This window comes from Chryseobacterium sp. HMWF035 (assembly GCF_003094695.1).
GTDB classification, from domain to species: domain Bacteria; phylum Bacteroidota; class Bacteroidia; order Flavobacteriales; family Weeksellaceae; genus Chryseobacterium; species Chryseobacterium gambrini.
Genome location: NZ_QEHP01000138.1, coordinates 1 through 57,671, shown reverse-complemented (window position 1 = coordinate 57,671; position 57,671 = coordinate 1). Strand labels below are relative to the sequence as shown.

Here is a 57,671-nt window from a genome sequence, read left to right as displayed (position 1 = left end):
AATACTTGATTTTCTACCGTGTCGCATTACGGATTTCCGTAATTCTTTTCCTGTCCATTTCCGTGTCAATCGATGTCTAAGTTTTGTCTAACAAATGCGTCAATCTTTGTCGCATCTTTGCTACAGAAATTAGTTGATAAACAAAACATTAAACCAAAAAGACAATAACAAATTTACAAAACTGATTTCAAAATTGCCAGATAAAACGGAAGAAAACTCCGGGTTGGGAAGCAGATGTTTCTCTTCCGTTTTTGAAGGTTCACTTCCCAAAAAAATTTAAGAAGCGCTTCGAAAATTTTAACAGTGTACAGCTCGGGATTTATTTCCTGAGAGGAAGAAAATTACCCAAACTCTTATAAAATTTTTAAAAAATGTTAAACTTAATATTAATGCTAATCTCATTAGCATTCGGGAATAATAATGCCAATGCATCATGTAATAACAACGGGAATAATAATAACGGACAGCCAACCACTCAATTGACAGATCCGGGAACAGGAACAGATCCGGGAGACGGAGTCGATCCGGATGGACCGGGAAGCGGTGGACCAGTTGGAGGAAATACAGGACAACTTCCACCTCCTTTTACTAATCCATAATTTAATACAGGACAGATTGCATAAATCTGTCCTTTTGTTTTACTTTGTAAAAACTAAATCCAATCCATGAAAAATTTTTTCCTAATAACTATACTACTTATAATAAGTTCATGTAAAAGAGATAATAAAAAAACTGAAGATAATGTAAATTTTCAGAAAGCATTCATTTGTAGAGAATCACAATCCTATGACTCCGCTTTTTATTATTACAATTTGGCAAAAAACGACTTAATTACAATTAATGATTCTGTAGGAACAGCAAGATCATTAATTAATATGGGAATGATCCAAACAAAAAAAGGAGATTTTTTAGGTGGAATTGAATCCTCTCTCGAAGCAAATAAATATATTAAGAAAAAGGATGATAAAATCAACAAAAATTTACTTGCAACAAATTATACTAATTTAGCAATCTCATCTAATGCACTCCGAAATTTCAATGATGCACTCTCTTTTTATCTCATTGCAATCAAATATGTTGAAGGAAAAGAAAACACATATATTTGCTATAATAACATTGGTGATTTACTTATAACATTAGATAGCCTTAAATTAGCTAAGACATATTTAGAAAAAGCAACTCTTGCAGATAGTGCGGTTAATTATTCCAGAGCAATAAATAACTTAGCAAAAGCTAAATATCTTGATGACAAAAACTACAATCCATTACCCGAGTTTTATAAAGCTTTAGAAATAAGACAAAAAAATAACGATGGAGAGGGATTAAATTCAAGTTTCGAAACTTTATCAACATACTATTATGATAAAGACAAAAAGTTGTCTTTAGAGTACGCACAAAAAATGCTTAAAGAAGCAATACAAAATAATAGTCCAGATGATCAGATAACAGCACTGAAAAGAATAATAAGGTTAGATCCAAAAAATTACTTTAGAAACTTCATCAAACTTGACTCAATAAGTGATCGTGTTCAGACTTTAAGAAATAAGCATAAGAGCCAATTTGCAATGGTAAGATATGATGTGGCACAAAAAGATGCAGAAAATCAGAGATTAATTTCACAAGATTTGATAAAGAGTGTAGGAATTTCAGCTTTAATTTTATTATTATTAGGCACTACATATTGGTACATAAAAAGACAAAAACAATTAAAACAAGAAAAAGAACTCGAAGTCAAAAACACGCAGCTCGAAATGTCGAAAAAAGTGCATGATGTGGTTGCGAATGGATTGTATCACATGATGATTGATGTTCAGAACAATCCTGAGATGGATAAGACCAAGATTCTTAATGATATTGAAAAAATGTACGAAGAATCAAGAGATATTTCGCACGAAAATATAGCAGAGAAAGATTTTGCCCCGCGTTTTATCAACATGATAACCTCCTACTCTTCTGAGGAACAGAGGGTTTTACCGGTGAGTTATAAAGAAAACATTTGGGAAAACATTCCTTACAACACGCAGCTTGAGTTGTATTACATCATAAGAGAAATTCTTGTGAACATGAAAAAGCACAGCAAAGCAAAGCTGGCTTCCGTAAAGTTTGAGAAAAATGATAAAAATTTAATCATCAGATATACCGATAACGGCGTAGGAATCGCCAATCTGGAGCAGCAAAAAGGCACAGGAATCCATAATACGGAAAACCGTATTGAAAGCATTGGAGGAGATATTACTTTTGAAAAAAATCCAACAGGTGGATTAATTATTGAGATAACCATACCAATACAATCGAAATATGTTTAAAAAAGTACTGATAGCCGAAGACCATGAAGTCAGAAATTTAGGAGTGGTAAATGCACTTACCGAATTACAGATTCCGCATTTTGATTTTGTAAATTATTGTGATGATGCCCTGCAAAAAATAAAAGCCACTGCAACTGCTGATTCCTATGATCTGCTGATTACAGATCTGTCTTTTGATAAAGATCATATTGAGCAGAAGATCAATTCCGGACAACAACTGATTGAAGAAGTTAAAAAAATTCAGCCGAATCTGAAAGTGATTGCCTTTTCTATTGAGAAGAAACCGAAGATTATTGACGATCTTTTTAAAATACACAACATCAATGGTTTTGTAAGCAAGGGAAGAAATGACGGAAAAGATCTCAAAAGCACCATTAAAAAAGTATTTTCCGGCGAAACGGTTATTCCGCAGGAGATTTTAAACTCTATAAGAAATACGTCTTTTGAATTTACGGAATATGATGTTACGCTTATCGAGCTCCTTGCTAAAGGATGGAAACAGGGCGACATTGAAAAACATTTTAAAGAAAATAAAATTACGCCCGACAGCAAAAGCGCCATCGAAAAAAGACTGAATGATCTCCGCTACGAACTGGGAGCCAAAAACAACATCGAACTTGTTGTGATGTGCAAAGACATCGGCATCATCTAAATGCTACACTTCATCGAAAAACTAATAGCCTTTCAGAGACTCTGGAAGGTTTTTTTATTAAATATTCTGCGTTTACGGTTTTCCGTAACCGATCGAAAATTAATGCTCATATTTTTGAAGTGTTAAATAAAAACAATCATGGAATACAAAGTAATACCTTTTGTTGCCACTGCAAATCAACAAAATATGAGTTCAAAAAATATTGCAGTACAATTAGACAACTTAATAAAGACTCATACCGATGATGGTTGGGAATATGTAAGACTTGAAAGTGTTTCTACCTACATCCAACCTGTGGAAGGATGTTTTGGAAATACAAGTCAGCCCGGATATATGACTTCTTATCAAATGGTTGTCTTTAGCAGAAAAGAAGATGAAAAATCTATTGATTCTTCTCATTAAAATGTACTGGAGGATCGTCCCTCCATCAAAACGGAGAAAATGTATTTTCAGAACAAGCTGTTCAAAATACGTATATGCAGAAACAACAGCATCCGGTTTTATTTCAGGATTAAAAGCTTTAAAATATAGATTTAAAAACTGCCGGTCCGGAGCTTATCTTATAGAAACTTCCACCGGAGAAATTCAAATTATTTTACCCAATCAACAAATCCTGCATGAAACTGAATTTTCAGAAAGATTTATCAAAAATAAAAACCAACAACCATGGGAAAATTCGTCATCACACAAAGAGTAAACAAAGAGTATCAGTTTAATCTGAAAGCCGGAAACGGTGAAATTATTTTAACAAGCGAAGGCTACGTTCAGAAAGCATCCTGTATAAAAGGAATTGAATCTGTAAAAATTAATTCTCAGGACGATTCCAGATACGACAGAAGAGAGGCTGTGAACAAAAAAGATTATTTCGTTCTGAAAGCAAGAAACGGAGAAATCATTGGGAAAAGTCAGCTTTACAGCACAAAATCCGGAATGGAAAACGGCATTGCTTCCGTAAAACACAATGCTCCGAAAGCAGAAATTACAGATGAAACTTTAAAAAAATAAAATCATGGATCTTAAAATTAAACTGGAACAGCTTCACCAGAAAGTAATCGGGCTAAAAGACCAGATCGGAACAGAAGAAGCCACAAAAAATGCTTTTGTGATGCCTTTTATTCAGATTTTAGGATATGATATTTTTAATCCTACAGAAGTGGTTCCCGAACACGTTTGCGACATCGGAACCAAGAAGGGTGAAAAAGTAGATTATGTCATCAAAAACAATGACGAGCCTATTTTCATCATCGAATGCAAACACTGGAAAGAAAGTGCAGATGCCCACAATTCTCAGCTTCACCGGTATTATCACGTTTCCAAAACACGATTCGGCGTTTTAACGAACGGTATTGTTTACAACTTCTACACGGATCTGGAAAAGCCCAATATTATGGATGAAAAGCCTTTTTTCACCATCAATATTGAAGATCTGAAAGACAGCTCTATCAAAATTCTGGAAAGCTTTACCAAAAAAGACTACAATCTGGAAAGCATTCTGGATTCTGCGGAAGCTTTAAAATACATCAAAGCCATCAGAAAAGAATTCGAAAAGGAAATTGAAAATCCTTCTGATGAACTGGTAAAACTTCTCGTTAACCGTTTCTTCGAAAAGCCTTTAACAGCAAACCGAATGGTCTCGTTTAAAGAATATGCCAAAAAAGCATTAACGACTTCTATTAATGAATCCATCAGTTTCCGGCTAAAATCTGCTTTAAGCATTAATGAACAGATCGAACAGCGCGAAGATGATGTAAAAACTTCGCAGCCCATCCATGAAACCAACGATTCTAAAATTGTAACCACAGAAGAAGAACTGGAAGGCTTCCAGATCGTAAAAGCCATTCTGCGGGAGAAAATACCTTCTTCAAGAATTGCTTACAGAGACACGTTGTCTTACTTCGGAATTTTACTCGACGACAACAACCGTAAACCGCTTTGCAGACTGCATTTTAATACCGCTAATAAATATCTGGAGATTTTCCACAACGGAAAAGATGCAGGAGAAAAAGTCTTATTAAACAGTCTGGATGAGATCTACAATTTCAGAAATCAGCTTCATCAGACATTAGAAAATTATAATTAACCATGAAAAAACTAATACCCTTCATCATAATCGCCTTCGGTTCTTTTCTTTTAAACTCGTGCTTTAAAGCAAACGACAGTATAGGACACGAAGGAAGATGTACAGGTTCTGCCAATTGTACAGCCTGTTCCAACTGTTCGCGGTGCGGACATTGCAGCAGCGGCGGAACCTGCGGAGTTTGCGGAGGCGGCTCTTCAGAAAGCTATTCATCCGGCAGAAGTTCAGCAAAGAAAAGGAAAACTAAAAAGCATAAAACTTCCGATTCTTATACTTCTTCAAAAACAAAATCCAATAAACCTCCAAAAGTTTTTATTGATGAGGTAAACGTAGACCTCAGTTCCAACCGATACATTGTCGGAATTGCCACCACCAATATTTACGAAAAACCATCTATGAAATCTCCCGTTCTGGTAAGAGTTTACAAAAACGAAAAGCTGATTCCACTTTCCAAAGAAGGTTCATGGTACAAAGTAAAGGTAAAATCTTCCGGAAAGAAAGGTTATGTTTTTTATAAAGATGTAAAATAACTAAAAACAAAATATCATCATGAACTTAAAAAAATTTTTAAATGAAGAACAAGATCCAAAAGCCGTTGAAAAGCTTTTAGGGAGAATCAACAGTCTGCTCACCTCGCAGGAAACTATGGAATACATTGCCGTTCAGAAAAAACCGGTACTCAATTTGTCTCCCGACTGCATCGCGCTTACCAACAGAAGAATTATTTTCTGCAGACCCAAAAACTTTGGTTTGTCTATGGATTTTCAGGATTACAGCTGGGTAGATGTTGCAGACTGCCATATTAAAGAAGGGATTGTAGGTTCAACTTTTATGGTAAAAACAACACAACATTTTACCAATATGATGGATTACCTGCCTAAAAACCAAGCCCGAAAGCTATACCAGTTTGCGCAGGAAGTGGAAGAACAAATGCGGGGCGTAAGAAGAGAAAAAAATCTTGAGACATTAAGAGCTTCCGCAGGAGGAGTTACCGTAAACAATGCAACACCCATTATTACACAGCCTCAGATGTTTCAGGAGGAGAAGAAACCTTTACTGATTGAAAATGAAGATCCTTTTGCTTTATTACAGAAACTGAAAGGACTAAAAGAAAGCGGAGTTATTTCTCCGGAAGAGTTTGAAACAAAGAAAAACGAAATTTTATCCCGAGTTTAAAAAATTATGAAATCAAAATCTACCGCCGTCTTACTTGCTTTTTTCCTTGGAGGAATAGGCATCCACAGATTTTATCTGGGGCAGAACATTATGGGAATTCTTTACCTGTTATTTTGCTGGACTTTTATTCCTGTCATTATTTCCGTTATCGATTTCTTTGCATTTCTGTTCATGTCTGAAAGCCGTTTTAATTACAAATATAACCTTCGGACAGGATTTTAAAATTACAGCATATGAAACCATTTCTCACCTTCTGTGCGTTATGCTGTTTCATCGGTATCTTCAGACTTCCTATAGAATATTATACTTTTCTCAGAATCCTTGTTTCCGCAGGAGCTTTATTGGTTTTGTACAATACATTAACCTTTAAGCAGCATTACTTCAGTATAATTTTCCTTATCATCCTTATTCTTTTCAATCCTGTGCTTCCCATTTATCTGTTAAGGAAAAGTGTGTGGATTCCGATTGATGTTGTTACAGGAATTTTATTTCTGCTGATAGGTTTCGTCGAAAAAACCGAGCAGAAAAAGGAAGAAGAAATTACCGGGGAAACTTCACAGCCTTCAGTTCCCATCCATCAAAGAGCTGTATCCAGAGACCGAATTATTAATCCTAAAAAAACCAAGGAAGAAAACAATCATGGAAAATAACAACATTACGGAACATCTTAAAGCGCATTTCTTAAGGCTGTATCAAATGGCGATCTGTGATGATGATTTCAGTGCCCTTGAACTGAAAATGCTTTACAACTGCGCCGAAGAAAGAGGCATCTCATCAAAAAATTTAGACGAGATCCTTCTGAATCCGCTCAATATGAAGTCGCTGATTCCGCAGACAATCGAAGAAAAAATAGATTATCTGTACGATCTTACCGTCATGATCTGGGCAGACGGAATTGTTTCCCCGAATGAATATACCACGATGCAAAAGTACGTTCTGATGTTCGGGTTTATGGAAGAAAATGTAACCGCCATCGTAGATTACCTCATCGAGGCGATACGAACAGGAAAGCCTAAAAGTGAAATTTTATATGAACTAAAAAACTAACCATCATGGATACCACCAGTATAAAAAATTTATTTAAACTAAAATCTGTTCCCACAGAACCCAAAGAAGAGCAGCTTCCGAAAACTGAAGTAAATACCGACGAAGAGTCTTCTGAGGAAACACGCAAAAGAACCTACCACGAATCCGGTTACCGGGACAGTTCCCGAACCAGCGGAAACCACTCTACCCTTTCCATCTGTCTGGATGCCGTTTACTCGAAATTTCAGAATGAAGAAAAAGAAATGGTGGAAAAACAGAAACAGCTGAAAGAGTCTTATATGAATGAACAGAAAAACCGCGAAACAGAAATTAAAGCACTCATTGTTTCGCAGGAAACCAAGGAAGAACAGCTTAAAACCAAAAACAGGGAAGTAGAAAGCCATCAGCAAACCATTGAAACCTTAAACTCAGAAATCATTGATCTTCCCAGAAATCCCGAAAAATACAATGTAAAAGCCACAAAAGGAGCTTCAGCAAAATTTATCATTGGTTTACTTCTTTTAATCCCGATAACTTTATATTTAGGAGTATTTTATATTTCAACTTCCTATTCTGCATTCTTTAAAGGTTTTGACGCAAAAAGCACTGTGATACAAAGTGTTTTTGATCCACAGGCATTAGCTAAAGCTTGGAATGATGGTTCAACCGAAGCTGCTTTTGTCGTTTTAATTCCATTTGTATTTCTTGGATTAGGTTTTTTGATTCATATGTTTGGAGAGAATAAAACTACAGCCAATTATATCAAACTCGGTTTATTGCTTATTGTGACTTTTATTTTTGATGTCATTTTAGCGTATGAAATTGAAAAAAAAATATATGATGTAGAAAAAACTTTTGATTCTCTTCCATTCGATCTTAAAATTGCTTTTACCAAAAATCAGTTTTGGGAAATTATCTTCGCAGGATTCATCGTGTATATTATCTGGGGACTCGTTTTCGACTTTGTAATGAAAGAGCACCGCGAAAAGGATAAGATTAAAAACGAACAGGAAATCAGACAGAAAAGAGTAGAATTTTTTCAGGAAAAAATTAATGTTTTAAAGAAAGAAATTGAAGAAATTCTTGCGGCTATCGGAAATATAAAAGAATCCATCATTAAAATAAGAGGAAGAATTGAGGAACTTCAGAATATTATCGACGGCGTAATTATTCCGACCAAAGATTACAAGCTGTATGCTTCGGAATATGTTCAGGGCTGGATCACGTTTATCGGAGAGAAAATTGCCGTTTCCAGAACGGAAAAACAGACCATGATTGATGAATGCATTTCTACGTATAATACCAATCTGGAAACTGTAGGAGCCAATTCGGACAATCAGAACCTTGTTTATTTATCATCCTTATAAATTACTGATTATGAAAAAGATATTTTATTTATTTATTTATGATTATTTCTTTGGTTTCATGTTGCAAAGATAAAACCGGCAATTCTGAAGAGAGAACAAAAAATTCTGTTGCAGTTGATTCAAACAATATTAATGTCAGTATTTTAATTGATTTATCCGACAGAATCGACCCTAAAACGAACCCGAATCCCACAATGCAGTATTTCCAGAGAGATACCGAGTACATCAAAGCGATTGAAAAAGGATTTTTAAACCACATCAAATCTAAAAAAATCATTACCTACGAAGATCAGATGCAGGTTTTCTTCAATCCGGAACCTTTAGATCCGAAAATGAATGAACTTACCAAAGAATTGAAAGTTTACTTTGATAAAAACACTCCCCGAAACTATTTTGATCTGGTGGATAAAAAATATTCGGAATTACCGACAACGATTTATCAGTCAGCCATAAAAGACGGAAATTATGTAGGTTCTGACATTTGGGAATTTTTTAAAAATAAGGTAAAAGATTACTGCATTAAAAACGACCACAGAAACATATTATTTATTCTTACCGACGGATATATGTATCATGAAAACACAAAATTTTCGGAAGAAAGCAAAACCTCTTATCTTACCGGCAAACTCATAAATGCCAATCATCTTACGACTTCCAACTTTAAAGAAGTTATAGAAAAAAATAAATTCGGCTTTGTAAAAGCCAATGATAATCTGAACAATCTCGAAGTCATCGTCTTAGGAATCAATCCCGAAAAAGGAAATCCTTTCGAAGAAGCTGTCATCAAAGAATACTGGGAAAACTGGTTTAAAGAAATGAAGATTAAAAATTATCAGATCAAATCTGCGGATCTTCCTTCCAATTTGGAACCTATTATCTTAAAAGCCATTTCCGGAAAATAAAAATATTAGAGGCTGTATCACAACTCGTGAAAACAGCCTTTTTTTTATGTTTTTTCTCGACCTTCTGTCTGAGAATGGTTTTTTGTACATACGATTCTCAACCCACATCATTGAGTTATAAGACTTCCTCCAACCGTTTTATTATACTTCTTGTACTTTTTATTCTAGTCCGCTATGCTTTTATTTCGGTTCTCGGCATTTTTGCTTTAGCACAGCGTATTTTTAGTTTAGCGCAGTGTATTTTTATCATTGCTCACTGTATTTTTGTCATTACTCACTACATTTTAGTTGTTGCTCACTATATTTTTATTCATGCACTGCATATTTTAGTGTACTACAGTTGATTTAAATAGTAAACTTATCTAAAGGTGCAAAAGATGGTAATACTTTAGTGGTTTAAGTTTAAAGCTTAAATGAAAGAAAAGAACACATAAGTTAAAAAAATCAAAGATTTTTCAATCAATTTTATCAAAAAGTCTGTTTAAACTTTTATTTAACCGCAAAAGTCACAAAAGATCTACTAAATTTTTTATTTAAAGTTGATCATTACAAATGAAAAAGAAAACAATAGTTTTTAAAAATCTTTGATTTTTATTCTTTTGAGCGCTTTGATTATCTTGGAAATTCGCTTTAACATCATCTTTTGTCCCTTTTGCGGTTAATTCTGAAATTAGTTTAAAGATAAAATCTTTGCGCCTTTTATAAAATATATATTCAGCTTCTTGCGTCTTGGCGAAAAACCCAACACATGATCTAAACAAAAAAGCGAAGAATCAATTCCTCGCTTTTCTTTATTTTCTGAGCATTTCCGTGTGCGGAATGTCATCTTCCAGATATTTTTTACCGGTGTCTTCAAACCCGAAATCTCCATAAAACTTCAGCAGATAATCCTGTGCAGAAATCCTGATTTCAGAAGTGCGGAAACGGTTTTCGATGGTTTCAACCGCATATTGGATCAATTGTCTGCCCAAGTTTTTTCCTCTTGCCTTTTCTGTGGTTAAAACCCTTCCTATTGAAGGTTCATCATATTTTATTCCTTTATCGAAAATCCTGCAGTTCGCCAAAACTTCTCCGTCTTCTTCTGCCCATACATGAACTGCTTTTTGGTCATAACCATCTAAATCCGGATAAGGACAGTTCTGCTCCACTATAAAAACATCAATTCTGGCTTTTAAAACCGCATACAGTTCAGGAACTGTAAATTCGTCGAAAGTTTTTATTTTCCAGACAATATTACTCATCAAAACTTACGTTATTATTGATCAAAAACTCATTGGTTTTCTGAATGAAACTTAAAATTTCATCACCACCCTCCTTCTTTTCCGCTGAGGTTACATATAATTCCGGAAGATCTTCCCATGTTTTGTGAAGCTCCGTTTTATAATCTTCCACATTTTTTATCACAACATTCGGCTTCAGCTTATCTGCTTTTGTAAACACGATGGAAAACGGAACTCCGCTTTCACCGCACCACTGGATGAATTCCAGATCAATATTCTGCGGTTTGTGTCTGGAATCTACCAGAACAAAAAGATTAACCAGATTTCTTCGGTTCAGAATATAATTGGTGATCAGTTTTTCAAAATCCTTTCTGATCGATTTCGAAACTTTTGCATATCCGTAACCCGGTAAATCCGTGAGATACCAGTTTTCGTTCACTAAGAAATGGTTGATAAGCTGTGTCTTTCCCGGAGTCTGGGACGTTTTAGCCAGATCTTTATGATTCATCATTGCATTGATGAGCGAAGACTTTCCTACATTCGATCTTCCGATGAAAGCATACTCAGGAAGATTCGGTTCCGGGCAATCCTGCCATTTTCCGCTGCTCTTTACAAATGTTGCTGTTTTAATAACCATTTTGTTGAATATTTTCAGAAAAACAAACCATTAAGAAAAGCTCTTAATGGTCATTTTTATTGTATTTTAAACTTTATCTTTTACCCAGCTATAAAGAATTTCATTGAATTCATCGGGTTTTTCCATCATCGCTGCATGCCCGCATTGATCGATCCAGAACAGATCTGAATTCGGAATAAATTTGTGCATATCTTCCGCAACTTCAGGAGGCGTTACATTATCCTGCTTTCCCCAGATCAGGCAGGTGGGTGTTTTAATCTTTGGCAGATCATTCAGCATATTGTGTTTGATCGCGCTTCTCGCCAACATTACGGTTTTTATTCCCTTCATCCTGTCATTTACCACTGCAAAAACTTCGTCTACCAAAGCTTCGGTAGCCACAGAAGGATCATAAAAAACCTCTTCCGTTTTCTTTCTTATATAAGAACGGTCATTCTTTCTCGGGAAACTGTCTCCGAAAGTTCTTTCATAAAGCCCTGAACTTCCCGTAAGAACAAGATTCTTAATTAAATCCGGTCTTGCCAGTGTAAGAATAAGACCGATATGACCGCCCATGGAATTTCCTACAATGGTTACAGGAGCTTCAATATGGGTTTCTATAAATTTGGCAATATATTTTGCTAATGTCGTAAGATTAGTATTGAGTACCGGCAAATCGTAGATCGGCAGCTGAGGAACGTATACCTTGAACCCCCTGTCTGAAAAAAAATCTACCATCTTATCGAAATTACTCAAACCACCCATTAACCCGTGCAACAGCACCAATGGATGTCCTTCCCCTGCTTCAACGAAAGTATATTTCTTTTCTTTTTTTGTACTAAATATCATAAAATGCCTTAATAAAGCCTTGCAAAAATACAAATTAAACCTCAAAAATATTTTGATTACCCTAATTTAAAATAAAAATAATATACCAAACTCTTTTTTAACGGTTTTTTTGAAAATCTATTTATTATGGCTTGAATAAGAGGTTTACCAACACCCAACATATCAACCTATTACAGTATCGAAATTAAATCTTTAATAAAACTTATTAACATTAAGGTAAAAAGTGGTAAAAAGTGGGAGATTTTGGAAATTATTATATAAATTTGTCCCAAATGAACAGTTTCATTGGAACATATGAGTGTAAAATTGACGACAAAGGCCGGTTAAAAGTTCCTTCATCTTTAATCAAACAGATGGAAAACTTCGACGACAAGGCGTTTGTAGTCAAAAGATCTGTGTTCCAACCCTGTCTGGAAGTTTATCCGATGAACGCATGGGATAAAGTGATGGGCAAAATTAATAAACTGAACAGATTCATTAAAAAGAATGCTGATTTCATTAGAATGTTTACGGCAGGTGTAAAAATTGTGGAGCTGGATAACGCCGGAAGGTTACAGATTTCGAAAGACCTTACTGTTTTTGCAAATCTTCAGAAAGATATTGTAATTACCAGTGCAGGAGAACTGTTTGAAGTCTGGGATAAGGACGATTACGAAAAAGTAATCTCCATCAGTGAAGACGATTTTGCGAATCTTGCCGAAGATGTAATGGGCGCATTCGAAGAAGAATAACTGCGTTATAAAAACGTAAAAAAACACAACTAAAACATGTATCATAACCCCGTTTTGCTGAAGCAGAGTGTTGATGATTTGGTGACGAATCCAGACGGAATATATGTGGACTGTACTTTTGGTGGCGGTGGCCATTCAAGAGAGATATTGGGCAGACTTTCGGATAAAGGAAAACTGTTCAGTTTCGATCAGGACTTAGATGCTCTTAAAAATACAATTGATGATCCGAGATTTACGCTCATCAATCAGAACTTCAGGTTTCTGGAAAACTCTTTATTAATTTACGGAGTTTCTCAGGTGGACGGAATTCTGGCAGATCTGGGTGTTTCTTCGCACCAGTTTGATGAAGCAGAAAGAGGATTCTCTACACGAAGCAACGCTCCGCTGGATATGAGAATGAACGTAATGCAGGGTCTTGACGCCAAAAGAGTCATTAACGATTACGATGAAGAGCAGCTTGCCGATATCTTTTATTATTACGGTGAACTGAGAGAAGCCAGAAAACTGGCAAGAGACATCGTTCATCACAGAAAAACAAAAAGCATCGATACAACGGAAGATCTCAAAAAACTCTTCAGCTATCTTCCTCCGCATAAAGTAAATAAATTTTATGCCCAGTTGTTTCAGGCAATACGCATTGAAGTAAACCAGGAGCTGGAAGTTTTAAAAGAAATGCTCGTACAGGCATACAACGTTTTAAAACCCGAAGGAAGACTGGTGGTCATCTCTTACCATTCTCTGGAAGACAGACTGGTAAAAAGATTTTTGAAAAACGGAATGTTCGAGGGAGAACCCGAAAGAGACATTTACGGAAATTATAAAAAAGCATTCGAGCTGGTAAAGAGCAAAGCCATTATTCCCGATGATAAGGAAATAGAAGAAAACTCAAGAGCCAGAAGTGCTAAAATGAGAACAGGAATAAAAGTATAAAAGTGAATGTGTGAATTGTGAATCGTCAATTTTAGTTCAATTCAGAAAACTTGACGATTAACCACAAAGTGAATTCACTGCAAAACAAATTGACATTTAAATTGGCAAAAAGAACAACAACAAATCGTCCTCAGAAGAGATTAACTTTTATAGACATTATAAAAGGAAATTTCCTGAACCGTGATGAGATTAAAATACATTACAAGTATTTTCTGCTGTTGTTTGTATTGATGATGGCAATGATCTACAGCAATCACCTCGTCAATAAAAAAATTAAAATTGTCAACACACTCAAAGAAGAAACGGAAGAATATAAATCGCGAAACGCTTACGCACAAAGTAAGCTGATAAAAGTAAAAATGGAATCGGAGTTGGGGAAAGAGGTTGCACGGGATTCTTTAATGACCCTTGAAAACCATCCTCATAAATTGCTAATAAAACTGGACAGTACAGATGCAAAAGCAAAATGAATACGACAACAAACGTAAAAAAACGTTACGATGGGGCTACCTCTTTGCAGTGGTGGCTTTGTGCGTGTTTGTAATGTTCCTTGCGCGCATCGTTATTCTTCAGAATACGAACGTTCAGGAAATTAAAGACGATTACATCAACAAAAACTACCGCGAAGCCACCCTGAAAGCAGCAAGAGGAAATCTTTTTGCTTCAGACGGCTCTATTCTGGCAACAACCGTCATGCGTTATGACATCTATCTGGATTTCAAAACGATGAAAGACACCATTTACACCAACAACATTGGTGCTTTAACGGATTCTCTAAGCAAAATGTTCGGAAAGCCAAGAGCAGAATTCAGAAAGAAATTCGATGAGCAGAGAAAAAAGAAAAATCAATATTACACTCTGGCTAAAGGGCTTGATTTTGACCAGTACGACAGAATCCGTAAGTTTCCGATATTCAAAAAAGGCAAAAATAAAGGAGGCTTTATTGTAGACCGAAACTATAAAAGAGAACTGGCTACCTCAGAAATCGGAGCGGGAACCATCGGAATGGACGACGGCGTTCACACAGCAGGTCTCGAAGGGGCTTTCTCTAAATATTTAAGAGGAACAGACGGAAAAAGACTGGAGCAGAGAATCAATTCTTCCCAATGGAAACCGATTGATTACTGGAAAGTTCAGGAACCGGTTGACGGAGAAGATGTTTACACCACATTAGACCTTAGAATTCAGGATATTGCACATTCCGCTTTACAGAAACAGCTCGTGAACTTCGAAGCAAAACACGGAACCGTGATTGTAATGGAAGTGGAAACCGGAAAAGTCCGCGCCATGGTTAATTTAAGAAGAAATGACGATGGCGAGTATGTAGATTCTTACAATTACGCCCTGAAAGACAATATTGAACCGGGTTCTACCTTTAAAACCATTTCACTTTTGGCTGCAATGGATGATGGTTTCATCGATGAAAACACAACCGTAAATGTAGGAAACGGAATCTGGGTATATGCAAAACAAAGGATTTCGGACGGTCACGGTGGCGGAACGTATGACATCAGTGATGTGTTGGCTAAATCCAGCAACGTAGGTTCAGCAAAATTAATTACAAAATATTACGCTGAAAAACCTCAGATCTTCTTAGACCATTTAAGAAGATGGAAGTTATTCGACAAAATGGATATTGAACTTCCGGGAATTACAAAACCAAAAATTTTAACTCCCGAAAGCAAAAGATGGAATGCCGCAACTTTAGCATCCATTGCATATGGATATTCTACAAATATCAATCTAATGCAGTTGACCACTTTCTATAACGGAGTTGCCAACAATGGCAAAATGCTGAAGCCTTTATTCATTGATAAAATTATGAAGGACGGTAAAGTGATGTACACAGCAAAACCAGAAGTAATGGTCAACAAAATGGCATCTGAAAAAGCCATCAAAATGATGACCAATGCTTTAACAAAAGCCGTTGAAAAAGGAACAGCAAAAAGTATTTTCACACCCAATTTAAAAATGGCAGGAAAAACGGGAACCGCAAGGTTTGAATACTGGCTTCCAGGTCCCATGAAATACCGCTCATCATTCGCAGGCTTCTATCCTGCTGATAATCCGAAATATACCTGTTACGTAATGATCAGCGAACCGAATACATCGAAAGGATTTTATGGAGCTACCGTTGCAGCACCAGTGTTTAAAGAAATTGCAGGAAAAACATTCCTGAAAACCCCTCAGAATATTGAAAAAGAAATGCTTGTTGACAAAAAGGTAAACCTGAACAAAATGGTGGAACCTAACGTAAAAGTCGCAGTAAGTAATAAACAGATGCCCAATGTAGTTGGATTGATCGGTAAAAATGTAATTCCACAGCTTGAAAACTTAGGCTACCGTGTAGATTACAAAGGCGTAGGAAGAATTAAAGAACAGTTCCCTACAGAAGGCACAACCATAAGCAGAAACCAGAGAATTTATCTGTCTCTGCAGAATTAAAAAAAAGAAAAGAACCCGAAGGGTTCAATTATGAATAACCGTAAGTGAAACTTATGGAACAAATAAAGAGAAATGCAGTTAAATGATTTATTAAAAAGAATTCCGGTATTAGAAATTCATGGTGACGACAGCCGTGAAGTTTCAGAATTGGTGTTCGACAGCAGAAAGGTTACGGAAAACTCATTGTATATCGCAATGAGAGGGACGATTGTGGATGGACATTCATTTATTGCATCTTCGGTGGAAAAAGGAGCAACAGCAATTGTTTGCGAAGAATTCCCAGAAAATCTTAATGAAAATGCTACTTATATTAAAGTAAAAGATTCATCTAAAACTTTAGGTCATTTAGCGTCCAATTTCTACGGAAACCCTTCAGAAAAACTAAAATTAATCGGAGTAACGGGAACTAACGGAAAAACCTCTGTTTCCACTCTGCTTTTTGATATTTTTAAAAATTTAGGATATGATTCTGCCCTTCTTTCTACCGTTGAAATCAGAATCGGAGAAAAGATCATTCCGGCAACACACACCACCCCTGATGTTATTACCATCAATAAAATTTTAGCTCAGGCGGTTGAAGAAGGGTGTGAATTCACTTTTATGGAAGTAAGCTCCCACGGAATTGCCCAAAACAGAATTGAAGGACTTCACTTTAAAATTGCCGGATTTACCAATCTTACACACGATCATTTAGATTATCATAAAACGTTTGACGAATATCTGAAAACGAAAAAAAGATTTTTCGATCAGTTGGAAGATTCTGCGGTTGCCATCACCAATGTGGATGATAAGAACGGGAATGTGATGCTTCAAAACACAAAAGCCACAAAAAGATCTTATGCTTTGAAGACAATGGCAGATTTTCACGGAAAATTACTGGAAGTGGATTTCAACGGAATGCTGCTGAATTTCAACGGAAAAGAATTCTGGACAACACTCACCGGAAAATTCAATGTCTACAACCTCTTATTGGTTTTCGGAATTGCTTCTGAGCTGGGTTTTGAATCAGACGAAATTTTACAGGCAATCAGCAAACTAAAAAGAGTGTCCGGAAGATTTGAGACCTTTAAATCAGACGGCGGAATTTTCTTTATCGTAGATTATGCACACACTCCGGATGCATTGGAAAACATTCTGGACAGCATTAATGATATCAGAACAAAAAATGAAAGACTGATCACTGTTTTCGGATGCGGAGGCGACAGAGATCATTCAAAAAGACCTGAAATGGGAAATATTGCCACGAAAAAATCAACATTGGCAATCATCACGTCAGACAATCCAAGAACGGAAGATCCGGCAGCAATCATCAAAGAAATCGAAGCCGGCGTTGAACCTCAGAATTTCAGCAAATACACTTCCATTCCGGACAGAAAAGAAGCCATCAAAATGGCGATAAAATTTGCAGAACCGAAAGATATCGTTCTCGTAGCCGGAAAAGGACACGAAACCTATCAGGAAATAAACGGAGTGAAACATCATTTTGACGACAAAGAAACGATTAATGAACTGTGGCAGCTTATGAGCAAGTAAATATAAATGATTATTGATAATTGATTAATGATGGAAAATAATTACAATCAGATTTTTGCTCAAAGAACAAAAACTTTAGCAATAAATATAATCAATAGTTTATCAGACTTGCCGTATTCTGATAAAGTATCCGTAATCAGAAAGCAGATTTTTCGTTCAGCAAGTTCTGTAGCAGCCAATTACAGAGCAATGTGCAGAGCCAGATCAGATAAAGAGAAATATGCTAAAATTTGTATTGTCGTAGAAGAGGCAGACGAAACGGTATTTTGGCTGGAAGTAATTCAGGAAGTTAATATAGCTTCAAAAATAATGACAGATGAACTTATGAATGAATCTTTGGAGATTCTGAAAGTAACATCAACTTATAAGAACAAATTAAAGAGTAAGATTATTTAATATCGGTTAGATATCAATCATCAATTATCAAACATCAATAATTAAGAAATGTTATACTATCTATACGAATATTTAACCAGCATGGGAATCCACGTTCCCGGATTGGGACTGTTGAAATACATCTCCTTCCGTGCAGGAATGGCGGTTCTGTTTTCTTTAACCATCGCTTTGGTGTATGGAAAAAGAATCATCAACTATCTGAGAGCAAAACAGATGGGAGAACTGGTGCGTGATCTTGGTCTGGACGGGCAGAAACAAAAAGAAGGTACTCCTACGATGGGAGGTCTTATCATTATTTTGGCAACCTTAATTCCCGTTTTGCTATTCACCAGAATTACAAACGTTTACATTGTTCTTCTGATTGTTTCCGTGATATGGATGGGTGCGATAGGTTTTCTGGATGATTATTTAAAAAAGATCAAAAAAAACAAAGACGGTTTAAGTGGTAAATTCAAAATTGTTGGACAGGTCGGATTAGGGCTAATCGTAGGAGTTACCATGTATTTTCATTCCGATATTACCGTAAAAAGAAAATATGCAGATGCAAAAGTGGTAAACAGAAATAATGTAGAGCAAAACTTTATGCCTACCGAGAAAATAACTGTTTCTACCGTTCCGTTTGCTAAAAATAACGAGTTCGATTACAGCGGAATTCTGTTTTGGATGAACGATAAAGACGCTCACGAATGGGCTTGGATTGTTTTTATCCCGATTGTAATTTTCATCGTAACAGCCGTTTCAAACGGAGCCAATATTACCGACGGAATTGATGGTCTCGCAGCCGGAACAAGCACAGTTATACTACTTGCTTTGGCATTCTTTACCTATGTTTCAGGAAACATCATTTTCGCGGATTATCTGAACATTATGTTCCTTCCCAACATGGGAGAAACCACCATATTCGTGGTCGCAATGGTAGGAGCCGTAATCGGATTCTTCTGGTACAACACCTATCCCGCTCAGGTTTTTATGGGCGACACTGGAAGTTTGATGTTAGGCGGAGTTATTGCCGTTTTAGCGATTATTTTAAGAAAAGAACTCATGATTCCTGTACTTTGCGGAATTTTCCTGATCGAAAATATTTCCGTAATGCTTCAGGTCGTAGTATTTAAATATAGAAAAAGAAAATTCGGGCTCGAATATGCCCAAAACAATAGACTATTCAGAATGTCCCCTTTGCATCACCATTATCAGAAGGGAGGCTTTCATGAGAGTAAAATAGTGAACAGAATGATCATCATCGGAGTAATGTTGGCAATTGTATGCCTGATTACCCTGAAGATGAGATAGAAAATTAATTTAAAAACTGGATGATTTGCCTAAGTGAAAAATTCAGTCATTAAATCAAAAATTATATGAAAATAGTTGTTTTAGGAGGAGGAGAAAGTGGTTGCGGAGCTGCCTATCTGGCAAAAAAGAAAGGAATGGAAGTTTTTCTTTCCGATAAAGGTGCCATCAAGGATAACTACAGACAGTTTCTGAACGAGAATGGAATTGAATTCGAAGAAGGAAGCCACGATGAAGAAAAAATTTTAAACGCCGACTGGATTGTAAAAAGTCCGGGAATTCCGAAAAAGGCAGAAATGATTCAGAAAATTAACGAGAAAGGAATAAGACTTTCTTCTGAAATTGAATTTGCTTCGGAATTTACAGATGCGAAAATCATCGCCATCACAGGAAGCAACGGAAAAACAACAACAACGTCTCTCATCTATTATATCCTGAAAAACGACGGATTAAACGTAGGTTTAGGCGGAAATATCGGGTACAGCTTTGCAAAGCAGGTTGCCGATGAAAACCATGAATATTATGTTCTGGAAGTAAGCTCTTTCCAGTTGGACGATATTCAGAATTTCAGACCATATATTTCTTTATTATTGAATTTGTCACAGGATCATCTGGATCAGTACAATTATAACTATGAAGAATATGCTCTGGCTAAATTCAGAATAACGGAGAATCAGGAAAACGACAACTTCTTCATCTACAATAAAGATGATGAGATGAGCAAAAATATTCTTGAAAAATTAGAAATTAAAGCGAAAATGATTCCTTTCTCCACCAAAGAAAAACTGGAAGAAGGAGGTTTCATTAACGGCAATACCATCGAAGTAAAAATGAAAGATAAATTCTCAATGAAAATTGATGAATTATCGCTCATTGGAACGCATAACGTTGCCAACAGCTTAGCCGCGTCAATTGCCGGTAAAATATTGGAAATCAACAATGAAAGCATAAGAAACTCATTGATGACTTTTCAGGCGGTTGAACACAGACTGGAGCTTGTAACAGAAATAGAAGGCGTAAAGTACATCAACGACAGCAAGGCAACCAACGTTAATGCAACCTATTATGCTTTAGAAAGCATGAAAACTCCTACCGTTTGGATCGTTGGAGGTTTAGATAAAGGTAATGACTATACTGAAATTGAAGAATTAGTCAAAAGAAAAGTAAAAGCAATCGTCTGCTTAGGAATTGATAATGAAAAGATTATCAACTTCTTCAAAGACAAAAAAGAATTTATTTACGACACGTCGAGCATGGAAAAAGCAGTGGAGATCTCAAAATCTCTCGCTGAAAAAGGAGATACGGTTTTACTGTCTCCGTGCTGTGCAAGTTTTGATTTATTCAAAAACTATGAAGACAGAGGTCATCAGTTTAAAGAGCAGGTATTAAAAGCCAATGGCAATTAGCCAAAAGCCAATAGCATTATATATGAACGAACAAGACACAGAAAACAGATTCGAATTCCTGAAGGGCGATAAAGTACTTTGGATGGTCATTCTTGTGATCTCCATTTTCTCTATTTTCCCGGTTTATTCTGCAAGTTCGAATCTCGAATATATCGTTAATAACGGGACCACAACCGGTCACGTTATCAAACATATGTTCTTCGTGGTCTTAGGTTTGGGAATCATGAGAGTGGTTGGAATGGTAAAATACGAATACATCGGAAAACTCAGCAGCATCATGCTTGGTTTAATGGTTATTCTACTGATTATCACCATGTTCACAGGACAAACTATTGACGGAGCCAGTGCTTCACGATGGCTGAAAATTCCCGGAACACCAATTTCATTCCAGCCGTCTTCCTTTGCTTTTTTAATGCTGATTATTTATCTGTGCAGATATTTAACCAAAAAAATAACGCGGGAACGGCTTCCGATTGAGAACATCATGTACATCTTCGGTCCGATTCTGCTGGTTTTTGTCCTGGTGGCAAAAGACAATGGTTCAACCGCACTGATGATTTTAATGGTTTCGGTTATTGTGCTCGTTATCGGACAGTTACACTGGAAATACATTGCAGGATTTATTTCTGCATCATTTATTGCAATTGTTTTGTTTTTACTGGTGGCTTTAAACACCAACTTAATCGGAGGAAACCGTGTTCACACATGGATGAGCCGTATCGAAACATTTACATCCAGCAAAGCAAAAACTGCAGACGTAGATGACGAAAGTGTAAAAGCAAAGAATTATCAGGTGATGATGGCAAAAGCAGCCATCGTACACGGCGGAGTTACTGGAATGGGACCCGGCAAAAGTGCTTTAAAACAAATGCTTCCGCAGTCTGCCTCCGACTTCATTTTCGCCGTGATTGTAGAAGAATACGGAGTGATCGGAGCGGTTTTTCTGGTAAGTTTATATTTAATTATGATTATCCGTATCGTAATGATAGCCAGCAAGATGCCCGCATTTTTCGGCTCTTTGCTCGTTCTCAGCCTCGGAGTAATGATTTTTATACAACTTTCTGTAAATATTGCAGTTGCCGTCAATTTAATCCCTGTTACAGGGCAACCGCTGCCTTTAATAAGTTACGGAGGAACCTCAATGTTGGTAACATATTTGCAGTTGGGAATTATTTTAAACATAAGCTCCAGAATTCAGATTTACGATGAAGAAGGAATGGGCAAAAAACAAAGCATAGCAGAGATTAACGACATTGCTTAAAATAAAAAAAGAATATAAAAAGATTTAAACAGAAATGAATAAACCATCAGCAGATAGCCAAAAACCAAAATCCATCCGTGTACTATTATCGGGAGGAGGAACAGGAGGACACATCTTTCCTGCTATTGCTATTGCGGACGAAATCAGAAAAAGATTTCCCGATGCTGAATTTTTGTTCATAGGAGCCAACGGAAAAATGGAAATGGAAAAAGTTCCGCAGGCAGGTTATAAAATCGAAGGAATTGATATTGCCGGAATCAACAGAGGAAATCTTCTGTCGAATCTAGGATTGCCTTTTAAAATTTTAAAAAGTTTATCCAAATCGAAGAAGATTATTAAAAGTTTCGCTCCGGGTTTTGCCGTGGGAACAGGAGGTTTCGCAAGCGGACCGGCTTTGTACGAGGCAAGTAAACTGGGAATTCCTATTTTTATTCAGGAACAGAATGCTCATGCAGGAGTTACGAATAAAATTTTAAGTAAAAAAGCAAAAGCCGTATTCACCGCCTATCCGAAAGTGGAAGGATTTCCGGCTGAAAAAATAAAGTTTCTGGGGAACCCGATTCGTGAGAATATTATCTCGGGAATACAGGAAACCTCTCAGGCAAAAGAAAAAATGGGCTTGGATAAAGATAAACTGACGATTTTATCTGTCGGAGGATCTTTAGGTTCAAGAACATTAAATAACGGATGGAAAGACAATTTGGAAAACCTTAAAGAAAAAGGATACCAATTGATCTGGCAAACCGGAAAATTAGACTACAGCGAGTTGTCTTCCGACCTCCGGCTTCCAGCTTCCATCCAGCTCAATGAATTCATCAAAGATATGGAAACAGCCTATTCTGCAGCAGATGTCATTGTTTCCAGAGCAGGAGCAATTGCCATTTCAGAGTTGGCAGTCGCTCAGAAGCCGGTTTTATTGGTTCCCTTCCCTTTTGCAGCGGAAGACCATCAAACCAAAAATGCGATGAATCTGGTTGAAAAAAATGCAGCCCGAATGGTAAAAGACTCTGAAATGCAGGAAAAATTCTGGAATACCCTTTCAGAAATATGCGAAAATGAAAAAGTAAGAAAAGAAATGTCTGAAAATCTGAAATATTTTGCCAAACCAAATGCGGCAAAAGAGATTGTAGACGAGATTTTTAAGGTGATAAAATAATGTCAAGCGAGCTTTCTACATATAGAAAATTCATTTACGAAGATGATGCTTTAGAATTAATAAAAATTCTGGAAGAGAATCATATTGCTTATGAATTGGCAAATAATTCTTCACAATTAGACTCCAGTTTTGGAGGCGATATAAACACAAAACAGTTTGAATTAAAAATTCAAAAAGAAGATTTTAGTCACGTCGAGAAATTAGAAGAAGATTTAGTTAAAAAAGAAATTGAAAATGTAGATCAAGACTATTACCTTTTTGATTCTTCTGATGAAGAACTGATTGAAATTGTAACAAAAAAAGAAGAATGGAACAAATTTGATTATTTACTCGCTCAAAAAATATTAAAACAAAGAGGAAAGGAAATTAGCCCGGAACTTTTAAATGTGATAAATAAACAAAGAATTAAAGATCTTTCAACTCAGGAAGAAAGTCCGACTTGGTTAATAATAATCGGATACACTTCTGCCTTTTTTGCCGGATTTTTAGGTGTATTTGTTGGAGCTTATTTAATGTATTATAAAAAAGCTTTACCAAATGGTGATAGAATTTATGGCTTTACTAAAAAAGACAGAAGCCACGGACAAAACATTCTAATTATCTCTGCAATAGCTTTTTTTGTATGGATTGGAATAAAACTTTTTAGTTAAATTATAATAAATGAACAATTTAGAAACATATCAAAATTTTTACTTCGTTGGGATCGGAGGAATCGGGATGAGTGCTTTGGCGCGTTATTTCCATGCTTCGGGCAAGAAAGTTTCAGGCTACGATAAAACCAACACCAAACTTACTCAGACTTTAATGAGCGAGGGAATTGATATTGTTTTTGAAGATGTTATTGATGAAAAAATCTCTTCGCTTCAGAAAGAAAATACGCTGGTTATTTATACTCCGGCGATTAAAAAACTGGACATTTTGGATTATTTCAATACCAATCAGTTTGAAGTATTAAAACGTGCAAAAGTTTTAGGGTTAATCACGGAAAACACAGACTGCATTGCTGTTGCCGGAACTCACGGAAAGACAACCACTTCTACTCTGGTTTCACACCTGTGCAAAGAAGCAGATTTGCCTTTTTCATGTTTTCTGGGAGGAATTTCTGAGAATTTTAAATCAAATTTCCTCTACAACGGCTCGCAATATTCCGTTGTGGAAGCAGATGAATACGACAGAAGCTTCTTAAACCTTTCTCCGGATTGGGCAGTTATTACTTCCACCGATGCGGATCATTTGGATATCTACGGAGATAAAAATACCATTGAAGAGGGGTTCAGACAATTTGCGGCTCTGGTTCCCGAAGACAGACGGCTTTTTGTAAGAAAAGGAATTGAAATCGGAAGACCTCATCAAACCTACGCTGTAAACGAAGTGGCTGATTATTATTCCGATAATCTGAGAATGGATCATGATAAAATTTATTTTGATTTCCATACGCCAAACGAAACGGTAAAAGATTTTGTCTGGGAAATTCCGGGAATTCACAACGTAGAAAATGCAACCGTTGCATTGGCTATTTTAAACAGTTTAGGAGTAGATTTCGAAACACTGAAAAAAGCAATTGCCAATTTCAAAGGAATTAAAAGAAGATATACAAAACACATCTACGAAAACGGTAAAATTTACATAGACGATTATGCACATCATCCGACAGAAATTAATGCCGTGATGGGTTCAATTCGCACGTTTTACCCTGAAAAGAAATTACTGGTGGTTTTTCAGCCCCATCTTTTCAGCAGAACAAGAGATTTTGCAGACGGATTCGCAGAAAGCTTAAGTAAATCCGATGAATTGATTTTACTTGATATTTATCCGGCAAGAGAACTTCAGGAAAATTTTGAAGGAATTACTTCCGATTGGTTACTGGAAAAAGTTAATTTAGATAAAAAAGAAGTTTCAACATTAGGCGAAGCTTTCAGTAAAATAAAAGAAAAAGATTTTGATATTCTTCTTACGGTAGGGGCAGGAAATATAGACACACTGTATGATCCTGTTTTTGAGTGGATAGAGAAAATTTAATTATTAAATATAACGCAACGGACACAAAGAATTTTTTGAAAACACGGAAATTTGTTCGCAAAGGCGTTTCACTCAGCAAATGATAGCTGAAAATATCATTTCAGAGTAAATAAAACACACAATGACAGAAAATGAAATTTCAAACATAGTTTTTGATGCAGGGATGAAAGTGCACCGAAAACTGGGAATCGGACTTTATGAAAATGTTTATGAGCAATGTTTAATTCACGAGTTAAAAAATAGCGGATTGAATATTGAAAGTCAAAAAGATATTAGTGTCAATTATGAAGGTTTAATTATTGAGAAAGCATTCAGAGTTGATTTATTAATTGAAAATAAAGTAATTATAGAAATAAAAGCAGTTCCGGAAATTAATAAATATCATTTTTTCCAAATTCTTAATTATTTAAGAATCACAGAAATGAAATTAGGGATGATTTTAAATTTTCATTCTACCTTATTTAAAGACGGAGTAAAAAGAGCAGTAAACAAATTATAAAAAATATTTTCAGCTATCATTTGCTGAGTGAAACGCCTTTGCGAACATAAAAATAAAAAGCAAGAATTTAAAGAAAAACCTTGCGCCCGTAGCGTTAAAAAAGCTAAAAAACAAAAATGAAAAATAAATACAGAATATTAAAAATTGCCATCACAGTAATCATCCTAGGATTTCTGTTGAGTTTCTCTTTGAAGAAATTCAGCGGACAGAAGATTACGGACAATAAAATTTCTGTGAAAATGAATGAAAAAACACCGGTTTACTTCATTGATGAAAAAGATATCCGGGAAATTGTAAAAAAAGAAAACCCTTCTGGAAAAGTCGGGGATCTTAATATTCCGGCGCTGGAAAAAAAGATCAACAATCTTCCGGCGGTAGACAGCGCAAATGTTTATTTAAACCTGAACGGAAAACTGAATTTAGACATCAAACAGAGGGTTCCCGTTTTCAGATTAAACAAAGAAGGCAGAGATTTTTATGTAGATGAAAAAGGAATAGAATTTCCGATCTCCAAAACCTATTCTCATCCCTGTATGCTTGTAACGGGAAATGTGAAAAAAGAAGAGTATGAAAAACTTTCCGAACTGGTTGAAAAGATCGACAAGGACGATTTCAGCAAAAAATATTTTATCGGAATATCCAAAGACCGAAACGGCGACTATAATCTTCTTACCAGTGAAGGAAACTACAAAGTCGAGATCGGGGATTTAGATAATATCGATTTTAAAGTAAAAGGATTTAAAGCCTTTGTAGAAAAATATCTTGTGTATCAGGATCCGGAAAAATACAGCATGGTTTCTATTAAATATCAGAACCAGATTGTAACCACCTTAAATCCTAATTACAAAGAAAACGACAGTATTTTAAAAGCAGCCAATATAGAACTGGCAAAAGCTCCGGTTGCCGTCGCCAAAAGTGTGGAACCAAAGCCTAAAGCCGAAGTTAAAAAAGAAATTAAGAAAACGGGGAATCCTTCAAAACCGAAGGTAACCCAAGCAAAAAAAACTGAGAAACCTACGGCGTCAAAACCGAAAACTAAAGCAAAAGTTAAAGTTAAGATAGAATAAAAATAAAAAAACATCAATATTCATAGGCGAAAACCTATGATCCTTATTAAAACAGGAACTGAAAAACGAAAAAATCAAATCGGTATAAAAATGGAAAATCAAGAGTATTCAGTAGGTCTGGACATCGGGACAACAAAGATTGTTGCGATTGTCGGAAGGAGGAATGCACACGGGAAAATAGAAGTTCTCGGTGTAGGAAAGGCGAAAAGTCTTGGTGTTCACAAAGGTATTGTGAATAATATTTCGCAGACCATTAATTCAATCAAAGCTGCTGTGTCTGAAGCACAGTCCAGCGCAGGAGTTCCTATCCGTAAAGTAACGGTAGGAATCGCAGGGAAACACATCCGTTCTCTGCAGCACTCCGATTATATTATGCGTGAACATCCGGATAAATTCATCACAGACGACGACATTGAAGCATTAAAAGATCAGGTAAAAAAACTGGTGATGCTTCCTGGAGAAGAAATCATTCACGTTTTGCCGCAGGAATACAAAGTAGATTCCGAAGGTGAAATTCAGGAACCGGTCGGGATGCACGGTAAGCGTTTAGAGGCCAACTTCCATGTGGTTGTAGGACAGATGGGAAGCATTCGCAATATCGCAAGATGTGTGAGAGAAGCAGGGCTTGAAATGGAAGCTCTTACCCTTGAACCTTTGGCATCCTCTGAAGCGGTTCTTACAAAAGAAGAAAAAGAGGCAGGAGTTGCCATTGTAGATATCGGAGGCGGTACTACAGACATTGCCATCTTTAAAGATAATATCATCCGTCATACCTGTGTTATCCCTTACGGAGGAGGAATTATTACGGAAGACATCAAGGAAGGCTGTTCCATCATCGAGAAACACGCGGAGCAACTGAAAGTAAAATTCGGTTCTGCGGTTCCTGAGCTTGAAAAAGACAGCACGTACGTTACCATTCCCGGGCTTCACGGAAGACCGGATAAAGAAATTTCCCTGAAAACTTTAGCACAGATCATCAATGCTCGAGTGGAAGAAATTCTGGAGATGGTAAATACAGAATTAAAGGCTTACGGAGCTTTTGAACAAAAGAAAAAACTGATTGCAGGAATCGTATTAACAGGTGGTGGATCCAACCTGAAACACCTTCGTCAGCTTGCCAATTATACAACAGGATTCGACAGCAGAATAGGATTTGCAAATGAGTATGTGGCGAATGATAAAAATCAGTATCTTAAAGGTCCCGAATTTGCGACTTCCATTGGTTTGTTAATGGAAAGTTTAAAAATCAGGGATAAAAAGCTGAACACGGTGGAAGACACTCCTGTTTTGGAAAAAGAGCAGCCGGAAAATGCTGCTGCACAAGCTGCGATTGAAACTTCACAATCCGCTCCGCAGGAAGTTGCACCGATACAGGAACAACAGCCTAGAGAAGAACAGCATGAGAATAAAAAGGCGGCGAAACTCACTTTCGGGCAGTCGCTGATGGAAAAAGTAAAAAAATTCTTTGAAGAAGTAGAATAAAATATAAATGATAAAAGATCAGTGATAATTGATGATTTATTTTTAATTAAAACAAAATCATTATTCATTTATCGCTTATCAATTATAATTATTAAAAGAAACTAATTATGGAAAACATAGGTACACAAGGATTTTCATTTGATTTGCCAAAAGGAAATTCATCAATCATAAAAGTAATCGGTGTTGGAGGCGGTGGAAATAATGCGCTGAAACACATGTACGAAAAAGGTATTCACGGAGTGGATTTCGTGATTTGCAATACAGATGCCCAGACTTTAGATAATAACCCGGTTGCCAACAAAGTACAGTTGGGAACTACCATTACCGAAGGTCTTGGCGCAGGAGCCGATCCTGAAGTAGGAGAAAAATCTGCGATCGAAAGCATCGAAGATATTAAAGCTGCAATGGGACAAAATACCAAAATGGTTTTCATCACTGCCGGAATGGGTGGTGGTACAGGAACCGGAGCTGCTCCCGTTATTGCTAAAGTAGCCAAAGATATGGGAATCTTAACGGTAGGAATCGTTACCGTACCTTTCAGTTTTGAAGGGAAAAGAAGACTGGAACAGGCTGAAAACGGTCTGGATAAATTAAGAAATAACGTTGACTCATTAATTGTCATCAACAACGATAAATTAAGACAGCAATTCGGAAACCTTGGATTCAAGCAGGGATTCTCAAAAGCCGATGAAGTTTTAACGAACGCAGCCAAAGGAATGGCGGAAGTTATTACAGGTTACTTTGATGTCAACATTGACTTTAGAGATGCTAAATCTGTGCTTCAGAATTCAGGGACGGCTTTGATGTCTACAGGAATTGCTTCCGGTGAAAATAAAGCCGAAGAAGCAGTTAAAAAAGCGCTTGATTCCCCACTATTGAATGATAATAAGATTACAGGCGCGAAAAACGTTCTGTTACTGATCAGAAGTGGTGTGGAAGAAGTGACCATGGACGAAATCGGAGTAATCATGGATCATATCCAGAAAGAAGCAGGAAACACTGCAGATATTATTTTCGGGGTGGGAGCAGACGAAGAATTGGGAGATTCTGTAAGCGTTCTTGTAATCGCAACAGGTTTTTCTAACGATAACAAAAAATTTGCAGGACCAACAGAGAAAATTAAAATTAGCCTGAACGACAGTTTCGATACTCCAAAAGAGTCTCCTTTTAAAACAAGAGAGGAAAGACATTCTCATGCGGAACAGGATTATGATTTCGGGGGTAAAAACCTTTTCAGATTGGACGATGAAGACCATGACCATCCACAGTTTGGGGTTACATCTACTGAAAAAAAAATGACTATTGGCAACGAAGAGACTAAAATTGAAATAAAATTCTTTGATAAAGAGGAAGATACGGTTAATAACACTCAGGACTGGAGAAACGAAGACAATGAGGAAGAATCTTTCAGCTTGTTCACATTAGACGAAGAAGCAGAAGATCCGAATGATCTGGAAATAGAATCTTTTAAATTTGATTTTGATCATAAAAAAGAAGAACCACAGTCTAATACTGCTTTCAATAACACTTTTTCTGAGGAAAAACCTGTTGAATTCAGCTTCTTTGTGAATGAACCTGTAAAAAATGAGCCTAAATCTGATTTCGGACAGCCAAAAGCAGAATTAGCAACTTCCAATGAAGTGAATCAGCTTACGGAAGAGCCGTTTCAGAAAGTAGAACACTTCTTTCAGCATCTGAAAGAAGAGCCTATTTTCGAAAATAAGACAGAAACTGAAGCTCCGAAACCGGCGGAAGAAGAATTCACCTTCGTGAATAAAACCGTGGATCAGGAAAGAGTAATGGAAAGAAGAAACAAACTGAAAGAGTTTAATTCCCGTTACCAGAGTTTCGACAGCTCCAGCGAGTTTGAATCTGTTCCTGCATTCAAGAGAAAAAATATTTCGATTGAAGGAACCAATGCATCCGACCAGAACATCAACACTTACCTGTCTGATAACAACGGAAATATGCAGATCAGAGAAAACAGATTTTTAAATAAAGATGTAGACTAAAATTTAATTTGAAAATGTGGCAATTTGAGAATTTGAAAATGAGTCTGTTTAAACTTTTTATTTAACCGCAAAAGTCACAAAAGATGACTAAACTTTTATTTAAAGTTGACCATTATAAATGAAATTCGCTTTAAAATTGTCTTTTGTGCCTTTTGTGGTTAATTCTGAAATTAGTTTAAACAAGTTTAATTATACATTCTCAATTCTAAAATAATTACATTTTCAAATTGTCTCATTTTTTCAAATTATCAAATTAAAAACCATGAGTTTAGAAAATACAATAAACGAAGCTATAAAAACAGCAATGAGAGCCAAAGACAAAGTGGCTTTGGATTCTCTTCGTGCTGTAAAATCTCAGATATTACTGCTTAAAACGGAAGCCAGAGGAGCAGAAGTTAGCGCAGAACAGGAAATTGCTATTCTTCAGAGAATGGTAAAACAGCGTAAAGATTCTGCCGAACAGTTTACTGCGCAGGGAAGAAATGATCTTGCCGAAGTGGAGGAAGCTCAGATGAAAGTGATTGAGCAGTTTTTGCCAAAACAGCTTTCAGCAGAAGAACTGGAAGCAGAAATGAAAAACATTATCGCAGAAACAGGCGCTGAATCTATGAAAGATTTAGGAAAGGTAATGGGAATTGCTTCAAAATCTTTAGCCGGAAAATCGGACGGAAAAAGCATTTCCGAGATGGCGAAAAAGCTGCTTTCATAATTGCTGATCGTTGGTAATTTTTAGTTGATTGCTCTTCTATCCATCAACTACAATTAGCAACCAAAAACCATCAGCTATTTTATAAGGATATTCAACCTTTGCATATCGATTTGATTAAAGAAGCCCGGAACTTTTCAGTTCCGGGCTTCATTTATTCTTTTCTGAGTGACATCAATTTCTGCTCAGATAAAAGCAAAAACTGAAAGAAATTTAAGTGAGAGGGATCAGTGTAAATATTTTTTCATGGTCAACTGTTTTCAGAATCATTTCAAATTTAGTAATTATTTTTGATAATTAACATATTTAATGTAAAATTTTATAATTATTGTTAAACTATTAATATTCATTACATTTTGTTTTCTAAAACAACTGATAGTTTTTATATATTGATGAAAAGTAAAGAATTGCTTAAATTTGTACTTTACAAAAAACAAAAATATGTATCCACAAGATTTAGTAATGCCGATGAAGGCTGAACTTACAGATAAAGGTTTCGAAGACCTGACCACTCCGGCTCAGGTAGAAGAAGCATTAAAACAATCAGGAACTACCCTTTTGGTCATCAACTCTGTATGCGGATGTGCTGCAGGAGCTGCAAGACCGGGAGTTGTATATTCTTTAACGGGAGACAAAAAGCCTGATCATTTAACCACCGTTTTCGCAGGTTTCGATACAGAGGCTGTTGTTGAAGCGAGAAAACATTTAGCACCGTTCCCTCCAAGCTCACCTTGCGTAGCGCTGTTTAAAGACGGAGAGCTGGTTCATATGCTGGAAAGACACCACATTGAAGGAAATCCTGCAGGAGCAATCGCTGCAAACCTTCAGGCTGCTTACGACGAGTATTGCTAGGAAATAATAATTTCAGATATAAAACCGTTACAATTTTGTAGCGGTTTTTTTGTTTTTATCCTCACAAAAAATTCTTTAAAAATCCAATTATTATTATATTTGTTGAAATGGCAACAAAAGCACTTTTCAATACTGTGGTCAATTGGTTTATCCGCCAAAGGATAGATCAGATTCAGAATTTCATGGACCATCCTATTGAAACACAGAAAGGTATCTTATTTTCCCAGTTATTTCATGCAGAAGATACGGAGTATGGGAGAAAATATGGTTTTAATTCCATTTCGAGTTATCAGGACTTTAAGAACAAAGTTCCGGTTGTTACCTACGAAGAAATGGAGCCTTATATTGAAAAAGCAAGACAGGGACAGAAAGATGTAAGCTGGCCCGGTTACATCAAACATTTTGCAAAATCTTCCGGAACCACGAACGCCAAAAGCAAATTCATCCCGATTTCTGCAGAAAGCCTTGAATACTGCCACATGAAAGCCGGAAAAGATATGGTTTCCATTTACGCCAACAACCACCCCGAAAATCAGCTTTTTAATTATAAGAATCTGCGTCTTGGCGGAAGTTCAGAGCTGTATGCGGATTTCAACACCAAATTCGGCGATTTATCGGCGATTTTAATTGATAATCTCCCTTTCTGGGTAGAAATAACAACGACTCCCAGCAAAAAAGTTTCTCTGATGGGAGAATGGGAAAGCAAACTCAGAGCCATTACTTCTGAAGTGAAGAATGAAGATGTGGGAAGTATTCTGGGGGTTCCAAGCTGGATGATGGTGCTTTTGCAAAGAGTGCTGAAGGAAACAGATGTTAAAAACATTTCAGAACTCTGGCCTAATCTTGAAGTGTTTTTCCATGGAGGAATCAGCTTTAAACCTTACAGAGAACAGTACAAACAGATTATCGGGAAAAATATCAATTACTACGAGATCTATAATGCTTCCGAAGGCTTTTTCGGAATTCAGGACAGATCCAACAGCGATGAAATGCTTCTGATGCTCGATTACGGTATTTTTTACGAGTTTATTCCGATGGATCAGTTCCATTTTTCCAATCCGAAAGTCGTAAGCCTGGAAGATGTGGAAATCGGGAAAAACTACGCGATGGTAATTACGACAAACGGCGGATTGTGGAGATACCTTATCGGCGATACCGTTGTTTTTACCTCAACCAATCCGTTCAGAATAAAAATAACAGGAAGAACGAAACATTACATTAATGCGTTTGGGGAAGAACTGATGATTACTAACGTTGAGTCTGCGCTCACAAAAGCCTGCGAAGAAACCAATGCATCCGTTTCCGACTTCACAGGAGCCCCTGTTTTCATGAAAGAGAACGAAGGCGGAGCTCATGAGTGGATTTTTGAATTCTGCAAAAAACCGGACAATTTAGAGCGCTTTATAGACGTTTTTGACAATCATCTCAAATCGATTAATTCCGACTACGAAGCGAAACGTTACAACAATATGACCCTGAAAAGACCGATTGTACATATCGCAAAGCCTAATCTTTTTTATGGCTGGCTTGAATCCAAAGGCAAACTTGGCGGACAGAATAAGGTTCCGAGGCTAAGCAACGACCGAGAATATATTGATCCTTTACTGGAACTGAATAAATAGAAAAACCGCAGAAAAGCTGCGGTTTCATTTTTATCAGAAGAATTTAATTTACTTGCTTAAATCTTCTTTTAATTTTTTAGCGCCTTCCTCAACTTTGGAAGCTCCTTTTGCGGCTGCATTTTTCACGTCTTTTCCTACTTTATCAGCGCCTTCTTTGATGTCCTGCCCTGCTTTCTGAAGATCCTGTTTTGTTTTGTCTGCAGTGGCGTCTATTTTATTTTTTGCATCTTCTGCAGCGTTATCAATCTTTTGTCCGGCAGCATCAATTTTTGCCTGAGTATTTTCCTTCACATCATTAATCTTTGCCGTATCCACTCCGACTCCGTTTTCAGAAACAGTAGTTGTGGTAGTAGTTGATCCGTCAGGATTTTCAACAGTTTCTGTTTTTGATGTTGACTTTGTACATGACACAACCACGGCTGCGATCATCAGTACAGATAAAATGCTTTTTTTCATACTTTATAATTTTTTTAAAAACGTTTTTTTGTGATTTATATTATGCAGATTTTACCTCTGCAGAAGGCTCAGATGTTTTCTTTTTCTCCTCGTCTGCTTTTTTCTTTTCTTCTTCCGCCTTCTTTTTATTTTCCTTTTCAAGTTCTTCTTTCAGCTTCTTTTCCTGCTCCTGAAGCTTAAGAGCTTCTTTTAATGAATCCTGATACTGTTTTGAAGACATTCTGATTTGTCTTGCAACATCTACAGAAATCGCGCCATTCGAAAAAGAATCGATTGCGGTGGTATCATAACTTGCTTTCGGGCTGTCTGCAGGATAAAAATCTGCCGGTTCTTTTTTTGAACAGGACATCACAAAGGCTGAAAAAATAATAGCGGCAAAAGATAAATTTTTCATGGAACTAATTTAACAGAAATTCTGCAATTACAGGATAATGATCCGATAATCTTACAGAATTATCCACTTTATAGCTTAAAGGAATAATTGATTTTGAACTGAAGATATAATCGATTCTCAACGGAACCTTATAATCATGAAAACTTGAAGAACTTCCGTTTCCCGCCGCTAAGAAAGCATCCTGAAGATCTTTTCCCAGATTATAATATTCATAAGAATTGGGAACAGAGTTGAAATCTCCCGCCAGAATTACAGGATAGGGTGAAAGATCCACCGCTTTTCTTATTTTTTTGATCTGGTCTTCGTGTGCTTTAAAAGTAGGAATCATATGCAAGAGCAGGGTATTGATTTTTCCGCCTTCCTTTTTCAGCCCATCGAACTGAAGCATCGATTTATGCAGTCTGAAAGGTTCAAGATAAACATTCACAATCCGAACGATTTTGCCATTGATATCTACATCTGCATAGAAAGAATTTCCACGCGATTTATCGGTTATTAATTCTTCCTGTCTTACAATTTTATGTTTGGTTTTTAAAATAACCGAAGGATATTTCACCAGATCCTGTCTCAAGGCACGGTTGGTATCTTTTTCCTGAACCAGAATGATATCTGCATTCTGATCCTGAATATATTTTTTCACTTTATCCCAGCCAAAATCGCCGTATTTTACATTAAACGTAATGACTTTTATATCTCTTATCGATTTCTGACTTTCTGCTTTAGGCGTAAAATTGATCCATCTTCGGATAGGATTATAAAATAAAAATGTTCCCAAAACAAACGCAATGGCAATTTTTTCTTTTCTGAAAATCCAGATCAGTGTAAAAATAATATGTAATGAAATAAGATAGGGAAACCCCAGAGAAAGAAGATTCAGATTTCCGAACAGATTAGGCGGAATCCATGCGTTCCCCAATGTACACAGGAGTAAAACACCAACAATAATATGGAAAAACAACAATACTTGACGCGGCTTCATGAAAACAGTCTAAGGGATATAGAGCTTTTCAGCAAAAATCCTACCACACGAGAAAAATTAACGGTTTTTATGATTTAATTACTGAGCTTAAATGTCGATACAACAGGATAATGGTCTGATAATTTTGCAGAACGGTCGACCTTATAGCTCAAAGCTTTAATAGATTTTGAAGTAAAAATGTAATCGATCCTGATCGGGAATTTGTAATCATGGAAACTGGTTGCGCTTCCGCTTCCGGCTTTCATAAAAGCATCTTCAAGATCTTTTGACAATTCATAATATTCATACGAGTTAGGAACTGCATTAAAATCTCCAGCCACAATAACCGGATAAGGAGAACTTTCAATGCTTTCTCTTATCGGAACAATCTGCTCCTGATGTATTTTAAAGGTAGGAATCAGTTTTCTTACGATATCTTTCAGTTTCTGCTCATCTTCTTCACTGTCGCCGTTCAGTTTTACCATGCTTTTATCAAATCTGAAAGGCTGCAGATACACATTGATGATCCGGTAGGTTTTTCCATTGATCTCAATATCTGTCTGGGTTGCATTGCCGTTTTCATATTCGCCATCAAGCAAATTTTTCTCAGCAATGACTTTATGTTTTGTAAAAACGCTTGTAAGGAGGGTTTTGCTGCTTTGCTTCAGATCTTTAAAATCGTATTTTTTATTAACCATCTCCTGAAACAGAACAACATCCGCATCCTGACTGTTGATGAAATTTTCGATATTTTCTTTTCCTAAAACACCGTTTTTAACGTTGAAAGTGACAATTTTTAAATCTGCTTTTTCATTTTTTGGCTGAGAAAAATTAATCCAGCGCAAAACAGGATTGAAAAACAGCAGTCCCGCGAAAAAAAAGACAAAAGCTCTTTTCTTCCAACTGATGATCCAGAAAATAGTAAGCAGAATATAAGCAATAATCAATAAAGGAAAACCTAAAGAAAGCAAATTCAGCCAAGGAAATATTTTTGGTGAAACATAGGCATTCATTAACATTCCGGATAATAAAAGAAATATTCCGGTATGAAGGATGAGAAAAATAAGGCGAAGGATTTTCATAAATCCTAGTGAGGATTAAATCTATTTAAATGTTTTCTCCAAATTTTTGCCAAAATAAACCCAACTAAAGCGCCTCCTACATGAGCAAAATGAGCGGTTCCACTATCTAAACCATTATATCCTAAATAAAGAGAAAGAGCTACACTAAAAATTAAGAAATATTTTGCTTTTATAGGAAAAGGAATAAACAAAATTCCTATTCTGGCATTGGGAAAAATCGTTGCAAAAGCTGCAACCACACCAAAAACAGCTCCAGAAGCTCCCATTAAAGGACTTGATATTATTCTGACGATATTACTTATTAAAAGCTTTTGATTTTCAATTGAGTCAGCAGATCCTTTCAGTTGAAAATCTGTTCCTGAAAAATAATCATAAATATTAACACCCAAATCTTCTAATTGTCTTGCAAACATTTCAACCTGTACAAATTCCCATAAATTGAATAAAACGTAAGCGCCAATCCCACTCAAAAAATAAAGTATCAAAAACCTTTTACCACCTAAAATATTTTCTAAAAAAGCAAAATTATACAACACAAACATATTAAAAAAGATATGCATTATCCCTTCACCTCCAGAAAGTGGCGAGTGCATAAACATAGATGTGATAATTTGCCAGGATTTAAAAAAAGGAGAAAAAGGATAATATGCAGATAAAGTGTAGTATAACTCTGGCTTATTCAAAACATACAAGAAAAAATTAGTAATTATATAAACTACAATATTTATGATTATAATGTTTTTCGTAATTGGCGGCAAATTATTAAACATAGTTTCTAAAATTTGTTTTTAAAATCATTAAACGGAACTTCGTAGAAACATCTTTTTCCGTTGGGTAAAAATTCAGGGAAGCCTAAAGCGGTAAAATCCTTGATAAGCTGTTCCGCATCTTTTTTGTATATGAAATCGAATCTTGATTTCGACTGAAGCTTACTCCACTGGTTCTGATAATACTGCATAAATTCTTCCTCAGACTTATACTCCAGAATTTCAAAAAGGTTTTCAAGAAACTTCATAACCAGCGTTTCTTTCAGTCCTTCCGGAACCGCATCTATTCTCAACACACTTTCGTGGGCAATGCTCATTTCAAAACCAAGCTCCGGAAGATATTTTTTAATGGAATTGTATTTCGCCTTTTCAATCTCATTCATATGATATTCGAGAGAAAAAAGCAGAGCATGACCGTTGGTTGTTCCTTTTTTTACAGGTTTTGTATTTTCAGAAACCACGAGTCTGTGCATTCTTCCCAAATCGAGCATTAAAGTTTCATCCCCTTTGTTGAACAGCCAGTATCCGTTCGGTAACCTCATCAGATCTTCATCAAAATCTTCATCTTCAAACAGATTGATCTTTGAAGGTTCTGCGGTAAGATTCTGATGGTACATTTCTGTAAGATTCTGAATTTCCGCCTGTGCAACTTCACGTTCTTCAATAAAAGGATTGTAGTCTTTATCTACGATGATTTCCGGCATTTTCAGCGTTGTTCCGCCTCCACTGTTTCCTTTACTCGGGAACGTTTTGTGCATAATTTCATCAAAGTGAGGATCTTTTTCGAAATCCAGACTTGGAGAAACGTTATAAATTCCCAGAGAACGTTTGATGGTGGAACGCAACAGAGCAAAGATCAGATGTTCGTCTTCAAATTTTACTTCTGTTTTCTGCGGATGGATATTAACGTCTATTTTTTCAGGATCAATATCTAAGAAAAGGAAAAACGTAGGCACATAACCCGGCAACAACAATCCTTCAAAAGCTTCCTGAACGGCTTTATTGAAATACGGACTTTTAAAATACCTTCCGTTGACAAACAGAAACTGTTCTCCTCTTGTTTTTTTCGCTCCTTCCGGCTTGGCAACATACCCGTGAAGCTTACACCAGATAATATCTTCTTTGATGGGAATAAGCTGCGGCTGCAGTTTTCTTCCGAAAACATCCACAATACGCTGCATCTGACTTCCTTTTCTCAGCCTGAAAATCGGCTCATCATCATGAAACAGGGAAAACTCAAGCGTTTCGTGCGCTAAAGCAACTCTTTGAAATTCATCGATAACATGTCGGAATTCTACGTTGTTGTTTTTCAGGAATTTTCTTCTTGCCGGAACGTTATAAAATAAGTTTTTAACCAGAAAATTAGAACCTTCCGCCGTCTGAACGGGATCCTGAAACTGGAAAACCCCTCCTTCGATGTAAATATTTGTTCCGATGGTAGCGTCTTTCTGTTTGGTTTTCAATTCCACCTGAGAAACGGCTGCAATCGAAGCCAGCGCTTCGCCGCGAAAACCTTTGGTAGAGATTTTAAAAATATCTTCCGTTCCGCGGATTTTTGATGTGGCATGTCTTTCGAAAGCCATTCTCGCATCTGTTTCAGACATTCCTTTTCCGTCGTCTACAACCTGAATCAGATTTTTTCCGGCATCCCGGATAATCAACTCAATTTTTGTGGCATCTGCATCAATGGCGTTTTCCAAAAGTTCTTTCACAATGGAAGCCGGTCTCTGCACTACTTCTCCTGCCGCAATTTGGTTGGCTACATGATCGGGTAAAAGCTGAATAATATCTGACATAAAAAACGTAAATCAACTTACAAAAATAGTCATTCAAAATAAGAATTAAAACTATAAACTTCTGAATTAAAATTAATTTATCAACATATCAACATTCTAGCCATGCTTCAGATTCAGACAAAATGTCTCGTTATCGGGGTTTTCCTAAAAACACAATCCCCCAATTGCGTTATACAATTAGAGGATTGATTCACAGCTAGTTTACACAAAATTAATACTGATATTTATATCTCTTATTTAACATTGTCTGTTTATTCAGGTCCGTTTTACGAAAAGTATTCAAAATGTTATCAAGAATTTTGATCTTTTACAGTAAACTTTTACCCTTTTCATTCATCAAACACAAGCTTCCTTTTCTTGTCTCTTTTCTGTTCTTTAATCACCGGAATTCCGTGGATTTTATCATAAAAATATGCCATCAGATTCGGTTTCTTATAAATTTTGCTGTACCGATATTTCGTATTGAAATGTCTGATATGAATTTTGTACGCATCATAACCAATCACCACCAGCAAACACAGACTGATTACATAAAACACTCTGAATTCAAGATAATAATAGGTTAACCCTGAAAAAACCGCACCCAGAACATAGGAAATCATGATACTCATCAGCAGTTTTGCTCTTCCGACCAGTTCGCCGTTCTTTCTGAATTTTTTCTGCGTAAACATGGAGAATAAAATCCCAAGATCGGTAGTGGTACCGGTAAGGTGGGTAGTTTTTACCGAGAAATTAGAAATACTTGCCGTTAAACCATTCTGCAGACCCGTTGCAAAAAGCATTAGAGCGACCAGATATTCCGTTTCTTCCAGCGTTTTCCGGTAATAAAACTGTCCGTAGATTCCCACAAACAATAAACACGCGATCTCAAGAACCAATGGCATTGCATGGGCGAAATATTTACTTTTCTGATTGAATGTGATGACAATAAAATTCGACACAAATCCCCCGAAAAAGAACAGGAAGATCCACATTCCCACCACCGCAACCTGTGACCAGTTTGCCTTGCTGATTTCTGCCGCAAGAATAGCATAATGTCCCGTTACATTGGAGGTAAAAGAGAGAAATATCAATAGGGAAGCAATGTTTATAGTACCTGCCGTAAAGGCAGTCAGCGTTCCTAATCTGATGTTGTCTCCCAACGTTCTGCTGTTACTATAATTCCTTAGCATTTTTCAAAATTTTTAAAGTTCTTTGGTGTTAAGCTTCTACAAAGATCTCCGCCAGTCTTCCTTTTTCCGGAAGGCTTTTGCGAACTTCAACCGAAATTTCCTGAGATTTCAGGTCTTTACATTTTTTGATGTAAGGAATAAGATCGAACTTACCGTTTCCTCTGCTTTTAATAGAAGGAGAATAGTAAGCTTCTTCAATATTTTCCGCTTTCACATAATTATTGAATGTTCTCTGGAAACTTCCGGTGAAAATATCGCACACAATTTTATTGATAAGGTGAGGATATTTATTCCTGATAATTTCATACGCATCGCAGAATTCCTGCGGTCTGATTTTATTGAAAATGGTACTTTTCGTATTAAAAAGAAGATCTCTGATGGAATCTCCCATATCATACCCCGAAACCAAAAGAATGTTATGTTGATTCTGGTCTTCCGAAGCGTCTTTTTCTCTCATTACTTTTTTCAGAATGTTCAAAGATTCAAGAGAATAATCGGTGGCTATTAAAATCGTCTTGTTCATATTAATGAGATTTAGGTTTGTATTTATCTTTTTTGATAATACAAAACTAAAACGACCAAATTAGAACATCTTTGGAACGGAATTAAAATGTGATTAAAGAGATTAAAATACGATTAGAATCTGTTAAAAAGAATTAACAGTTTAAAAAATTAACGATGATTATATTAGATGTCTTTTCCGTCTGTCTGCATACTGTAGAAATTCGGGAAACGCAACTGAACGGTCGTTCCCTGATTTTCGTGCGAGCTTACGATTAGTTCTCCACGATGTATTCTCACGATATTTCTTGCCAATGGAAGTCCGATTCCGTAGCCTTCATAATTTTTGGTATTGGAAGCTCTGAAGAAAGGATCGTAAATTTTATTCATTTCCTGTCCGGGAATTCCGATGCCGCTGTCTTTTACAATAATGTAGACATCCGAATCCGTAGCTCCTAAAGAGACTTTAACCTGCTGAAAATTAGAATATTTACAGCCATTCTGAATAATATTGGCAACCGCAAGATGCAGCAACTGTTCATTGCCCTGAACTTTCAGTTTTTTAGGATTGTCGGGCAACATACTGATATCGAGATAGATATTATTTCTGGAATCTATTCTTCGGAGGGTTTCAATGACATCCCAAAGCAACTGATCGATCCGTACTTTATCCATTTTCTGGATTTTGCCGTCAAATCCGGTCTGTGCGATCATCAACAGAGCCTTGATTTTTTTGTCTAATTTTTCGGCTTCATTCAGAATGATTCCTAAAGTTTCTTTATACTCTTCATTGGTTCTGGAAATAGAAAGTGCCACATCTGCTTCACCCATAATCGACGTTAACGGTGTTCTCAGTTCATGGGAAACATTTCCGATCAGGTGATTCTGGGTTTCAAAAGAGGTTTCAATGCGGTTCAGCATTCCGTTGAAAGTGTCGATGAGTTCGTTCAGTTCTTTATTATCAGGTTGCGGTTCCAGACGCAAATGCAGATTTTCGGAACTGATTTCCTTTACTTTTCCGGTAATTTTAAGGATGGGCTTAAATAACGTTTTCGATAAATAAAAAGAAAAAATCATACTGAAGAACAGCGAAAGAACGATGCAGGTAATCAGGGTTCTCTTTAAAAACCCGAGATAATAAACCACATAATGATTTTTGGCGGATGCGATGGCAATATAATTTTTATCATCATGCTTAAAAGTCTGTCCGATGTAGTAAAACTCTTTATCGTTAAAATTCGCCTCGCCTTTTTTCACAATGCTTTTAAAAAAATAGTCCGGAATATGAACCTCATCCGAAATTTTCTTAAAATTTGAATCTGCCGGAATTGCAAAAACATAATCCCGCTCCATCGGAAGCTCTTCATCGTTTAATCCGTTCAGAATGTAATTTTCCGGAAGATCCAGATTATCTTTGCCTTTTTCGATCTGAATAATGGTGGTGGTACGGATTTTCAGCAGTTCATAAAATCTCTGATGCGAAAAGTTGACAATTGAAAAATACACCAATCCACTGAACAGCAATATGATGGCGGTAAAAACCAACATCAGAAGCACCATCGTTTTGGTCTGATTTGTGACAACTTTATTAAACATTTTTAAGATTTTTTCAGAACATAACCCATTCCTATTACGGTATGAATCAGCTTATTATCTTCCTGATTATCAAGCTTCTTACGCAAGTAATTTACATACACATCCACTACATTGGTTCCCAGTTCATAATTCACGCCCCAAACCGCTTCTAAAACTTCTGTTCGTGAAATTACTTTTTCAGGATTGTTTAAAAAGTACAAAAGCAGCTTGTATTCTGTGGAAGTAAGTGAAATTTCTTCGCCCGCACGCGTCACTTTTTTGGTATAATCATTTAAAACCAAATCTGAAAACTGATACATATATTCATTATCTTCTTCATCTTCAACACTTTCATGCTGATTTCCGCTATTGCTCCTTCTCAGTAAAGATTTGATCCTTGCAACAAGTTCTATGAATTTAAACGGCTTTACGAGATAATCGTCTCCTCCGCTTTCCAAGCCCAAAACAATGTTCTCGGAAGTTCCCAAAGCGGTTAAGAAGAGAATCGGAACATTCTGATTGGTTTTGCGGATTTCTTTGCAGACATCCAACCCATTCATTTCCGGCAGCATAATATCGAGGATCACCAGATCAAAATCATTCGACTGCACCAATTGTACTCCGGTTTTACCGTCAAAAGCCACAGAAACTTCATATCCGCTTTCCTGCAGCCCTTTTTTGATAAAGGACACTACACTGGTTTCATCTTCGATAAGGATTATTCTTTTCATTTGAAATTTGGAATTAGACAAAAATAGGGAAAAGATGGGACATGAATAAAGGAGGAAATTTAAAAATAAAAAATCCTCCTTTATCAAATTCTTAAAAAATATTATGCTCTATTATTTTCTGTTAATCATCATTCTTGAAGCCAGAATATGTTCGCAGGGTCCCTGTCTCAATCCGTTTGCCCTGTAAAAACCGCACTGGCAGTTTCCGTCGGTCAGTCGCTGGTCTTTATCAATAAAAGCTTCCGCCTGATAGGTTACATAGCTTTCCTGAATGGTTCCCTGAATTTTAAGAATATCATTTTCAGCGCTGTAATTTATTTTTACTTTATCTTCTGCGATCAGTTGGTTAGCTCTTTCTTCCTGCGGACTGGAGAACCGCAACTGTTTCATATCCAAAGGCTCCTGAGTGAGCTCACGAACCCTGTATAAGCCGAGATTAAGATCATAAATCACTCTTCCTGCCTGTGTATAAGATGTCAGTGAAGAAGAAATTGTTGCCGTATCGAGATTTAATTTTTTTGAAAGTTCGGCGGGAGTTCCAAACCAGGTTTCTTTTAATGTATTAAAAACTTTTTCCTGAGTAAGCAGATCCACATTTCCTCTGGGAGCCATAAGATCAAAATTTCCGGCTCTGCTCCAGTCATTTGTCGTCCATCCTGAAAGTCCCAGAGTGAAAGCAATGTCTCCCAAATCTGCAATATAAAACGAGGGCAATCCGTTTCCTAATAAGACCACTCTGAAATTTTTAGCAATCGGGATTAGTCTTTCCAGAATCAGCAATCTTCTTCTTCCCCAAATCCTGATGGTTTTACTTTCTGATCCCGTATAAACCGAACGGTGAAATGTTAGAGTTTCGTACCACGGTTCGAAAACCGCCTGAACAGGTTTTCCGGGTTCAAGGATAAAACGCAATGCTCTCGGTCCTTTTTTTTCTTTAAATCTTCTTAAAAACTGACAGATACTGAAAATATCCATCGGATGAAGATCAAAAATCGTCGCGGGTAAAGTCATGGCTGAACTTACCTGTAAAAATCCTCTGACCCAGGAATCCGGCAAATCTATCTTCTCTTCTTTGTACATCTCTTCATTGGTGGTAAGTGCCTCAAAACCTGAAGGATCAATTTTAAATTCCGTATCCTTATAATCTCTTATTTTTTGGAATTCATTATAAAGCGCAGCCGAGTAATCTATATTTGTAGTTCCGCATTTAAACTCGCGGATCTCTGTGAAAACATTATAGCTGCTGCTTAATTTTCCGTAAGTGGATTCGTCCTGGCTGAAACATTCAAAGAAAACTTCATCGGGATGAACCGTGATGACAGGATCCAGAACAAACCAAGCATCTTTATCTTTTTGGTACAGATAATCAAAATAAGCTTTTTTGGCTGTATTGAAAGGTCCTAAAACCCTGTTCTTTTCTTTATATACCAAATCCAGTTCTCCTCTTACCTCTGCCATTCTCTTCCGGATCTCTTCCACCTGAAATTCAGCCATATAATCACTCAGCCAGAGCTTTTCCTGCTCGGTAACCCATTCTTTGTATTCTGCCCTGTCTTTCGGTTTAAAACGAAGATCAGAAACCACCACATCATGCAGTGCAGAGATGGCTTCCCGAAAAGGGATCTTTTTATTCAGCTTTCCTACAAAAAATGTGGGATCTCTCTGCAGATCCGGCGAAAAACTCATTTGTGTGCTCGTTGCGGAATTGGTAACGGCAGTATCTTTATGAAATTTATAATCGAATAACATGGCTTAAGAAATTAATTGAAGATGAACATTAAGCTGAGGATAAATCATTTTCAGTTCGGAAATGATGTCAATACATTTTGCTTTATCCTGAACAGCACTGGTTGCCGACAAATCGTCCAGAATTTTGCTTACGATTTCGGCAGATTCCTTATTCTTTCGCCCTTCTTTTTCCAGAAAATCCAAAATCCTGTTTTTGGCTGTACGGGATTTATTAACCCTTGAAAGCACAGATCGGAAGTAAAACTCCAACTCTTTAAGCTTTTCCGGTTTATCACTTGCATATTCTTGAAGATAAGAGGTTACAAAAAGCTGCATATTCTGGCTTGGATGCTGACTGAGTTTTGTAAGGTACTCCAATCCGTGTTCTTTTCTGAAAAATTTCATGATAAGGTTTTTACCAAAATTTTCCACATCAGAACGTACAGAATCTGCAATTCCTACCAAGCAGTCTGTATCCCAGTCTTCGTCTGTAAATTCAGTGCTGAAGAAATGAAAGGCAAATTCGCGGCTGTCGTCCCACTTTGCATCCAAAATGCCAAGCGCATGATTACGGTCGGATTTTATTCTTTCAACATTCTTTTTATAAAAATTCCAAGCCCATTGTCTTACGGCTAAAAATTCATGATTGGCAAGAGCAATGACTTGTTTTAAGGTGAATTTAGTATTGTCTTCTACCTTTTTAAGAAGTTCGAAGCTAAAAAGCTGATTTTTCACGCTGTCTGCAAACAGTAATCTGAGAATCCATTTTACCGGAATTTCATTAATATATATTGATGCTGTTTTTTCCAGATACTCTCTAAACAACTGATGAGAATTTTCAAATCTCTGTTCTTTCATCAGAAGATCAAACAGCTTTTCAAAAGTCTGCATCTGAGCTTCAGACTGAGAATCCAGTCGGTCGTTTTGTGAAAAAATACATTCCACAACTTCTTTATATTCAGAAGAAAGCAGGGGGAGAATTCCCTGCCAGTTTCTTGTGATTTCTTCTTTCGGATACTGTTCTAAAAGACTGATCCCGTTTTGTCTGATGGATTCGTTGGTGTTATTCTGCAAGAGCTCAATAATTGAAACAGGAATTTCCGTTACAGAATATTTTTCAGACTTCGAAAGTAGGATTTCACTTGCCAAAAACCTGTTGTTGTTTAGAGGAGAAGTCAATAACTGGGCAACAATTTCCCAACTGATCTCGGAAAAATTATCCAAAGTGGTTATTTTAAGCTTTTTCGTTGCAGATTCCGCGACAGCATTATTGTTATCGCTATTTTCCATAGAAAGCAGCTCTATAATTACTTTTCCAAGCAGTGTTTTCTGCCTTTCTTCGGATAAAGATGCACTCTGAAGCAGATTATTGATAAATTCATTAGATTCTTTTCGTGAATTCATGATTAAATGCATCATAAAATCTGTGGAAGCCAGAAAATATCCTGTATTATTATCGATTGCTGTTTTTGCCCAATTTCTTGCTTCTTCGGTCTCGCACACCAACAGTTTTGCGACAAAACTTTCGTTTCTTTTCAGCTCCTCCTGTTTTTCAGATAGCACTTCAAGTCCTAACTTCTGAGGATATTCAGAGGATTTATTAAGCAGCGAGACCATCATTTCAGGATCTATTTTTTGCAGCAAATCTCTGTATTTAGAGTGAACAGAAACGTTTTCGTATGCAAATTTCATTACCAGATCCATTTTTGCCTGCATCAGAAGCTGCAGGTAAGCTTCGGGCATTTCATCCCAAAATTCAGGATAAAGCTCCAGTCTTTCCTGGTTTTCCTCAGATTTTATAACAGATTCTTCCTGTTTTTGAGGAGAAGGTGTCGGCTTTTCTTTATTTGAGCCAAAAATATTTTTAAATGTATTGATTATCTGATGTAAAGATCCCGATTGTTTGTTATCTGAAGCAGTTTCAGATGTTGCTGAATTTTCCTGCTCCACTTTGTTGATTTTATTTGCCTGATAATAGTATTCTGTACTCCAGAATTGTTCTTTTTTTATGTAGAATTCAAGATTTGAATCCATTTTGCGATTCTTATCTCTTCCGAAAAGTATGATTGTAAGAAGTGGAGAACGGTAACATTCCGGAGATTCTACAACGGTATAATAATATCTTCGTTCCTTCCAATTATAAGTTCCATAATGACTTAAAGGGCTTTTGCGAGCCGGAATATAACTGTCATCGGTATATTGGATAAGCGCATTAACAGCAAATCTCAGATATTCTTTTCCTTTGTTCTGCTCTCCCAGTTCTTTTAAATAATAAAAACTGTTTTTCTGAAAATAAAGCTTGGTGAAATTTGAAAATGCAATTCTGCTTTCTTCTCCGGAAAGCTCTTTTCTTACATTCACAGAAGTTCCGATCTGGTAAAAGTACTGGTTCTGATTCCATGCTTCTTTATCCAGACTGGCTGTTCTTTTGAACATCGGAGATTTTTTTTCAAATAAATAGGAAAGCATTCCTAAAATCTGGGCATCATCCCGAAAACGGGCTAATTTGTAAATTGCACGAATATTTCTGAAATACGGTGACGCGAAAGGAATTTTCCATATTATTTCTTCCATCATCCGAACCAAAGAAGGATACGCTTTTGATAAAAGATAAAGATAAACCAACTCGTCCGTTTTCTCTTTCTTCTTAAATTTCCCGAAATAATACTGTTTTAAACCATCATAATTTCCCTGATCAATAAAATCTTTTATTTCAGAGGGCAGACTCTCCAGTAATTCTGAAACAATTTTTTCCAAGCCGGAAGTGTCACTTATTGCTAAAAGCGCATCAAAAGCAACATTTCTGATGTACTTTTTGTGTCTGGAACTGCGCGCAATACTGTAAAGAAGTTCCGAAGCCTGAGTAATTTTTAAGGTTCTGATGGCAAAAACAGCAGCATACAATTGCATTTCACTGCCTTTTGTTGCCAGTTTTAATATATAAGGAACGGCTTCGTTGATTTTCATCTGAGCAGCTTTCCAGATAACCCGGGAAGTTTTCCATTCGGTTTTAAAAGAATTAATTCCTTGTGTCGCATCTTCCAGACGTTTTAAAATAACACCTTCTGCGGAATTCATATTCAGTGCATCCAATGAAGGAAGCTCTACAAAAACTTCGATTTCAGACTGATAGCCTTTATTTCTTTTTTCTTTTTCGAGCTGGTCAAAAATATTTTCTGCTTTTTCTCTGGAAACAAAAGTGGGCGTTTTGCTGCCTTCCTTTAATGCAGCACCGCGTCTTCCGTAACGGAAATTGACGATGAATGCATCGGGATTTACTTCACAAAGGTCTATTTCGTAAACTTTATCTGATTTTCCTTCGTGGAAAAAAAGTTTGGTCTGTTTAATGATTTTCATCTATCTTATAAATTAAGATGTTGATATTTATGTGTTTGGCTCAGATTAGAAGATATTCCACCAATCTGTTTTTTCCTCTTTTGATGTAACTCCATCTTGTTCCGGTTCTAAAACTTCAGCCAGTTCTATAACTTCCGGGATCACTTTTTGGGTTTCAACAAAAGGAATCCCGTGTTTTGCTACAATTGTTTTTAATTTTTCTTTAAAAACTGATGCTTTGGCGGGATTTACCATATTAACGAAATTAATATATCCTTCAATAGCATTGATAAGATGATACGCTTTCCCCCACGTTTGGTTTTGCCATCCATTGATTTCAATATTATGCAGAAGAGCCCTGAATTTTCTAAGCTTTGTACGTTCTACATTCAGCTTTTCATTAACTACAATTCCTGTTACTTTTTGCTGATACTTATTTCTCATTACATGAAGCTTATCCGGATGAATTGTAAAATTTTCATCTTCAATAATCTGTTTTACAAAGTACAAAAGCTTATTAATATTCTGTTCTGAATCCTGATCAGCAGAAAAGGTAAGATCGTCCGCGTAACGTGTATATGTAAATCCGAATTTTTTAGCGAGTACATCTAATCTTTTATCCAATTTGTAGGCGATAATATTACTTATGGCGGGGCTTGCAGGAGATCCTTGTGGTAGAAACCGCTCTCCTTTCTGAACAAAATACTTAACCCCATCCAGCAAAACCTCTTCCGCATGAGCCTGCGTACAGACTAATGCAAAGACAGTTGACAGCTGTTCCGAATATCCGAATTTTGAAAACAGCCCTTTTACCCTTTTATAGCATATAGAAGGAAAAAAATCCTTCAGATCAATATTAATCACAATATCTTTCCCAAGATGGGGCTGCGCATTGGTAACTATGGATTTTTTAGCTGTGAAGCCATGAACAACATCACCTACCGGTATTTTATTTAAAATATTTTCTAAAATCCATTGCTGAAATAATTTCAAATTTGTTTTGGGAGCAGATATTTTTCTTTTTCCTCCCGATTTTTTTGAAATTTCAAACGTATGATAATGCGATTTTTGAGAAACGTTTCTGTTAAAAGCAAGATATCTGATCTGAGAAAGACTAAATCCCGACTTATGACTAAAATCTAATATATTTTCGAAAACAGGAAGTGAAAACTGATGCAGTTTTTCTGTATGAGACTGCATTTGATGAAGCCCTTTGGAAACATTTTCACCCAGATAGATAATCTGCTCCTGCTGTAATTCTTTCCAGCGATCAGATTTTTCCTGACGTTTTTTTTCGTTTTTCTGCTTGGTTACTTCCCTTTTAGCTTTTGCTTCCTGCATCCGCTTTTTACGCATTTCGCGAAGCATAGCTTCCTGATTGCCATATTTTCGGTCTTTCGCAAGTAGTTCCTGCAGTTCTTTTTGTAAAACGACCTCTTTTTGGATAAGCTGCTCAGGCAAGGAGGGCGTAGAAGTTTCCTGCCAGAACCCAAGCCTTTTCATTTCTTCTAAAATATAGCTGTCTTTGGAAGAAGCTTTTATACGGTCATAAATTTGTTGCCTGCTCAAGTTTTGTGACATGGTTGTGTTTTTTATAAATAAAAAGCCCTATCGTTTATAGGGCTTGTTTGGATAAACCTTCGTATTTTCCAAGGACTATATCTATCAACTCCCAGAAAATGGTACTAGTGGGTACCTTTATTTTCCCGGAAAATGAACTGAAAAGGTACCCACTAGTACCATTTTCCCCATTAAAGATAGTATGTAGTGCCGTAAGCTAAGCAATTTTACAGTGATGACGAAACATCATCATTTCTTAAAAAAAGAAAAGCAAGGATCTATCTTTTTCAAATATATTAAAAATTACAGTTTCACCAAATTTTATCTGCAAAATTTTATTTTCCCTAGAAATCTTTGATTGCATTTTAAGCGTAATGAAATAAAAAATTGAAGAATAGCAAGTTATTTTTTAGAAAATGAAAAATAATTTTCAGAATCACAGAAAATCAATTTCATGTATTATTTAAAGTTTTAAGAATAAAACTGATAAAAAATAAAAACCCTCCGTAAAATTAATTACAGAGGGTTTTAGTACCCCAGGCGGGACTTGAACCCGCACGCCAAAAGAGGCACAGGATTTTAAGTCCTATTGCTTTTGGTTTAATTTGGTCTATTATACCCTAAAATGGGGAGTTTCCCGCATTTTAGCTATTCATTATAGACCAAGATAAACCAAGTTATACCGCCATTTGTTGTACCTATGTTGTACCCATATTTTTGGAAATTCCTCGAATTTTCCGCAGGGTTCATTTGCCTTTCCTCCTTTTTATAGCTAACTTAGCTTTGCTAAACGACAAGTGAGCTATGCTGCAAACATAGGCATTTTTTTGATTTTTTAATAATACTGATTAATATTTTAATCTGATTTAAAATTTCTTTGGAGCATTCTTCAAATTTTATAATTCCTATATATTCTTTGTTTCTTCAAAGTTCTTGAATGCTTTTTTTGCAGGTGGGTTACTTCTAATTTTTTATTTTATATGTCATCTATTACTGCTATTTTAAGAAAGAAACCCAATAAACAGGGGCAATATCCTATCTACATCAGGATTACCAAAGAACGAAAATCTTCCTTTGTTGCTCTTGGTTATTATATTGAGAAAGAACATTGGGACGAGAAAAACAAAAAAGTACGAAAGTCTCACCCTAACGCAGTGCGTCTTAATAATCTTATTACGAAAAGAATTACAGAAGCTGGAGGAAAACTGATTGAGATGGACGCTTCGGATAAGAATGTTTCGGTAAAAGCAATCCGAAAAAGGATCATCAATAAAGGAAACGACTTCTTCACTATTGCTGAAGATTATCTAAAAAATTTGGAAAGATTGGAAAAATATAATCAGTTATCTGCTGAGAAACCAAGAGTAGCACATTTTAAAGAATTTTTAAAGTGTAAAAAATTTCCGATTGAGCAGATCGACGTTCCTCTGCTTAAGGGCTTTCAATCGTATCTAAAAGCAGAAAGAGAAATTTGTGACCGGACTATTGTGAATCATTTGATTGTTATCAGAACGATTTACAACTCAGCGATCAAAGAAGGAATCATTGATAATAAGAACTATCCTTTTGGTAAAGATAAGATTCAAATAAAGTTTCCTGAGTCCATTAAAATTGGCTTAACTCAAGAAGAGGTGTTGGCAATTGAACAATTGGAATTAGATCCTAGCTCTAAGGAATGGCATACACGGAATGTATGGCTGCTGAGTTTTTATCTTGCTGGAATAAGAGTTGCAGATGTTTTGGAAATGAAATGGAAAGATGTTCAGGACGGAAGATTGCGATACCAAATGAATAAGAACCAAAAAGTGGTTTCTTTAAAGATTCCCGATAAGGTTTTGACTATTCTTTCGTATTATGAACCTTATAAGTCTCTTAATGACGGCCATGTCTTCCCTGAACTGAAAGGAGTTGATGAAAAAGATTCTAAAGCGGTGTTGGCTGTCATCAGAAATGCCAATAAAACGCTGAACAAATATTTGAAACGGATTGCAAAGCTGGCAAAAATTAACAAAAATATTACGATGCATATCTCAAGACATACGTTTGGAAATATTTCAGGTGATAAAATTTCTGTACAGATGCTTCAGAAGTTATACCGACACTCCTCTATTACAACCACAGTAAATTATCAGGCCAACTTTATAAGCAAGGATGTTGATGATGCGTTGGATGCGGTGATTGATTTTTAGAGAGTTAAAATTTTAAAATGTTCAAATTAAACACTAACTACACTCAAAAAGCAAGGTTAGTTTTTATGCTTCTTTACAAAATTTTAGAAGGAAAATAAGGGAAGTTGAATACTCGGGAACTATTACATATTAAAATCGACACTATCTCTCTTTATTTAAATATTATGGATTCATATGTCCATTGTCTACATTAACAGTCACATTTTCAATATTTTTTTTTACTAGCTCATAGGTTTCATCCAAAATATTATCTTCTGTAAACTTTGAATACTTTTTCAAAACACCTTTACTAAAGGTAACATTCTTCCTAAAGAAAACGATATCTAACGCATACAATATTTCATTTGGAAAAGAAATATTATCCTTTGAAATTTCTAATTCAATATATTTAGAGTACTTATCATGGATAATCTTATATCTATAAAGTGTATATTTATCATAATTTTTGGTTTCAATTAATTTTAATTCTAAATCCTTATAATCTTTCTTCTGACGTTTTTTATCATGAAATTGTTTTGATGAACTATCGCTGTAACTATAATAATTTAAGTCTGATAATTTCTTAATTTCCGAATTACTTTTATTTTGAAGAAAAACATATGGAATTTCATCACTGAATTGATAAACACGTGTACTTTTATCTGCATGGCAATTAGGTGCAAAATAAATACAACTATTACCATTTGTATAGAACGCAATATCACAACTGTCATGTGCCGTTATTTTCTTGGACATAAAATAATGCATCCGATATGAATCCCATTTGTAACGGTAATGGGTATTAAAATGCCAAGAAATTTTTTTCTTTTCCTTTATAGTTTTTTGAATATTTGGGTTTAAACCTTCTGCTTTAAAAGTTTTTTCGTATACAGTATCCTTCTCTTGGGCACATATCAGATTAAAACAAATTGTAAGCAAGACTAGTAAATACTTTTTCATATTCATAATTGACTAATTTTTGGATAGTTTTACTTGAAACAAAAGTTCAATTTCATTGTAGAACCCTATTTCATGCATCCTTTCTTCACAAATATAAAATAAAAATACGGCAACTTTTCAATTGCCGTTAAGATTATAAATCATCAATAGAACTTACTTCTAAAAATTCCTCTAAAGTATTGTTGTAAAAAATTGGCTCCATTTCATCATGACGGAAAAGATAGATATGTCCATTTTTACTACCACTTCCTACATAAATACATACTATGTGACCAACTCCTGTATTGGCAAAAGGCAAATATTCTTTTGGTATATGTTGCTCGGTTATTTGTAAACTATCAATAGTATCTTCTATTTTAACTTTTCCATACTTAATACTATTAATTTCATAATAACCGTCTCCTATTACACCTCCATTATACTTTAAATACAATTTTTTAAGGTTTTCAGGCATTGTAAAATTGAATTGACTTTCAATTTGTTGAATATCTGCTAGTGTAATGCTATTTTCAGCATCTGTAATTTCTGTTTTCATATTTTTAAGGTCTTGATAAATATTTAAAATTTAAAAATTCTTCTAACACTTTCACTCCTCCATAATGAGGAAGAGATGCAACGTGTATTTCTGAATCAACCAACTGTACAGTACAAGTTCCAGTTATTGGGTCATAATCGTCTAAATGATGCCAAGTATAGCCTGTAGGCTTTTTCTTCAAACCTGCTAACTTGTTTGCCAATTTAAAATCACTCCCGTCAACTCCTGTCAATTTTATTTTAACAATATTTTTTTGTTTTCCGGTAGTCTGATACAAATATCGTGTTCCTTCAAAATCTACACTAAGTCCTTTCTTAGATCTTTTTAATGTAATACCCAGTTCCTTAAGCTTTTTCTTTTCAGGATTAAATCGTTTAGACCCATTTTTGAGGTCATTTACAACACTTTCCATCCTTCTAAGACTGGCTTCAGCACTTAGTCTATTTTTAGGAACTTTAATTTCAATATCCAGTTCCTTAATTGCATCATCTATCTTTGTAACATCTGCCAACTCATCTAAATGATCGTCCAATGTTTTGCCTACCTTCTTTGCTTCCTTTTCAAGATTTTCAATGTATTTTTCTAAATCTTTTTCAGGAATGCCTTCTGCAATTTTTACATCATTCCTTAGAATAGAGCATACTTTTTCGCCGTCTTTTAGCTCTGTAGCAAATTTAAGGCATTTTTTCATATTTCCCATATCATTTGCATTTAAGAGATTGGACACATACTAAATACACCTTTCTCCAGCTTGGTAGGCTGCAACCCCAGCTTTTCTAGGTACTCCCGCATTTTTGGACTAAAGAACTCTTCGTAAATATCTTTCACAAAGTTTTTCACTTTCTCACCAAGACTGAAGATATCCTCCATCCAGCGACCCAGTTGTTCAAACAGAGCTTTTGATCCTTCTTTCAGCTTTTTGATGATGAAGCGGATAAATTCCAATCCCATTACCATAACATCTCCCGTAGTTTTTACTACTTTCCCGATGGATTCTACCAAATTACGCAACGGATTTTTCATAAAATCGGCTACTCCTTCTACTAGCTTTACTACGTCTGCAACACCGCCTGTAAGGAGCGTTTCCACCACAATATCAATAATCAGTCCCACGATATACCCAAAATAGTAAAATACTTCTTCTATGGTAAAATCAATGTTAGAAGACTTTTCTTTAATCCATAGATACAATTTATAAGCAAGCTTTGCCTGAAAAGTGATGGACTGAAACAAGAAATCGACTACGTCAAATTTTCTGATTCCTTCTACCACACCCTCTACGATTTCTAGAAAATATTCCGCATAAAGCATAGGGTCACTTTTTATTTTTTCAACTAATCCTTTTGCTCTAAAGAAAAAGCCAATAATGCTGAAAATTCCAGCTACTACATCTACCAGACTGTTATAAATCCCACATAAATAAGCATTTGCTGAAGTAAAACTCCTGTAGATAATAGTTTGCAATCTTGGTATGGAGTCCTTAAGAAGTTTTTTGAGATCATCAACTTTATCAAAAAATGCAATAAGCTCACTACTCACCACGTTATAAATAGATTTTGGAAGATAAGGTTTAGCTCCTGCTACTATTCTTAGTATTGGTTTTTTCTTATCATCCAACAAATCAAAAAGTCCATTAATAGCTTTACTTACTACCTTTTGTCCATCATCATAATTTTTCGGAGGACTTGTAGAAGCTTTATGTTCATAGAAGGGTTTCATTTCATTCCACATTGCTTGAGGAATAAGCACAGGATTAAACTCTCCTTTTTTGGGATTCGGATTCCACCCGGTTTCTTCTACTTTGATACTTTCTATAGCTTTTGTTACTGTTTCTCCGAAAAAATTTGCCGCCCCATCATACAGCATCTCTGTAAATTTATCTCCAAAAAAATCAAAAACATCGGTAATAGGAGCTTTCACAATTTTGAGCAACCATGTCCAAAATGTTTTTTTATTGGCAATGACCCCTTTTTCTAAAAGCTCCTTCATATCAGTTGGTGAAATAGTAACGCTATGCTTTCTTACAAAATTCAGAATATCTGCAAAAGGAACTTTAGAAGGATCCGTCAAATCCTGTCCTGCTCTTATGTGCATCACGGTATGAAGATTGTAATCATCATCCACCTCTAAAAATAAAACAATTGTTTTACCTTCTGGTTCGGTAAGTTCCTGAAATCTTTCTAAAAGAAATATTCCGTCTTTACTTACAAAAAGCTTTACTTTAATATCTCCGAAAATTTCGGTAAAGCTTTGATATACTACTACCTCTTCCAATACTTCTTCTTTTATAGGATCGGTTTCGTCCGTATAAACTTCATAATTCCCTGATTTGATAACAGGCTTACCTCCAAAAAATTGATCTGCCATTTCTTGGGTGGAATACTGCTTAAATGCAAATCCATTGTTTGGCTGAGAAATTCCTAATTCCTTCCATTTTGCTTTTGAAATAGTATCAAATGAAGGTCTTTCATTCTCTATATATGTCCCCATTCTTTTTATTTTTAGTTGTTAGAGATTCTAATTCGTTGGTAGGAAATAGTTCTTTGGTGGCCATATTTTCGATAAATTTTTTGGTTTGGCTTTCATCCAACACCAAAAGATCCAGATGATACTCTTCATCTAACAGAACCCTTGCATTTTTCAATTTGCATTGTGCTTGTACCAATATGTCCCAGTCTTTTCCTTCCAGTTCCTTCCAGCGTTCCAAAGGAAGCCTTCCTCTGCTTCCGAAAAGTAAAATCTTTTCTACAGCAGTTATCTCGTTAATCTTGTCTTTAAGACGCGTGAGGATATAAGGCAGCACTTTATCGTGCTGCCAAATAGACTCGGTTTTTACCCGGCTCATTTCTAAAAATTTTAAAGATTCAGATTACACCAAGAATTTACTCAAAGGAACTTTGTCCATATATTCAGCGGAAGGGATGACTTGTCCGTCTTTATCCAAAATTCTTTCGTAGCCGTATTTGTTGTACTCAGGAGAGGCAATCTTCAGATATTTATTTTCCAGATCCACAGAGAATTTTAATAATTCGTGTTCATCATCTGTTCCCGGTTTACGGAATGAGAACGTTTTAATTTTACTCACATTGATTTTGAAAGTAATCCCGTTGTTTCCGGTAGAACGCGCTTCCACTCCTTCAATTTGGGAAATTTCATCTGCCAATGTTTTAATAATTATTTCCGGTGATTGGGTGCCTGACCAAGAGGCATCTCTGTCAATATCAATTACATTTCCTAAGCATTCATACTTTCTTGGGAACAGCCCGTTCATTTGTTGGATTGTATCAAAACCGTTATTCAATCCTCCCTGAAAACTAATTTCCATCCATTTATCTCCGGATTGCCCGATTTGATTTTGGTTCAATTCAAAATTTGTAGCACACATTTCGCCCAGATTATCATCAAACTTCACTCCCGGCTCACAATTGCATGGCAATGCTTTTTCTACTCTCAAGCCGATAGAATCTGCCTGAAGAATGGTAAGCGATGTCGGAATTCTTTCTCTCCACGGTTCTCCTTCTTTGGTTGCTTTCGGAGATCTCATTTCATCCACGATGGATAAGAATAAAGGATCATCAATTACAGGAACTTCTCCTCCGTTCCAGATTTGTCCTGTCGCAAGGAAGTGTCTTACCGCTTCTTCGAAGCCCGGACGTACCGTCACAATAACTCTTGCCATACCGGACTGCATAAACGCTCTGAAAACAGGATCATTATCATCAAACTGATACAGGTCTGCCCAGGATTTTCTTTCGCCCCAGTAGTAAGGATAGAAATAGTAACTCATGATTTCCCATTCGAATGCCTGCTCCATGAATTTTGCAAAGGCAGCGTACTGATCGAGCTTTCCGTCTACTTTGATATCTGTATTCAGGAAGGTTTCATCTCCGGAAGAATAGCCGTTGTTGTAATACTTCCCTCTACCGAATGTAAGATCTACGTTAGGATTCTGCTCCAGCATATAAGAAATACAGTTTCTTCTTAAAATGGTATTTTCTATTTTTCTGTAGAACCCAGGATTAGAACCCTTAATTTCTACACCCATTGCTTTTGCATCTGCCAAAGCCTGTTCATATTTAGCTAATTCAGTTTGGTAAGCCTCAATAATTTTATTGAAGGTTTTTTGCAGCCAAGCGTTTTTAGCTTCTTGAGTAAGCACTACATCCGCAACTAAAGAACCACTAATCCCTCTGATATCCCAAAATAAAGAAGAAATAGTAATGGCTTTTTCAACATTATTTAATGGCATGTTAACATTCCCACCTGTTTCTACTCCGCAAATATAGACATGACTTACCGGGTTCATGCGTGTTCCTGCTCCAACCCCAACGTTTACAGCTCCTGTAACTTTTGTAGC

55 protein-coding genes and 1 pseudogene are annotated in these 57,671 nt (G+C 36.1%); 34 read left to right on the top strand and 22 right to left on the bottom strand.

Annotated features, from left to right (window positions below; genetic code table 11):
• Positions 1-389: 389 nt before the first annotated feature.
• The 14 genes from DD829_RS20805 to DD829_RS20740 all read left to right on the top strand — a co-directional run bounded on the left by DD829_RS20805 (position 390) and on the right by DD829_RS20740 (position 9,506).
• Positions 390-599 carry a hypothetical protein gene (locus tag DD829_RS20805; protein WP_108409034.1) on the top strand — a complete coding sequence of 70 codons (210 nt, stop codon included), beginning with the start codon at positions 390-392 and terminating at the stop codon, positions 597-599.
• 66 nt (positions 600-665) lie between these two features.
• The gene (locus DD829_RS20800) at positions 666-2,306 is read left to right on the top strand and encodes an ATP-binding protein (RefSeq protein ID WP_116548117.1); all 1,641 of its coding nucleotides are present in this window, start codon (positions 666-668) and stop codon (positions 2,304-2,306) included.
• Positions 2,299-2,958: a response regulator gene (locus tag DD829_RS20795; protein ID WP_108408936.1), complete on the top strand. Its 660-nt coding sequence runs from the start codon at positions 2,299-2,301 to the stop codon at positions 2,956-2,958. Before DD829_RS20800 ends, DD829_RS20795 begins: the two co-directional genes overlap by 8 nt.
• Before the next feature lie 186 nt (positions 2,959-3,144).
• Entirely contained in the window at positions 3,145-3,360 is a 216-nt protein-coding gene (locus DD829_RS20790; RefSeq protein ID WP_228408259.1) for a hypothetical protein, read from the top strand.
• Entirely contained in the window at positions 3,332-3,655 is a 324-nt protein-coding gene (gene yidD / locus DD829_RS20785; RefSeq protein WP_108408935.1) for a membrane protein insertion efficiency factor YidD, read from the top strand. Before DD829_RS20790 ends, yidD begins: the two co-directional genes overlap by 29 nt.
• Positions 3,625-3,963, top strand: a complete 339-nt coding sequence (locus DD829_RS20780; protein WP_108408934.1) for a YegP family protein — start codon at positions 3,625-3,627, stop codon at positions 3,961-3,963. Before yidD ends, DD829_RS20780 begins: the two co-directional genes overlap by 31 nt.
• A gap of 4 nt (positions 3,964-3,967) precedes the next feature.
• A complete protein-coding gene (locus tag DD829_RS20775) occupies positions 3,968-5,038 on the top strand; it encodes a type I restriction endonuclease (RefSeq protein ID WP_108408933.1) in 1,071 nt (356 codons plus the stop codon).
• 2 nt (positions 5,039-5,040) lie between these two features.
• Positions 5,041-5,565 (top strand): SH3 domain-containing protein, encoded by a 525-nt coding sequence (locus DD829_RS20770; protein ID WP_108408932.1) that lies wholly within the window; start codon positions 5,041-5,043, stop codon positions 5,563-5,565.
• A 19-nt stretch (positions 5,566-5,584) separates the two neighbouring features.
• Complete coding sequence (locus DD829_RS20765; RefSeq protein ID WP_108408931.1) at positions 5,585-6,211, top strand: PH domain-containing protein; 627 nt, start codon at positions 5,585-5,587, stop codon at positions 6,209-6,211.
• 6 nt (positions 6,212-6,217) lie between these two features.
• Positions 6,218-6,433, top strand: coding sequence for a TM2 domain-containing protein (locus DD829_RS20760; RefSeq protein ID WP_108408930.1), 216 nt, complete (start codon positions 6,218-6,220; stop codon positions 6,431-6,433).
• Positions 6,434-6,444: 11 nt separating this feature from the next.
• Positions 6,445-6,861: a DUF6804 family protein gene (locus tag DD829_RS20755; protein WP_108408929.1), complete on the top strand. Its 417-nt coding sequence runs from the start codon at positions 6,445-6,447 to the stop codon at positions 6,859-6,861.
• On the top strand, positions 6,851-7,258 hold the full coding sequence (locus DD829_RS20750) for a hypothetical protein (RefSeq protein WP_076391200.1): 408 nt from the start codon (positions 6,851-6,853) through the stop codon (positions 7,256-7,258). Before DD829_RS20755 ends, DD829_RS20750 begins: the two co-directional genes overlap by 11 nt.
• A gap of 5 nt (positions 7,259-7,263) precedes the next feature.
• Positions 7,264-8,604: a beta-carotene 15,15'-monooxygenase gene (locus DD829_RS20745; RefSeq protein WP_108408928.1), complete on the top strand. Its 1,341-nt coding sequence runs from the start codon at positions 7,264-7,266 to the stop codon at positions 8,602-8,604.
• Between the two features lie 38 nt (positions 8,605-8,642).
• On the top strand, positions 8,643-9,506 hold the full coding sequence (locus DD829_RS20740; RefSeq protein WP_108408927.1) for a hypothetical protein: 864 nt from the start codon (positions 8,643-8,645) through the stop codon (positions 9,504-9,506).
• A gap of 791 nt (positions 9,507-10,297) precedes the next feature.
• Here the strand turns inward: DD829_RS20740 and DD829_RS20730 are convergent.
• The 3 genes from DD829_RS20730 to DD829_RS20720 all read right to left on the bottom strand — a co-directional run bounded on the left by DD829_RS20730 (position 10,298) and on the right by DD829_RS20720 (position 12,191).
• Positions 10,298-10,747 (bottom strand): GNAT family N-acetyltransferase, encoded by a 450-nt coding sequence (locus DD829_RS20730; protein WP_108408925.1) that lies wholly within the window; start codon positions 10,745-10,747, stop codon positions 10,298-10,300.
• Entirely contained in the window at positions 10,740-11,363 is a 624-nt protein-coding gene (yihA, locus tag DD829_RS20725) for a ribosome biogenesis GTP-binding protein YihA/YsxC (protein ID WP_108408924.1), read from the bottom strand. Before yihA ends, DD829_RS20730 begins: the two co-directional genes overlap by 8 nt.
• A gap of 66 nt (positions 11,364-11,429) precedes the next feature.
• Positions 11,430-12,191, bottom strand: coding sequence for an alpha/beta fold hydrolase (locus DD829_RS20720; protein WP_076391192.1), 762 nt, complete (start codon positions 12,189-12,191; stop codon positions 11,430-11,432).
• 272 nt (positions 12,192-12,463) lie between these two features.
• On the opposite strand from DD829_RS20720, the gene mraZ reads away from it, so the two are divergent.
• From mraZ to DD829_RS20625, 19 genes are all read left to right on the top strand, one after another.
• Positions 12,464-12,922, top strand: coding sequence for a division/cell wall cluster transcriptional repressor MraZ (gene mraZ, locus DD829_RS20715; protein ID WP_076391190.1), 459 nt, complete (start codon positions 12,464-12,466; stop codon positions 12,920-12,922).
• A 36-nt stretch (positions 12,923-12,958) separates the two neighbouring features.
• Positions 12,959-13,852 (top strand): 16S rRNA (cytosine(1402)-N(4))-methyltransferase RsmH, encoded by an 894-nt coding sequence (rsmH, locus tag DD829_RS20710; protein ID WP_108408923.1) that lies wholly within the window; start codon positions 12,959-12,961, stop codon positions 13,850-13,852.
• Positions 13,853-13,953: 101 nt separating this feature from the next.
• Positions 13,954-14,322 carry an FtsL-like putative cell division protein gene (locus DD829_RS20705; RefSeq protein ID WP_076391186.1) on the top strand — a complete coding sequence of 123 codons (369 nt, stop codon included), beginning with the start codon at positions 13,954-13,956 and terminating at the stop codon, positions 14,320-14,322.
• Complete coding sequence (locus DD829_RS20700) at positions 14,306-16,297, top strand: penicillin-binding transpeptidase domain-containing protein (protein ID WP_108408922.1); 1,992 nt, start codon at positions 14,306-14,308, stop codon at positions 16,295-16,297. Before DD829_RS20705 ends, DD829_RS20700 begins: the two co-directional genes overlap by 17 nt.
• Before the next feature lie 72 nt (positions 16,298-16,369).
• Positions 16,370-17,830, top strand: a complete 1,461-nt coding sequence (locus tag DD829_RS20695) for a UDP-N-acetylmuramoyl-L-alanyl-D-glutamate--2,6-diaminopimelate ligase (protein ID WP_108408921.1) — start codon at positions 16,370-16,372, stop codon at positions 17,828-17,830.
• A gap of 27 nt (positions 17,831-17,857) precedes the next feature.
• Positions 17,858-18,226 carry a four helix bundle protein gene (locus tag DD829_RS20690; protein WP_228408258.1) on the top strand — a complete coding sequence of 123 codons (369 nt, stop codon included), beginning with the start codon at positions 17,858-17,860 and terminating at the stop codon, positions 18,224-18,226.
• Positions 18,227-18,274: 48 nt separating this feature from the next.
• Positions 18,275-19,516 (top strand): phospho-N-acetylmuramoyl-pentapeptide-transferase, encoded by a 1,242-nt coding sequence (gene mraY / locus DD829_RS20685; protein ID WP_108408920.1) that lies wholly within the window; start codon positions 18,275-18,277, stop codon positions 19,514-19,516.
• Positions 19,517-19,581: 65 nt separating this feature from the next.
• Complete coding sequence (gene murD / locus DD829_RS20680; protein ID WP_108408919.1) at positions 19,582-20,919, top strand: UDP-N-acetylmuramoyl-L-alanine--D-glutamate ligase; 1,338 nt, start codon at positions 19,582-19,584, stop codon at positions 20,917-20,919.
• A 22-nt stretch (positions 20,920-20,941) separates the two neighbouring features.
• Entirely contained in the window at positions 20,942-22,180 is a 1,239-nt protein-coding gene (locus tag DD829_RS20675) for an FtsW/RodA/SpoVE family cell cycle protein (RefSeq protein WP_108408918.1), read from the top strand.
• A 34-nt stretch (positions 22,181-22,214) separates the two neighbouring features.
• Positions 22,215-23,336: an undecaprenyldiphospho-muramoylpentapeptide beta-N-acetylglucosaminyltransferase gene (gene murG, locus DD829_RS20670; RefSeq protein ID WP_108408917.1), complete on the top strand. Its 1,122-nt coding sequence runs from the start codon at positions 22,215-22,217 to the stop codon at positions 23,334-23,336.
• Positions 23,336-23,986, top strand: coding sequence for a hypothetical protein (locus tag DD829_RS20665; RefSeq protein WP_108408916.1), 651 nt, complete (start codon positions 23,336-23,338; stop codon positions 23,984-23,986). Before murG ends, DD829_RS20665 begins: the two co-directional genes overlap by 1 nt.
• Positions 23,987-23,996: 10 nt before the next feature.
• On the top strand, positions 23,997-25,355 hold the full coding sequence (murC, locus tag DD829_RS20660) for a UDP-N-acetylmuramate--L-alanine ligase (protein ID WP_108408915.1): 1,359 nt from the start codon (positions 23,997-23,999) through the stop codon (positions 25,353-25,355).
• A 121-nt stretch (positions 25,356-25,476) separates the two neighbouring features.
• A complete protein-coding gene (locus DD829_RS20655; RefSeq protein ID WP_116548116.1) occupies positions 25,477-25,854 on the top strand; it encodes a GxxExxY protein in 378 nt (125 codons plus the stop codon).
• 116 nt (positions 25,855-25,970) lie between these two features.
• Entirely contained in the window at positions 25,971-26,921 is a 951-nt protein-coding gene (locus DD829_RS20650; protein WP_108410048.1) for a cell division protein FtsQ/DivIB, read from the top strand.
• A gap of 90 nt (positions 26,922-27,011) precedes the next feature.
• Positions 27,012-28,403, top strand: coding sequence for a cell division protein FtsA (gene ftsA / locus DD829_RS20645; RefSeq protein ID WP_108410062.1), 1,392 nt, complete (start codon positions 27,012-27,014; stop codon positions 28,401-28,403).
• A gap of 107 nt (positions 28,404-28,510) precedes the next feature.
• The gene (ftsZ, locus tag DD829_RS20640; protein WP_108410049.1) at positions 28,511-30,415 is read left to right on the top strand and encodes a cell division protein FtsZ; all 1,905 of its coding nucleotides are present in this window, start codon (positions 28,511-28,513) and stop codon (positions 30,413-30,415) included.
• A 262-nt stretch (positions 30,416-30,677) separates the two neighbouring features.
• Positions 30,678-31,124: a GatB/YqeY domain-containing protein gene (locus tag DD829_RS20635; protein WP_076391162.1), complete on the top strand. Its 447-nt coding sequence runs from the start codon at positions 30,678-30,680 to the stop codon at positions 31,122-31,124.
• A 438-nt stretch (positions 31,125-31,562) separates the two neighbouring features.
• Complete coding sequence (locus tag DD829_RS20630) at positions 31,563-31,973, top strand: BrxA/BrxB family bacilliredoxin (RefSeq protein WP_076391160.1); 411 nt, start codon at positions 31,563-31,565, stop codon at positions 31,971-31,973.
• Between the two features lie 107 nt (positions 31,974-32,080).
• Positions 32,081-33,595, top strand: a complete 1,515-nt coding sequence (locus tag DD829_RS20625) for a GH3 auxin-responsive promoter family protein (RefSeq protein ID WP_108410050.1) — start codon at positions 32,081-32,083, stop codon at positions 33,593-33,595.
• 48 nt (positions 33,596-33,643) lie between these two features.
• On the opposite strand, the gene DD829_RS20620 is transcribed toward DD829_RS20625, so the two are convergent.
• From DD829_RS20620 to DD829_RS20560, 13 genes are all read right to left on the bottom strand, one after another.
• Positions 33,644-34,051, bottom strand: coding sequence for a hypothetical protein (locus DD829_RS20620; RefSeq protein ID WP_076391156.1), 408 nt, complete (start codon positions 34,049-34,051; stop codon positions 33,644-33,646).
• A gap of 40 nt (positions 34,052-34,091) precedes the next feature.
• Entirely contained in the window at positions 34,092-34,445 is a 354-nt protein-coding gene (locus DD829_RS20615) for a hypothetical protein (protein ID WP_108410051.1), read from the bottom strand.
• Positions 34,446-34,449: 4 nt separating this feature from the next.
• Positions 34,450-35,424, bottom strand: coding sequence for an endonuclease/exonuclease/phosphatase family protein (locus tag DD829_RS20610; protein WP_108410052.1), 975 nt, complete (start codon positions 35,422-35,424; stop codon positions 34,450-34,452).
• A 74-nt stretch (positions 35,425-35,498) separates the two neighbouring features.
• Positions 35,499-36,485 carry an endonuclease/exonuclease/phosphatase family protein gene (locus tag DD829_RS20605; RefSeq protein ID WP_108410053.1) on the bottom strand — a complete coding sequence of 329 codons (987 nt, stop codon included), beginning with the start codon at positions 36,483-36,485 and terminating at the stop codon, positions 35,499-35,501.
• A 5-nt stretch (positions 36,486-36,490) separates the two neighbouring features.
• Positions 36,491-37,255, bottom strand: a complete 765-nt coding sequence (locus DD829_RS20600; RefSeq protein WP_108410054.1) for a rhomboid family intramembrane serine protease — start codon at positions 37,253-37,255, stop codon at positions 36,491-36,493.
• 5 nt (positions 37,256-37,260) lie between these two features.
• Positions 37,261-39,048 carry a DNA mismatch repair endonuclease MutL gene (mutL, locus tag DD829_RS20595; protein ID WP_108410055.1) on the bottom strand — a complete coding sequence of 596 codons (1,788 nt, stop codon included), beginning with the start codon at positions 39,046-39,048 and terminating at the stop codon, positions 37,261-37,263.
• A gap of 329 nt (positions 39,049-39,377) precedes the next feature.
• Positions 39,378-40,220, bottom strand: coding sequence for a YoaK family protein (locus tag DD829_RS20590; protein WP_076391144.1), 843 nt, complete (start codon positions 40,218-40,220; stop codon positions 39,378-39,380).
• A 28-nt stretch (positions 40,221-40,248) separates the two neighbouring features.
• The gene (locus tag DD829_RS20585) at positions 40,249-40,743 is read right to left on the bottom strand and encodes a hypothetical protein (protein ID WP_108410056.1); all 495 of its coding nucleotides are present in this window, start codon (positions 40,741-40,743) and stop codon (positions 40,249-40,251) included.
• 164 nt (positions 40,744-40,907) lie between these two features.
• Positions 40,908-42,317 (bottom strand): sensor histidine kinase, encoded by a 1,410-nt coding sequence (locus tag DD829_RS20580; protein WP_108410057.1) that lies wholly within the window; start codon positions 42,315-42,317, stop codon positions 40,908-40,910.
• A 2-nt stretch (positions 42,318-42,319) separates the two neighbouring features.
• The gene (locus DD829_RS20575) at positions 42,320-43,027 is read right to left on the bottom strand and encodes a response regulator transcription factor (RefSeq protein ID WP_108410058.1); all 708 of its coding nucleotides are present in this window, start codon (positions 43,025-43,027) and stop codon (positions 42,320-42,322) included.
• 111 nt (positions 43,028-43,138) lie between these two features.
• Positions 43,139-44,776 carry a hypothetical protein gene (locus DD829_RS20570; protein WP_108410059.1) on the bottom strand — a complete coding sequence of 546 codons (1,638 nt, stop codon included), beginning with the start codon at positions 44,774-44,776 and terminating at the stop codon, positions 43,139-43,141.
• Positions 44,777-44,779: 3 nt separating this feature from the next.
• Entirely contained in the window at positions 44,780-48,112 is a 3,333-nt protein-coding gene (locus DD829_RS20565) for a WGR domain-containing protein (RefSeq protein ID WP_108410060.1), read from the bottom strand.
• Between the two features lie 45 nt (positions 48,113-48,157).
• Positions 48,158-49,672 carry a retron St85 family RNA-directed DNA polymerase gene (locus DD829_RS20560; protein WP_108410061.1) on the bottom strand — a complete coding sequence of 505 codons (1,515 nt, stop codon included), beginning with the start codon at positions 49,670-49,672 and terminating at the stop codon, positions 48,158-48,160.
• Between the two features lie 959 nt (positions 49,673-50,631).
• On the opposite strand from DD829_RS20560, the gene DD829_RS20555 reads away from it, so the two are divergent.
• Positions 50,632-51,840, top strand: coding sequence for a site-specific integrase (locus DD829_RS20555; RefSeq protein WP_116548115.1), 1,209 nt, complete (start codon positions 50,632-50,634; stop codon positions 51,838-51,840).
• Between the two features lie 162 nt (positions 51,841-52,002).
• On the opposite strand, the gene DD829_RS20550 is transcribed toward DD829_RS20555, so the two are convergent.
• The 6 genes and pseudogenes from DD829_RS20550 to DD829_RS23960 form a co-directional block, all read right to left on the bottom strand.
• A complete protein-coding gene (locus DD829_RS20550) occupies positions 52,003-52,785 on the bottom strand; it encodes a hypothetical protein (RefSeq protein WP_116548114.1) in 783 nt (260 codons plus the stop codon).
• A gap of 127 nt (positions 52,786-52,912) precedes the next feature.
• Positions 52,913-53,314 (bottom strand): SMI1/KNR4 family protein, encoded by a 402-nt coding sequence (locus tag DD829_RS20545; protein ID WP_108408730.1) that lies wholly within the window; start codon positions 53,312-53,314, stop codon positions 52,913-52,915.
• A 4-nt stretch (positions 53,315-53,318) separates the two neighbouring features.
• Positions 53,319-54,014, bottom strand: a complete 696-nt coding sequence (locus tag DD829_RS20540; RefSeq protein ID WP_123906950.1) for an HNH endonuclease — start codon at positions 54,012-54,014, stop codon at positions 53,319-53,321.
• 11 nt (positions 54,015-54,025) lie between these two features.
• Entirely contained in the window at positions 54,026-55,804 is a 1,779-nt protein-coding gene (locus tag DD829_RS20535; RefSeq protein WP_108408728.1) for a hypothetical protein, read from the bottom strand.
• A complete protein-coding gene (locus DD829_RS20530; RefSeq protein WP_108408727.1) occupies positions 55,782-56,159 on the bottom strand; it encodes a hypothetical protein in 378 nt (125 codons plus the stop codon). The genes DD829_RS20535 and DD829_RS20530 overlap by 23 nt, the downstream gene beginning before the upstream one ends.
• A gap of 24 nt (positions 56,160-56,183) precedes the next feature.
• Positions 56,184-57,671: pseudogene (locus tag DD829_RS23960) on the bottom strand (hypothetical protein); the annotation flags it as partial.

Excerpts from the sequence above, each read along its gene's own strand:
- DD829_RS20570 (WP_108410059.1), bottom strand. The coding sequence starts at position 44,776 with ATGTTATTCGATTATAAATTTCATAAAGATACTGCCGTTACCAATTCC.
- DD829_RS20730 (WP_108408925.1), bottom strand. The coding sequence starts at position 10,747 with ATGAGTAATATTGTCTGGAAAATAAAAACTTTCGACGAATTTACAGTT.
- DD829_RS20615 (WP_108410051.1), bottom strand. The coding sequence starts at position 34,445 with ATGAAAAATTTATCTTTTGCCGCTATTATTTTTTCAGCCTTTGTGATG.
- murD (WP_108408919.1), top strand. The coding sequence starts at position 19,582 with ATGAAAATAGTTGTTTTAGGAGGAGGAGAAAGTGGTTGCGGAGCTGCC.
- ftsA (WP_108410062.1), top strand. The coding sequence starts at position 27,012 with ATGGAAAATCAAGAGTATTCAGTAGGTCTGGACATCGGGACAACAAAG.
- DD829_RS20590 (WP_076391144.1), bottom strand. The coding sequence starts at position 40,220 with ATGCTAAGGAATTATAGTAACAGCAGAACGTTGGGAGACAACATCAGA.
- DD829_RS20775 (WP_108408933.1), top strand. The coding sequence starts at position 3,968 with ATGGATCTTAAAATTAAACTGGAACAGCTTCACCAGAAAGTAATCGGG.
- DD829_RS20585 (WP_108410056.1), bottom strand. The coding sequence starts at position 40,743 with ATGAACAAGACGATTTTAATAGCCACCGATTATTCTCTTGAATCTTTG.
- DD829_RS20755 (WP_108408929.1), top strand. The coding sequence starts at position 6,445 with ATGAAACCATTTCTCACCTTCTGTGCGTTATGCTGTTTCATCGGTATC.
- DD829_RS20625 (WP_108410050.1), top strand. The coding sequence starts at position 32,081 with ATGGCAACAAAAGCACTTTTCAATACTGTGGTCAATTGGTTTATCCGC.
- mraY (WP_108408920.1), top strand. The coding sequence starts at position 18,275 with ATGTTATACTATCTATACGAATATTTAACCAGCATGGGAATCCACGTT.
- murG (WP_108408917.1), top strand. The coding sequence starts at position 22,215 with ATGAATAAACCATCAGCAGATAGCCAAAAACCAAAATCCATCCGTGTA.
- DD829_RS20600 (WP_108410054.1), bottom strand. The coding sequence starts at position 37,255 with ATGTTTAATAATTTGCCGCCAATTACGAAAAACATTATAATCATAAAT.
- DD829_RS20650 (WP_108410048.1), top strand. The coding sequence starts at position 25,971 with ATGAAAAATAAATACAGAATATTAAAAATTGCCATCACAGTAATCATC.
- DD829_RS20580 (WP_108410057.1), bottom strand. The coding sequence starts at position 42,317 with ATGTTTAATAAAGTTGTCACAAATCAGACCAAAACGATGGTGCTTCTG.
- DD829_RS20770 (WP_108408932.1), top strand. The coding sequence starts at position 5,041 with ATGAAAAAACTAATACCCTTCATCATAATCGCCTTCGGTTCTTTTCTT.
- DD829_RS20765 (WP_108408931.1), top strand. The coding sequence starts at position 5,585 with ATGAACTTAAAAAAATTTTTAAATGAAGAACAAGATCCAAAAGCCGTT.
- DD829_RS20605 (WP_108410053.1), bottom strand. The coding sequence starts at position 36,485 with ATGAAAATCCTTCGCCTTATTTTTCTCATCCTTCATACCGGAATATTT.
- DD829_RS20635 (WP_076391162.1), top strand. The coding sequence starts at position 30,678 with ATGAGTTTAGAAAATACAATAAACGAAGCTATAAAAACAGCAATGAGA.
- DD829_RS20540 (WP_123906950.1), bottom strand. The coding sequence starts at position 54,014 with ATGGGAAATATGAAAAAATGCCTTAAATTTGCTACAGAGCTAAAAGAC.
- DD829_RS20795 (WP_108408936.1), top strand. The coding sequence starts at position 2,299 with ATGTTTAAAAAAGTACTGATAGCCGAAGACCATGAAGTCAGAAATTTA.
- DD829_RS20565 (WP_108410060.1), bottom strand. The coding sequence starts at position 48,112 with ATGAAAATCATTAAACAGACCAAACTTTTTTTCCACGAAGGAAAATCA.
- DD829_RS20720 (WP_076391192.1), bottom strand. The coding sequence starts at position 12,191 with ATGATATTTAGTACAAAAAAAGAAAAGAAATATACTTTCGTTGAAGCA.
- DD829_RS20620 (WP_076391156.1), bottom strand. The coding sequence starts at position 34,051 with ATGAAAAAAAGCATTTTATCTGTACTGATGATCGCAGCCGTGGTTGTG.
- mraZ (WP_076391190.1), top strand. The coding sequence starts at position 12,464 with ATGAACAGTTTCATTGGAACATATGAGTGTAAAATTGACGACAAAGGC.
- DD829_RS20530 (WP_108408727.1), bottom strand. The coding sequence starts at position 56,159 with ATGAGCCGGGTAAAAACCGAGTCTATTTGGCAGCACGATAAAGTGCTG.
- DD829_RS20740 (WP_108408927.1), top strand. The coding sequence starts at position 8,643 with ATGATTATTTCTTTGGTTTCATGTTGCAAAGATAAAACCGGCAATTCT.
- DD829_RS20610 (WP_108410052.1), bottom strand. The coding sequence starts at position 35,424 with ATGAAGCCGCGTCAAGTATTGTTGTTTTTCCATATTATTGTTGGTGTT.
- DD829_RS20695 (WP_108408921.1), top strand. The coding sequence starts at position 16,370 with ATGCAGTTAAATGATTTATTAAAAAGAATTCCGGTATTAGAAATTCAT.
- DD829_RS20555 (WP_116548115.1), top strand. The coding sequence starts at position 50,632 with ATGTCATCTATTACTGCTATTTTAAGAAAGAAACCCAATAAACAGGGG.
- murC (WP_108408915.1), top strand. The coding sequence starts at position 23,997 with ATGAACAATTTAGAAACATATCAAAATTTTTACTTCGTTGGGATCGGA.
- DD829_RS20745 (WP_108408928.1), top strand. The coding sequence starts at position 7,264 with ATGGATACCACCAGTATAAAAAATTTATTTAAACTAAAATCTGTTCCC.
- DD829_RS20675 (WP_108408918.1), top strand. The coding sequence starts at position 20,942 with ATGAACGAACAAGACACAGAAAACAGATTCGAATTCCTGAAGGGCGAT.
- yihA (WP_108408924.1), bottom strand. The coding sequence starts at position 11,363 with ATGGTTATTAAAACAGCAACATTTGTAAAGAGCAGCGGAAAATGGCAG.
- DD829_RS20690 (WP_228408258.1), top strand. The coding sequence starts at position 17,858 with ATGATGGAAAATAATTACAATCAGATTTTTGCTCAAAGAACAAAAACT.
- ftsZ (WP_108410049.1), top strand. The coding sequence starts at position 28,511 with ATGGAAAACATAGGTACACAAGGATTTTCATTTGATTTGCCAAAAGGA.
- DD829_RS20535 (WP_108408728.1), bottom strand. The coding sequence starts at position 55,804 with ATGGGGACATATATAGAGAATGAAAGACCTTCATTTGATACTATTTCA.
- DD829_RS20790 (WP_228408259.1), top strand. The coding sequence starts at position 3,145 with ATGAGTTCAAAAAATATTGCAGTACAATTAGACAACTTAATAAAGACT.
- DD829_RS20700 (WP_108408922.1), top strand. The coding sequence starts at position 14,306 with ATGCAAAAGCAAAATGAATACGACAACAAACGTAAAAAAACGTTACGA.
- DD829_RS20780 (WP_108408934.1), top strand. The coding sequence starts at position 3,625 with ATGGGAAAATTCGTCATCACACAAAGAGTAAACAAAGAGTATCAGTTT.
- DD829_RS20550 (WP_116548114.1), bottom strand. The coding sequence starts at position 52,785 with ATGAATATGAAAAAGTATTTACTAGTCTTGCTTACAATTTGTTTTAAT.
- rsmH (WP_108408923.1), top strand. The coding sequence starts at position 12,959 with ATGTATCATAACCCCGTTTTGCTGAAGCAGAGTGTTGATGATTTGGTG.
- DD829_RS20760 (WP_108408930.1), top strand. The coding sequence starts at position 6,218 with ATGAAATCAAAATCTACCGCCGTCTTACTTGCTTTTTTCCTTGGAGGA.
- mutL (WP_108410055.1), bottom strand. The coding sequence starts at position 39,048 with ATGTCAGATATTATTCAGCTTTTACCCGATCATGTAGCCAACCAAATT.
- yidD (WP_108408935.1), top strand. The coding sequence starts at position 3,332 with ATGAAAAATCTATTGATTCTTCTCATTAAAATGTACTGGAGGATCGTC.
- DD829_RS20750 (WP_076391200.1), top strand. The coding sequence starts at position 6,851 with ATGGAAAATAACAACATTACGGAACATCTTAAAGCGCATTTCTTAAGG.
- DD829_RS20575 (WP_108410058.1), bottom strand. The coding sequence starts at position 43,027 with ATGAAAAGAATAATCCTTATCGAAGATGAAACCAGTGTAGTGTCCTTT.
- DD829_RS20655 (WP_116548116.1), top strand. The coding sequence starts at position 25,477 with ATGACAGAAAATGAAATTTCAAACATAGTTTTTGATGCAGGGATGAAA.
- DD829_RS20560 (WP_108410061.1), bottom strand. The coding sequence starts at position 49,672 with ATGTCACAAAACTTGAGCAGGCAACAAATTTATGACCGTATAAAAGCT.
- DD829_RS20545 (WP_108408730.1), bottom strand. The coding sequence starts at position 53,314 with ATGAAAACAGAAATTACAGATGCTGAAAATAGCATTACACTAGCAGAT.
- DD829_RS20665 (WP_108408916.1), top strand. The coding sequence starts at position 23,336 with ATGTCAAGCGAGCTTTCTACATATAGAAAATTCATTTACGAAGATGAT.
- DD829_RS20805 (WP_108409034.1), top strand. The coding sequence starts at position 390 with ATGCTAATCTCATTAGCATTCGGGAATAATAATGCCAATGCATCATGT.
- DD829_RS20800 (WP_116548117.1), top strand. The coding sequence starts at position 666 with ATGAAAAATTTTTTCCTAATAACTATACTACTTATAATAAGTTCATGT.
- DD829_RS20630 (WP_076391160.1), top strand. The coding sequence starts at position 31,563 with ATGTATCCACAAGATTTAGTAATGCCGATGAAGGCTGAACTTACAGAT.